Origin of the sequence: Citrobacter sp. NCU1 (assembly GCF_010231475.1) — a bacterium.
GTDB lineage: Bacteria > Pseudomonadota > Gammaproteobacteria > Enterobacterales > Enterobacteriaceae > Citrobacter_D.
Map to the genome: position 1 here is coordinate 1 of NZ_NRDO01000068.1, position 42489 is coordinate 42489.

The window sequence follows — 42489 nt, forward strand, 5'->3', positions numbered from 1 at the left end:
CCGGAACAATTTGAAAACCAGAATCTCGCTTAGGGTTGTGTCCACATTACGTGGGTAAGATCACAACAGAAGGCTCGTTCCTGGGCCGGAGGCGTTTTATTGTCTTTACCCGAGATTGAACAACGCTGCTGTAACCCCCACAGTGTGCCTGCGTGGCAGGAAAGGGAGTATCAACATGAGCCCCAGATAGTAAGGCACAACGATGTACTGACGGATGAGCGCCTGGGGCAACTCATGACGCGTTTTGAATTAACCGACTTTGAGCTGGATGTTATCCTGCTCGGATCACTGGTTCACCTGGACAGTCGCTATCAAGAGCTGCTATCTGAAATTCAGGGGAAGGGGCATCTGTTACCTACCATTGAACTGGCCCTGCGTTTATTTTGTTCATCTGAACTGGAACGGAGGGTGGCCGAAACCAGTTTCCTTCCTCAGTCTCCCCTTTATGCCAGCCAGCTTTTATTAGCAGACAGTGCGCCGTCGTCCGCCAGAAAGGTCTGGGGTAAAACTCCCTTGTCTACCCGATTGGAAGTATGGCATTTTTTGCTGGGAAATCGTTATCAAACGGCAGCTATAGAAGGTTTCTGTCAGTGGCAGACAGAGGCGTCAGAGGCGGATCTGACTCCCCCTGAGCATATGCTATATGGAGTGCTGAGAGATGCTGCTTTCGATACGGATAACCGTGGCGTCGTCATGTTGCGCCAGGCCACTACGCGCCAGATTGTCCACGCATTAGATGCATTTGGTTTCCAGACGCTGTTACTGGAGACAGGGTATCTTCCAGTGGAAAACGCTGAGGCATTGTCATTATGTCGACAGGCGATTTTCAATGCCCGCCTGCATCGAGGGGGGCTGGTGATTTGTTCACTGGACGAACTGCAGTCTGAACGGGCATCACTCTACCGGCAACTGACAGCACTGCTCGTACAGGCTAACATTCCCTTGATCTGCCTGTTGGACAAACATTCTCCTCTGATTCGACTGCCGCATTGCGCTCAAGTTGTTTTTGCAATGCCACAGTTAACCAGCCCGGAACGCTCGCACATACTGGGACAATGGCTGGATGAAGAAAGTGAGATTGACATTGAAACGCTGAGCCGACGCTTTTCTTTCACTGAGGAGGACATGCCGTACATTCGTCAGGAAGCCGAATTTTACCACCGGCAATTTGATCCTGTTAACGTCATGGAGCAGCGGGACTGGCATCAGGCATTGCGCTACCGCGCGCATCAACATTTTGGCAATCTTGCACAACGGATCGAACCGAAACGTTGTCTGGATGATTTGATTATTTCGACGGAGTTACGCCAACAGATTAACGAAATCAGTGCGGCCATACGTTACCGTGATGCACTGTTGGAACAAGGGTTTGAGCATAAAACTCAATATAGTACTGGTGTCAGTGCACTATTTTATGGCCCGTCAGGTACAGGAAAATCTATGGCTGCCGAAGTGCTGGCACACAGTATGCAAGTCGATTTGATCAAGATAGACCTCTCTGCGGTAGTGAATAAATATATTGGTGAAACTGAAAAAAATCTGGCCCGCATTTTTGATTTAGCTGAAGCTGATGCTGGCGTGTTGTTCTTTGACGAAGCCGATGCTTTATTTGGGAAACGCAGTCAGGTGAAGGATGCGCAGGATCGTCATGCCAATATTGAAGTGTCTTATCTTTTGCAGCGACTGGAACATTTTCCGGGTCTGGTGATCCTCGCAACCAACAATCGCAGCCATCTCGATGAAGCCTTTATTCGTCGTCTGACTTTTATTACCCGTTTTTCTTACCCGGATTCTGCCTTGCGTGAACAAATGTGGCGTTCTGTCTGGCCGGAGGGTGTGAAGGTGGACGATGACGTTGATTTTGTCAAACTGGCTGAATGCATTGATATTACTGGGGCGAATATCCGCAACATTGTGCTGCTCGCTTGTTGGCTGGCAAAAGCCGAAGGTGAAGAGAAGAACCGTACTCATGTAGTAAAAAACCGGCATATTGAACTGGCCTGCTCCCGCGAACTGGCCAAAGCCGGACGTCTGAAAATTTAGCCGAGGTTACCGACATGACTGTGATTACGCCTGATACCAGTATTCTGAACGTTAATAATGCGCTTTATAACGCATTAAGTGCCTATATTGATAGCGGGGTAACGATTATTTTTGATCTACCTCAGACAGATAATCCGCCGACTGAACCCACGTTAAGCGTGTTTCTTTACGAGATCCACGAAGATCTGCAAATGAGAACTGCGCAAATGAGAGTACCGACTTACAATAAGGGCGATAAAAGTGTCAGCATTGCACCCGGTTGGGTCAATGTAAACTGCAATTATATTATAACTTACTGGGATATTACTCAAACGCAGAGCAGCGGTTTGGGTAGCCCTGGTGATGCGCCGGACAACCCTGCGATAAAAGTGATGAACCAGGTTGTTAATGCATTAATCAATAACCGGACGTTACCCGATATTCCGGGAGCGTATACCAAAATGATCCCGCCAAAAGATGAATTGAATAGTTTGGGTAACTTCTGGCAGTCACTGGGTAATAAGCCACGATTATCTCTTAATTTATCAGTTACGGTGCCAGTTATTCTCACAGATCATAACGATACAGCACCATCCGTTGAAACCGTATCTGCGAATGTTGCTCAAATAGCATCATAAACCAATTGAAATTAGTCTTAGGGGATATTCTGTTTATCTTTAGCTGAAAGGCGACGGCTGCGCGACTATTAAAGAGGGTGTTGAAGCCCTGAGGTGTAACGACAGCATCATTCATTCCGATTGGTGCATGTCAGTATGCAGCCCTAAATAATTTTATATTGAAGATAGACTTATGCCTTACGTTAGTGAATCGGAAAACAAACGCTAAAGAAACTGAGAGGGATAAAACTGACTGGCTTTCCGACGGTATGCAAGAATGGGGTCATCATGAGGTGGCGGGTAAAAGCGGTGAAAGGATGAGGGGGATGCCATCGGGAAGCAGGAGTGCGGTCCAGTCGTTGGTCAGACGACTGGGGGCGACCCTACAAACGCTGATTGGAGTTGTTAATACCCTGCGTGCTGTTGATGACCGCAGCACGCAGAAAAACGTCTCGGGATACTCGTTACTGAGCTTATCAGCGCGTTCTCTCCCAGTAATAATAATGCGGTGATGTAGGCTCTGAAGGATAGTGGCAGAGAACAGATACCATTTTTACTGTAAAACCGTGGTCAACATTACTTGAGCACGACATTTCGCAACGAATCCCTGAGGCTTACTGAGCGTTAAGATTCTGACTCAGAACGTTGTGCTATTAGTGCCGGGAGAGACTGAGGCTCGCGAGAGATATTAGCCGGCCAGCGATAACCGCTAACGCGTGAGCGAGGAAATGATCGAATATTAACAGCATCACTTTGATTACCTCCAAGTACCATAAGATCTCCATTTGAGGAGGTTCCTACAACAAATCCGACATGCCCACCCCCCTCTCTGAGAAGAACCACTACACAACCAAGACCTGGTTCTTTCAATTCTCGTCCCCATTGTAAATATGACCTGGCCGATTCATATCGACTTGAAGGAATACCACAACGCTCCAGGATTGCGCCAACGAACGCTGCGCACCACGGTGTTTCATCGTCTTTGATACCACCTCGGCGAATATCTTTCCAAAACTGAAGGATAAGCGGATTGTGTTGTGTCCCCTTAATTTCCTTCTCACCCATATATTTTTTTGCCTCTACCAGCCATTCCGGTTCAAACATAAGATTACCTCTTTAGTAATGGATTTATACTTTATTTAATATCTAAACCACTTCATTGTTATTTTCATGCAATGTTTAAAGCGATGTTTCTGTATATCATTGTAGCGGAGGCTGTTTATTGGATATGCGTTTTTAACGCGCTGAAAATGTCTAAAAAGATTGATTTGGTATTTGCATTATACTAATTTTCGTTTAATGGCTTGTCATTATTTTGAAAGAGTGTCTGTGGCGTTCTGAGCCCGGGAAAATTTGAAAGCCAGAATCTCGCTTAGGGTTGTGTCTACTTTACATGGGTAAGAACAGACCAAAGGATATTGCTGAGACCAGGGGGCGATAAAATTTCTCGCATCGTTCAGTAATAGAGTAGTGACCTTACCCGGTAAGAGTGGTGCATGGTTTATTATTTTAATATCAACCATGTTTATTATGGATGTATCTTAAATCGCGTTTAATTGTAGATGCTTACAGAGTATTTAAGTGGATAACAATAGATGACAACATTTCCGATGTGTTCATACACGATAAAAATCACGCCCGCAGCCGCACATCCATACTAAAGAAGGACACGATGGCGGTGGCCTTCGTGTCCCGTTTCTATCGGTTTAAAACGGTCCCCATTTAATCGCCACGCCGATCAGCAGCATGATGACGCAAATAACAAACCAGACGGCGATCACCGGAGCCACAAAACGCAGCCATTTACCATAAGGCACCCCGGCAGTGGCTAATACGGCCATCAGAACACCGGAGGTTGGGTTCATACAGTTGACAATACCTTCGCCGAGTAATACCGCCTGGACCATCACTTGACGCGTCAGACCAAGGTTATCGCCAAGTGGAGAGAAGATAGGGATCAACAGTGCCGATTCGCCGGAGCCCGAAGATATCCCAAAATGAATCAACGCGGCACTGATAAACATCCCGAGGGTCGCCGCATGTATTGGCACTGGCTCCAGCAAATTGGATAAGCCCCCGACAATCGGATCCAGCACATTGCCTTGCTGCAACACCAGTGAAATGGCTGCCGCCATACCGACGATAAATGCGCCTTTCACCAATTTTGAACAGCCTGCCAGAAAGGTATTCGCAATCTCCGATCCGGACAGGCGGCCGATGATGCCGACAATTATCGTTAGCAGGATAAACATCGCCGACATCTCATTGGTGCCCCAATGGAATTGTATCGTACCGACGATAAACAGAATCAGAGCCAGCACGGTGGTGGCTAAAATCCATTTATGGCGACCCGTAACGTTTAACACGTCTTTGTCTGAAGTCTCCAGTGCGGGGCGCAACAAGCCTTGCTGCCGGGTTTGGCGAATTGACCAGATCAAATAGACGGCGGCAGTAATGATAAATAGCAGGCAGGTTATGCTACGCAACAGCATGCCGGAAAAGAGCGGTAACTGCGCCAGATGTTGTGTGAGTCCCGTCGTCGCAGGATTGAGGATCGCCACATTAAAGCCCGCCGCGCAGGTCAGATAGACCAGTGATGCTCCCAGTATTGGTGGCAAGCCCATCGAACGCGCGATCAGCAACCCAATGGGCACAAACGCAACCACGGCATTCACCACAACGCCAGTGGTACCCAGTAGGCCGAAGATAGCTGCAAAGATCAGCACGAGCCATTTGTCGCTGAGCTTTGTGCTGTGGGATAAAGAATTAAGCGCGGTCGCAATGGCACCGGTTTTTTCGATGACGGCCAACACCCCACCCGTAAACAGAATGAGAAAGATGATTGACGCTTGTTTCACCATGCCTTTGGCAATCGCCGTGAAGATTTCCAGCGGATAGACACCACTTTGTGCAACGGCATGCAGGCTGCCTTTCACCGCAAACTTGATACCGTCACGCGTTTCATAATCATAAATGCCGGCAGGAATAATCCAGGTCGCGACGGCGGCGAAGACCAGGATAATAAACAGCAACAGGTAGGGACTTTGCCCTTTATCCTGCAATGAAACCTGGGGTGAATATGAATCAACGTGGGATTGCGTCATGGTTTCCCCCTTCAGCAATGATCCCCGCCACTAATGCCGCGCGCAGTGGTACATCCGCGATGTTGATATGTTCATGTTTGGCATGGATCCCGGACCCGGTCGCGCCAAGGCCATCCAGCGTGGGTAAACCGAGCGCGGCAGTAAAATTACCGTCGCTGCCGCCGCCAACACTTTCGCCAACCACGGTGAAGCCTAATGCTTCCGCCACCTGCTGCGCTCGTGTAAACAATGTGCGCGATGCGTCTGTTTGCCGCATCGGTGGGCGTCCCTGTTCACCGTGGATGTGCAGCGTGATGCGCGGATCGTAAGGGCGCAGTTGGCAAATGGCTTCATGAATGCTCGCGGCTTCTTCCTGCGAAGTGACTCGGGTATCTATGCCGAGATACGCGTGATCAGCCACCACATTGAAACGGTTGCCGCCGTTGGCGATACCTACGTTAACTGTCGTTCCGCGAGCGGGTGAATTGAGGCTGTGCAGGTAAAAAATGTGCTGCGCCATCTCTTGTATTGCGCTGGCGCCTTCTTCGGGATTATTACCGGCATGCGCCGCCAGCCCGTGGAGAGTTATTTCATAGTGACCCGAGCCTTTTCGCGCGATTTTAAGCGCGCCGCTGCCCGCGACGGCAGGTTCGACGACGAAGACCTGCGCGGATCCGCGCGCATGTGTTTCAATCCATGTCCGCGAGCTTGGGCTGCCCAGCTCTTCGTCACTGTTGCACAGGAATACAATACGTTGGTGTCCGAGTAAGTTGAGCTGTTGTAACGCGCGCACTGCCCAGATGGCCTGCACCAACCCGGATTTCATATCCAGAATACCCGGCCCATATAATTTTCCCTCCTCCTCACGAAGGGTCAGCACTCCCTTGTCCCATACCGTGTCGAAGTGACCAATTAGCGTTGTTTGCGGTCCGTCGTTACCGACAGTGAATTTACGGTGGTTGCCGTAGTGAGTTTGTTCATCGATCTCCGCCTGCGCGCCTAAACGTTGTAGAAAAATGTCCTCCAGAACCCGGCCGCATGCATCTACCGCGGTTTTATCATGTGAGGGTGATTCTGCCAGTACTAACCGTTTAATATCATTCAGGATGTCGGGTGCGTGTTGTTCCAGGTACGTTTTTATATTTTTCATGTAATTTCCCGTCTGTCTTGGTTGTCACAGGCAGTATGCGCAGAATCGGCATTGTAAAAAATGAGCCGTGATGATTATTATTGTTGCCCTGAGAGCAACGAATAAGCCAAAAATATGACGTTCTCCACCTATCCAGAAAAATCGATCGGCTATTTGTATGAAGTTGGCGTACATGGCGGTATTCGACGCGCAGCCGATGCGTTGGGAATTAATCCGTCGGTCGTGAGCCGTCAGTTATCAGAACTGGAAAGAACGTTGCAACTGCCGTTACTCGAACGGCGTGGCCGCAATGTGGTGCTCACGGATGTCGGAAAATTGTTGGCAGAAGATTATGCGCTGACGGTACAACGGCGCAAACAACTCGAGCGCCAGTTGCAGGATTTGCGCCATATGCGCGGTGGGTCGGTGAACTTGCGTATAGGTCAGGGCATGGTGGAAGAGGTCGTCAGACATGTCATCGGTGAATTTTCTCAGGCGTATCCTGCGGTCTTCGTCAACATTCAGTCTGGTGATATGCAAACCACCCTCACGTTATTGGCAAAGGGAGAGGTGGATATGTCGGTGAGTTTTGGACCGTCCGCGCCGCCTGGTTTGAAGTGCAACAGTTTTCGGCGTGGACCCATTTGCGCCATTGTCCCTCCCGATCATCCAATTGCCTCTTTAAATGCGGTTACCGCCGAAGAATTAACACGCCACCGCTTAATTGTCATGAGCGAAGATTTTGGTATACAGCGCTATTTAAACGCCATTTTTAAACATGAGGGGCTTATTTTTACGCCTGCATATCGCTGTAATCTGTTTACCAGCGCTATCGCCTTATGCCAGACCGGACAAGGCGTGGCATTTATGACGCCGCAAACCTTGAAAAGTATTCAATTTCGCGAGCAACTGGTGGCTGTCCCAGTTGATCATCGTATTGCTCGCGAAAGTTTGTGCCATTTGTTGCGCTGTACTGACCATCGTCTGACACCAGCGGCAAATTACCTGTGGCGTTTATTAAACAGTTATTTTGCCGGGTTACCCTAACGGTAATAGGGGGGGATTACGTTCAAAAATTCCTCTTCTCATGTCTTAACATTCTCTGCCGCACCCTGTCACTGGGTCGAAAATAATCTCCTCTGACGCTCACCAACGCAATAACCCTCCACGTTGCGGTTATCTGCGAATAGGGGCGTTTGTCATAAATCCTCCACGGGCGGGATTATTCATAAATCCGTTTCGCGCAGGGTTATTCATAAATCCGTCACGTGCAGGGTTGCCGATGAAGCCATCGCGGGCAGGATTTCCGCTGTGCATGCCAAAACTATCAATGATGATGGGATCAACGATGACATGTTGGGTACCAAAGGGGCGGATCCTCCGGTTTTGGGCGTTAAGTGAAAAACCAACGCCACCCCCCAGGGGGCTTAGACCATTACCGGTAATCACCGCGATGCGTAACTCTCGCTCCCTTTCGACCTGGTGCTGCAGAGCGCTGGCTGCGACATAGGAGGAAGCCATCAGAAGTAGCGCCAGGGCGATGGATGAAGACGCCCGTAGCAGTTTCATGATTAATCCTCATTTAAAGTGTGGTTAATAAAGTATAGCTTTTTGCAGGCCAGACACTCGGCCAGGAAGGTACAAATAAGCACTATACTGACACATGACAGCAGGTGATGGTTCCTGTTTGCTGACCCTCTTAAGGCAGGAGACGATCATTAGCGACTTACTCTCTTTGGCGGTAATGTGTGCGACATTACTGCTCTTTAGCGGCATTGCGCCTGCGGTGGAAAATGTCGCCGTGGCATCGGCTTTTTCACAAAGCGTAGAGACAACCAATCCAATCGATCTCTCCCGGCAACAATTTCAACGCATTCAATCTTATCAGGTGCTGTTACGCTCCTCGTCACCTCAGGGTGAAAGCAAAATCATTCGCTATAGCTACCGTAAACCGGGATTTGTGAGGATGGACTTCACCCAACCCCACGCTGGCGCGGTTCTTATCTATAACCCGGTCAGTCGTAAAGTGAAGCTATGGCCCTTTGGGCTGGGGACATTTCCGGTGTTGAACCTTTCTCCGACAGATTCATTGATACAAGACGATCGCGGTCATCGGGTGGATCAATCAGATATCGGCGTATTGCTGAGCAATATTCGCCGGTTACAGCACGATGGGAAAACCGTGACCGTCGGTGAAGTGACGCTGGTGGGGCGTTCCACATTGCATCTGTCCGTGACGGGACCAAAAGGTGTGAGTGTCGATGGCGTGAATCGGTATGAAATTTGGTTAGATAAATCTCATGGGCTCCCGGTCAAAGTTGTCAGCTACGACCCGCAGGGAAATCTGCTGGAAACTGTCCTGATGGATGCCATGGTGATAAACATTCAGTTTCCCACTGATTTTTTTACACCGTAATGGGAGTTTGGGTTTATGGCCGAATACCGGTTTACCACGACCTGGCGGGTTGCCGCTTCTGTACAGGAAGTATGGGATGTGCTCTCTCATCCTGATCTCTGGCCTGAGTGGTGGGCAAGTCTGGAGCGGATCACTGAAATTGAAAAAGGCGATATCCAGGGGATCGGTGCGCTGCATCGTTATACCTGGAAAGGGGCCCTACCGTACCGATTAACCTTTGACATCCATGTATTGAACATCACGCCTTTTTATCTGCTGGAAGGGGAAGCCAGTGGTGAAGTTGAAGGGCGGGGGGTATGGTCATTTTCAGAGAATGGGAGGGAAACGATTGTCAGGTACGACTGGAATATTCGGACCAATACCCGGTGGATGAACTATCTCGCGCCGTTGGCAGCGCCCGTTTTTCGCTGGAACCACCATACTGTAATGCGTGATGGCGCAAAGGGATTGGCCCGAAAATTAGGTACAAACGTCGAAATGTATGGTGTCGACAATGGATAATACATGATCGTATTACCCATTGTTGACATCACGTTACTCTGTTTTTGGGTTTAAGAACTCTTCGGCATTTGCTCTTTCCAGTACACCGGCAACGATCCGATCGCACCGTGCGCCATCGAACGCGAAAGTGTCGCTCAGTGCGATATCCATTTGGCTGGCGAGTCCCTCACGGAGCAGACTGCGGGCGCGAAAGAAGCGGGTTCGCACCGTTGCTTCAGGGATATCCAGCGCTTGAGAAATCTGTTCCACGCTCATTTCCTCAACCGCACGAAGCATGAAGACCGTTCGAAAAGCCTCTGGCAGTAAATCGATACGGGCTTCCAGAAGTTGGCGCATTTGGGTTTGCATCACAGCATATTCCGGGTGTTGTTCAGGATTGTCGCTTAACGATCTCTGGATGTCAGCGTCAATGGCATTCATGGCTGAATCCAGGGGAATAACGGCGGCTGTTTTTCGCCTCAAACGCCCCAACGATTCATTCACGACAATACGCACCAGCCAGGTTGAAAGCGCGGACTCAGAACGAAATCCCTTCAAAGCGCGCCAGGCTTTCAGATAAGCCTCCTGAAGCGCATCTTCGGCCTCCGTGTCGTTCTTTAAAATGCTGCGTGCGGTCCGAAACAGGAGCCGGTTGTGGCGGCGCATGATTTCCGTAAATGCCGACGCATCCCCCAACGCTGCTCGTGAGACGAGAAAAGGGTCGGGAGAATGGTCCGGGATTTGGTCAGATGACAGTGATTGTGTATTCAGCATAGAGTCTCCTGTGTTCGGAACCTGTTTTTCACAGCGACAGTGGATACCGCATTAGTAACCGTAAAAGGTTTCACTGCGCACGTTGTCCTCATCGATGCCAGACATTGTGAGCGTGTGACGCATCGCCTCAACCAGGGAGGGTGGGCCGGAAACGTAGAAGGCCGGGTTATCCAGCCCTGTGACAATCTGCTTAATCCAGTCACTGTCGATGATCCGGGTTGCGCCATTCCAGGATTGGGTCGAATGCGCCATATCCGTCATGGTCGCCATTAACTGAAATCGTTGATTTTGCTGCTCAAGCTGCTGCAACTCATCGAGAAAGGCCGCCTCTTCGGGATTATGGTTGCTATATAGCAGGATCAATGGCTGCGGCGGCTGCTGTTTGGCTGCATGGCGCAACATGCTCATAAAGGGCGTGATCCCGATCCCCCCGGCAATGAGAATGCTGGCACGTTCGGTATTTTTGGGTAAGGTGAATGATCCAAAAGGACCATTGATCTGAACTTCAGTCCCAATGGGCAAGGCGCACAACGCACGTTTAAAAACGCTCTCGCCGATGCGCGTGGCGACCACCAGTTCGTCCTCCTCGGGCGCAGTGACAATGGAAAAGGTGTGGCGGGTATCCGATGACCGGGTGTCCGTTTGATGCCCCGGCAAAATGAGATCGATGGCTTGCCCCGGTTTGTGGCTAAACCCGACGGGTTTTTCGAAGTGGAAGGCCATCGTGCCTTTGGCAATCTGGCGGCATGCAGTCAGATGAATGTGATAGTCGACCATGATGAAACTCCGGTATTACGCTGAGGACGGCATTTGTTACTCTCGACAAAACACGGTTTCTCAGTACGTCAACGTCGAACTTAGGAATAATGACCCCGTTATTATTTTGCGAATGGAGGCGTTCTTTGGTCAGTGGAACGCCCTACGCCATGATGATAAACGAGTGTTCCCCCAAGCCATCTTCCGGCCATCAGGCAAATAAATCCTGCGGCATCTAAAACTAAAGATAGTGTGTTTGGTTCTTGCAGGTGCATATTCTCAAGACCCGTTAACAGACGGGTACAAAAAAGCGCGAAAGCGAGGCACATCAGACCCATGTGCCACCACACCATCCGCATCGGCGCGCCCTCAGGCACGCGAGACAGTTCAAACATGCCTGCAATCATGGCGATTAATGCCATAACACAGCCAATGGCAAGCAGTCCGCCTGACCAACGCCAGGCCATCTCACCAAACCACAATCCGGCAATATCGGCGGCAACGGCCAGTGACCAGCAGGCGATGGGAAAATGAACCAGCGCCGGGTGAAGCGGATGACGGGCCATCACAGGAACACGCTGAGCAGCGTAAGAAAGCCGACGGCGGCGGCGCAGGCATGAACGGCCACGATGGTTTTTGGCGGTAACGTCTTACGTATATGGAACGAAGCCAGAAAAAATCCGCCCAACGCCGCCGCCAGCAGTAATACGAAGGCGATCAAAACTTGCTGTGGCGCATTGCCCTGTGTCAGTAGCAGGATCAGCAAAATCAGCCCTGTTGCACCTAACCCGGCATGTAAAAGCGACAGTAACCAGGGGGCGAATTTATTGCGCAGCACATGTGCGGCCAGCACCAGCCCACCGAGTGCGCCGATGGCAAAAACGAGGATGGCGTAATTGAGCATGTGTTTTCTCCAGAAAAGCTGAGATAGCGCTGGCCCGTCATTGCCCGGCGCGTATGGCAATCTCTCCGGTATGACGGATAGCTAATTAAATCTGTCGGCCAGACAGATTCTCTTCACTTCTGATCATTAGATGGCGTGAGATGCGGTGACGTTCCCGAAAACAGAAAACGTTACGTGCGTACAGGATGGGCTGAACAGCGGTACCAGACCGCTATGTTCAGAATTAATTTTCAATAATCAATGCGTTAATCGCAGAGGAGAAATGTTTTTGCATCGCCAGGGCGGCACCTTCAGCATCTCTCTGACACACTTTCTCCAGAATTGCCTGATGCGCATCAATAATTTGCTGGCGACGGTCATTGATATCGTGAGCCTGCAAACCTGCCGAGATTGATTTTTCGAGAGGTACCCGAAGTGCCTGTAAGAGCAGGGCATAGAGCGGATTGCCGGACGCCTCGGCCAGGATCATGTGAAAACGCGCATCATGATAAATAAACGACTGATGATCGCCGAAGACGTCACTGATCTTAGCCATCTCTACGCGTAAGCGGGAAAAATCCTCTTCTGTGCCGTTCTGTGCGGCCAGTACGACACAGTGAACTTCAAGGGTGCTGCGCAGTGAAAGTATCTGGCTTGCTGAAATCTGTTGTGTCACGACCGAATAGTTGAAAATTGTTTCCAGCGCCGCAGAGTTCAGTGATTGTACGCGCGGATATTTACCGCTGCTGATGTCCAGAATGCCAAGAATCGATAACGCCTGAAATGCCTCCCGTACCACACCGCGACTGACCCCCAGCGTTTCTGTCAGCTGTTTTTCACTGGGGACTCTGGCGCCAGGTTCAAGCTTTTGCGTCGTAATGACATTGAGGATGTAGTTACGGACCTGTTCGGAGAGCGTGCTTTTCTCAATGATGGGTTTACTCATGTTCATGCGATACCTCTCCCTCTCTTCGTAAGCGGTCGTTCCGCATCCATCTGGGACCGGATCTTCGGGGTGAAATTCTGCCTATGTTATCGACTCATCTTCACTATTACCAACAACATGCCAGTGTAAATTTTTGCTGAGTTTGTCACATCATGGCGATTTGGGTGTTTTCTGATCACTTAACCCTGGCTAACCTGTCCTACAGGTAGACAGTAAGGCTGTTTGAATTTAACCACACAGGAATGAATTATGCACTCAGAAGAAAGGCAATTATTTGAAAAGATAAAGAACAATCTCAGTACCGCATTGCTGGGTGATGTCATGGACGCCATTGGCTTACAGAATCAATTTCTCAATCCGCGACTGCAACCCCTGGAAAAGCAGATGCGCATCGCCGGGCGAGCGATGCCGGTACTGGAGGCGGATTACCCGACGTTTCCCGGTTCACATTGCAACGGACCTCTCGGCGATAAAGCGTTTGGCGTGATGTTTGAGGCGCTGGACAGCCTGCAGGAAAACGAAGTGTATATTGCCAGCGGTTCGTCCCCAACGTATGCATTATGGGGGGGATTGATGTCGACTCGTGCGGTTCACCTTAACGCGGCAGGGGCGATTCTTAACGGCTATTCACGGGATAAACACGAGATCCTTGAATTAAATTTCCCTGTTTTTTCATTGGGTTCTTATTCTCAGGATCAAAAGGTTCGCGGAAAAGTTCTCGATTATGGCGTTCCGATTACTATTGATGGCGTGATGATAACGCCAGGCGATCTTATTGTGGCGGATGAGGAGGGGGTTCTGGTGATCCCGAAGCGGGTCGAGCAAGAGGTTGTTGGTCTGGCGTTGGAAAAAGGCGTGACGGAAAACAAAGTTCGCGATGCCATTCGGTGTGGCATGGGTGCTGTTGAGGCATGGAATCGCTTTGGTGTGATGTAAATCCCCTTCAGTTTTGATGATATGAGGACATCTGTATGTTCAAAAGTAAACGATGGAGTATTGTTTTCCTACTCTCGCTAGGTGGGGCGATCAATTACATGGATCGTTCTGCCTTTGCAATCGCAGCCCCGATGTTTGCTAACGACTTGCAATTAACGCCAGGTGAGTTAGGCATTATTTTTAGTAGTTTTTCTATCGGCTATGCGCTTTTTAACTTCGTTGGCGGTTATGCTTCCGACCGTTTTGGACCCAAAATGGTCTTTGCAGTCAGTATGGCATTTTGGTCATTCTTCTGTGGATTGATTGGCGTCGCCGTCGGATTTACCTCAATGCTCATCATCAGGGTATTGTTTGGTGCCGGGGAAGGGCCTTTTGCCTCGACCTTAAATAAAATCGTCAATAACTGGTTTCCCCGCCGGGAAGTCGCCAGTGCCATTGGCGTCGCCACCGCAGGCAACCCGCTTGGCGGCGCGCTGGCAGGACCTATCATGGGGTCGCTGGTGCTGATTATTGGCTGGCGAATGGCGTTTGTCGCGATTGCCTGTTTAGGCATTGTTTGGTTGCTGTTTTGGGTAAAAATGGCAAAAGACAAGCCGGAAGAACACGAAACCATCAGTCGTGAGGAATTAGCATTAATTCAGGAAGGACAGCAAGAGCAAAGTGACGAGAATAAAGAAATTGAAAAAGTCTCTATGCCGCTCTCTTTTTATATTAAGCAGCCTACGATACTGGCAACGGCATTTGCGTTTTTTGGCCTGAACTATATTCTCTTTTTCTTTCTCTCATGGTTCCCAAGCTATTTGTCGAACTCGCAACACCTCAGCCTGAAAGATATGAGTATTGTGAGTGTTATTCCGTGGCTTCTGGGTTCTGTTGGGATGGCGGCGGGCGGATTCCTCTGTGATTACGTACTGCGTAAAACAGGACGTCCTCTGTTTTCCCGTAAAATAGTCCTTGTCACGTGCCTCGGGGCTTCGGCGATTTTTGTGATGTGCGTTGGGAATGTGTCCAGTGCCGCAGGGGCTGTATCCCTTATGGCATGTGGCATTTTCTTCCTCTATTTATCCGCAACAACGTATTGGGCTATCTTGCAAGACACTGTCGCACGCCAGAATATGGGGGCCGTGGGAGGTATGGTTCATGCCACAGCGAATATTGCCGGAATATTAGGACCGATTGTGACGGGTTACATTATTCAATGGACAGGGGCCTATAATGCGGCGTTCTTTATTGCGGGTGGTATTGCCGTACTTGGCGCACTTGCCGTGGCTGTCTTTGTTAAACCCATTGCGATGCAGCGTGAAAATGTAGCCGATGCAATCAAACAAGAATAATGATTTCTTACCACCGGAGATTCAGAACATGAAATTAGGCTTTGGATTGTACCGCCATATGCTGGATGACGAGCATTTTGCCTTTGCCAGACAATGTGGTGCGACGCATATTGTTGTTCATATGGTTGATTATTTTCACCAGAATGCGCGTTTCTCCCGTAGCGATCAGCCGGTTGGCGATACCAGCGGTTGGGGAACGGCGCAGGCCGATGTCTGGACAATAGAAGAATTGTTAGATATTCGCGCCAGAATGGCGAAATTCGATTTAACCTTTTTTGCTATTGAAAATTTCGACCCTTGCCACTGGGATGACATTTTATTTGACGGTCCCCGAAAAGCAGAACAAATCGAGACCGTGAAACAAATCATCCGTAATGTCGGCGCGGCGGGTATCCCTGTTTTTGGTTATAACTTCAGCCTTGCGGGCGTCGCCGGAAGAATTCAGGAAAATAAAGCGCGAGGCGGCGCAAAAACAGTCGGGTTAAACGGCGTCAACGAGCAAACCGAAAGCCCGTTACCTGCCAGTATGGCGTGGAATATGGTGGTGGATGAAGATGCCGAAGGGATAAGACCTGCGGTCACCAAAGAACAACTCTGGCAACGGCTGGACGCGTTCCTGAAAGAGATTGTGCCGGTGGCAGAAGAAGCCGGTGTGAGGCTGGCCGCGCATCCTGATGATCCGCCGCTCGAGTTCGTGCGCGGTCAACCGAGACTGGTTAACCAGCCTCATCTCTATCAAGACTTGCTGGATCTGGTGCCCAGCTCTTCTAATGCGCTTGAGTTTTGTCTGGGCACCATTGCGGAAATGTCTGAAGGGGATGTTTACGAGGCGGTAGAACAATATGCTCGTCAGGACGCGATTGCGTATATGCATTTCCGTAACGTAAAAGGCAAGGTCCCTTATTATCATGAAACCTTTATCGACGAAGGGGACATTGATATGGCGAAGGTATTACGGATACTGAAAGACAATAACTTTGATGGCGTATTAATTCCGGATCACTCACCACAAATGACCTGTCCTGCGCCGTGGCATTCAGGAATGGCCTACGCAATGGGGTACATGAAAGCGTTAATGCAGATTATTTGATGGCCTTTGCGTAAATAATAAAACCATAGCCGCTTTTTACAGCGGCTATGGTTATTCCGCGTCGAAATCGCTACGCCCCACCCAAATAGGCTTTTCGCACTTCGGGGTCGACTAACAGTTCCTGACCGCTGCCGCTCAGGCGAATTTCGCCATTGACCATGACATACGCGCGATCCGACAGTTTAAGCGCGTGATTTGCGTTTTGTTCGACTAAGAAAAGCGTCATCCCGGCCTTTGTTAATTCACGTAGAGTCTGGAAAATTTGCTTCACCACCAGCGGCGCTAACCCCAGGCTCGGTTCATCCAACAGCAACAATTTAGGGCGACTCATCAGCGCGCGGGCAATGGCCAACATCTGTTGCTCACCTCCTGAGAGCGTCATGGCACGCTGATTGCGTCGCTCCTCAAGGATCGGAAAGAGGTGATACATCCGTGCTTTATCCTCTTTATGGTAACGGTTGCCGATAGGGATACTCCCCATCAGAATATTTTCTTCGACCGTCATGTCCGGGAATATTCGCCGTCCTTCCGGAACCTGGGCAATCCCGTTCGTGGCAATAAAATGGGTGGATTTGTGGCTGATATCGTCATTACGATAAAGAATGTGCCCGCGCGCGATGCGTGGTTGCCCAAAAATGGACATCAGCAAGGTCGATTTTCCAGCGCCGTTGGCACCGATCAACGAGACGGTTTCTCCTTCATTTACCGTCAGCGATATCGCTTTCAGCGCCTGAATCGGGCCATAAAAAACGTCCACATGGCGAAACTCCAGCAAGGGCTGACTCATCCGGCAAGCTCCTCTTCGTCGGTCCCCAGATAGGCAGCAATCACGCTGACGTTGTGTTGGATCTCTTCTGGCGCCCCCCGGGCAATCACATCGCCATGATCAAGTACGATAACGTGGTCGGAAATCTCCATAACCATGTGCATATCATGTTCGATCAATAATACGGTAACGCCATGTCGTTCACGCAGGATGCGCACAATGCTGCTGAGCGCCTCGGTTTCTACCGGATTAAGTCCGGCTGCCGGTTCGTCAAGGCAAATCATCTCCGGCCCCGTACACATGGCGCGGGCAATCTCCAGTCTGCGTTGTTGGCCATAGGAGAGGGTTCCGGCCAGGCGGTTTGCACAATCCACAAGGTTCACCACTTCCAGCCAGTAAAAGGCGCGGTCGAGCGCCTGATTTTCGGCTTTTTGATACGCCGGAGTGTTAAAAATGCCGGCAATCAGGTTGCGGTTCGCCTGTCTGTGCTGGGCTACCAGCAGATTTTCGATCACTGACATTTCGCGAAACAGGCGGATATTCTGGAAGGTTCGCGCCAGTCCGGCACGGTTGACCAGATGCGTACCGCCGAACATTTTGTAGTAGATGCGTGAAGCCAGACGGCCTGGATTGAGAAAATCAGTGGCGTGTATTTTTTGCCCTAACACCTGAATCACATCGGTGCTTTTGGCGCGCGTGTTAAACACAATCGCGCCACCGGAGGCCTGATAAAATCCGGTCAGGCAGTTGAACACCGTGGTCTTACCGGCACCGTTTGGGCCAATCAACGCCGTGATTGACCCTCGGGCAACCTCCAGATTGACATCGTTCAGCGCTTTTATCCCGCCAAAGTGCATCATCAGGTTTTCAACACGTAAAATGCTGTCAGTCATGGCGCCACCCCTTTGCGAATAGCGAAACCCGCGCGACTGGTGCGGACCAGTCCACGGGGACGCCAGATCATCATTAACACCATTAAGACGCCGAACAGCAGTACCCGGTATTCGGCAAAATCCCGAAGTAACTCGGGGGCCACGGTCAGCACAAAGGCCGCCAACACCACGCCGAGTGTGGAACCCATTCCGCCGAGTACAACGATGGCAAGAATGAGTGCAGATTCGAAGAAGGTGAACGAAGTAGGATTAACAAACCCTTGATAGGTTGCGAAAAAGACACCCGCAATCCCCGCCGTCGATGCCCCCATCATAAAGGCGGAAAGTTTGACTAATACATGGTTTAAGCCCAGTGAGCGACAGGCAACTTCATCTTCGCGAAGGGCTTCCCAGGCACGGCCAATGGGCATTTTGGTTAAGCGATGTTTGATGAACAGCACCAGCAGCACCACCAGAACCAGTACCGTGTAGATAAAAATAAACTTCAGGTTAGGGTTATAGGTCAGACCGAAAAACTCATGAAACGGCACGCCGCCGTCTTTTGCCCGCCGGCCAAATTCCAGACCAAAAAGTGTGGGGGCAGGCACTGACACGCCATTTGGCCCACCGGTAAAACTCAGCCAGTTGTTCAGAATCAGCCGGATAATTTCACCAAATCCCAGCGTGACAATTGCCAGATAATCTCCGTGCATCCGCAATACTGGAAACCCCAGCAGTGCGCCTGCCAGCGCCGCCATGATGGCGCCAATGGGCAACATGACCCAAAAACCGAGCCCCAGATACTGGTATCCCAGCGCCAGTCCATAAGCGCCGATGGCGTAAAAGGCCACGTAACCCAAATCCAGTAATCCGGCGAGCCCGACGACAATGTTCAGGCCCAGTCCCAGCAGCACGTAGATAAGCCCCAGAATCGCCACCGTCAGCAGATACTTGGTCGCCACAAAGGGGAAGGCGATGGCCAGCAGCATCAAGCCCGGAATTATCCAGCGCATACGGGAGGTGTAACCCGCCGGGCGGACGTACACCCCGTCGTCAGCACCGTCAAACCGACTGGCAAACTTCTGCCCGATCTGGGTTTGCAGCGCCAGGCTGACAAGAAAGCGTCCTGCCATGACGATGGCGACCAGCCACGCTACGCGGGTAGGGGCAAGAGTGAAACTGTAACCTTTTAGAACAATCCCCACGATGGGGCCAAACACAATCAGCGCGCACAGTCCGGCTAATACGGTGTCGAGCAGGCATTTTTTAATATCCAGTTCTGATTTCACGACGGCCTCTGTCATCTCTGTCATCGTTTTGCCCTCACACCTTCACGACCATTGGACGTCCCAACAGCCCCTGCGGGCGGAAGATCAGGATGACCACCAATAAGGCAAAGGAGAAAACATCCTTATAATCGGAGTTAACAAGCCCGGCGAATTGCGCCTCTGCAATGCCGAGCAGCAGGCCGCCGAGCATGGCGCCGGGAAGCGAACCAATCCCGCCCAGTACCGCGGCAGTAAATGCCTTGATGCCGATGATAAAGCCAGCATAAAAGTCAAACGTACCGTAGTTCATGGTCACCAGAACGCCCGCCAGCCCCGCCATCGACGCCCCCATCACAAACACCAGCGAGATAACCCGGTCAGTGTTAATTCCCAGAATGGAGGCCATACGCCTGTCCTGTTGGGTCGCGCGACAAATTCGCCCCAGCCGCGTGTACTGGATAACCCAGGTCAGAACCGCCATCCCGACAAATGCCGCCAGCAGAATAAAAATTTTGGTCCAGGTGATTTGCACCACCCCATCGTCGACATTGAAACGCAGCACGCCGCTCATCAGTGTCGGGATGCCTTGTTGGTTCGGCCCCTGGCTGATTTGCACGTAGTTTTGCAGAATGAGTGACATACCGATGGCTGAGATGAGGGGTGCCAGACGGGTTGAATTTCGCAGTGGTCGATAGGCAATACGTTCGATGACCCAGCCGTAAACACCCGTTATCACGATGGTGAAGATCAGGGTGCCAAAAATCAGCAGGGGGAAAGAGTGAATGCCAAAGAAGGAGAGCAGTCCCAGACCAATAGCACAGAGGTACGCGGAGATCATGTAAACTTCGCCATGCGCGAAATTGATCATGCCGATGATGCCGTAGACCATGGTGTAACCGATGGCAATCAGGCCATACACCGCTCCCAACGTCAGACCGTTGATCATCTGTTGTAAGAAGAAAGCATCCATTTGAAATTCCCGCCAGTGGTAAGGCAACCGGCTCGTACAATCCGGTTGCCTTCAGAGTTACAATGCCTCACCCAGGAGGGGGAGCGAGAAGTCAGTACCGTTCTGACGGCATCAGAGTTGGTGGTACTTACCTTTGTCGTCCCACTGATAAACCACGTAATCAGACACTTTCAGGTCGCCTTTCTCGTCCCAGGATTTGGGCCCCATTACCGTGTCAACAGAGTGTGATTTCAGCCATTCGCCGGCTTTGGCGTTGTCTTTGCCTGCAGCGCCGTAGGCCGCAGCAATGGCCTGAATTGAGGCATAGGCGTACAGGGTGTAGCCTTCGGGTTCAAAACCGCTGGCGCGGAATTTTTCAATGACTGTTTTGCCTTCTGCGATGGTGCGAGGGTCTTTGCCAAAGGTCATCAGCACGCCATTGGTATACTGCGCGCCACCGGCCGCTGTTACCATCTCCTCGGTCACCACACAGTCGCCGGAGAAGAATTTAGCCTGTACCCCTTGTTCCCGCATTTGACGCACCAACGGGCCCGCTTCCGGATGGCAACCGCCAAAGTAGACAACGTCCGGTTTCAGCGCGCCGATTTTGGTCACCAGGGCGTTGAAATCTTTTTCACCGCGCGATAGCCCTTCATACAGGACTTCTTTGGTTCCCCGTTTTTGCAGCGCGGCTTTCGTTGCGTCGGCTAAGCCCTGACCGTAGGTATCTTTGTCGTGAATGACGGCGATCTTTTTCGCTTTCAGGACGTCCAACATGTAGTTTGCCGCCGTGACGCCTTGCTGATCGTCACGACCACACATGCGGAGCATGTCTTTCATTCCGCGTTCGGTAATCAGTGGGTTGGTTGACCCCGGGGTTATCGTTAATACTCCCGCTTCATCATAGACTTCAGAGGCGGGCATGGTGGAGGAAGAACAGAAATGACCGACCACGGCAGAGACTTTAGATTCATCGACCAGGCGGTTTGCTACCGCGACGGCTTGCTTTGGCTCGCAGGCGTCGTCACCTTGTACCAGCACGATTTTTTCACCTTTAATCCCGCCTGCTGCATTGATATCCGCCGCTGCCTGCGATGCCCCTTTCCAGTATTGCGCCCCATACGTGGCATTAGGGCCGGTAAATGGCCCGGCCACGCCAATCGTGATATCTGCCTGTGCATAAAATGCGGTACTTAAACACCCCATAACGGCAATCTGCAGCGGTAACTTAATCATTTTTATAGACATTTGGATATTCCTCAGTACTGTTCAATACCAGGCGCCGGGTGGCGCGGGGAAAATCATAAACTTCGTCATTTATTGCGTTATCAAGCGGGCCGCGTACGGCTGTCATTTTTTAAGCAAAAACTCCGCCAGGTTGATAAATATCGACAATGTTTTCTGACAGACGTAGCAATGCGATGTGAAATACGACGTCGCAATTTCATCAGGTCAGTGTCAATCGTTATCTAAGGAGGAGGTTGCCTTCACGTGGCAGACTGGGAAGCGTGGTATCCAAACCGTCCAGAATCTTAAACATAGCTGCAGAAAAGTCAGGCTGCGCACCTTGTCGGTGCAAAAATGCGGAGATGATCACTTGAACGATGCGCAAGGCGCAGGAACGCCGGGCTTCTGAACTCCCCGTTTTGTTTAGAAAAATCCCCGCCCACCCTGTAAGATGACTATTGGAAAGCGTATTTCACTGAGGATGAGCGTTATGAAAACGGGACCATTGAACGAAAGCGAACTGGAGTGGCTGGACGATGTGCTGACGAAGTACAACACCGATCATGCGATTCTGGATGTGTCAGAGCTGGATGGTCTGCTGACGGCAGTACTCAGTTCTCCGCGTGAGATTGAGCCGGAGCAGTGGCTGGTGGCAGTATGGGGCGGGCCGCAATATGTGCCGCGCTGGTCATCGGAAAAAGAGATGACGCGCTTTATGAATCTTGCGTTCCAGCATATGGCGGATACCGCCGACAGACTGAACGAGTTTCCGGAGCAGTTTGAACCTTTATTTGGTCTGCGCGAAATTGACGGCCATGAACTGACAATTGTCGAAGAGTGGTGTTTTGGTTATATGCGCGGTGTGTCGCTTTCTGACTGGTCAGCGTTGCCAGACTCGCTGAAACCGGCGCTGGAGGCGATTGCGTTGCACGGTACGGAAGAGAACTTTGCCGTGGTAGAGAAGATGACGCCAGAGGCATTCGAAGAAAGCGTCGAGGCTATCCGGATGGCGGCGCTGGATCTTCATGCCTGGTGGATGGCGCATCCACAAGAGATTCCGGTGCAGGTACCTGTCAAAGCGGAAGCGAAACCAGGGCGTAACGATCCTTGTCCGTGCGGCAGCGGTAAAAAGTATAAGCAGTGCTGCCTGCACTGATTGCGTTAAGGCCAGATGGCGCTTTTCCCTTGGGGTAAGCGCCATCTGCTGCATTCAGCCTGGTTCAGGCAGCAGTCCCGCCGCGATGGAAAACTGCACCCCGATCACCACAATCCCGCAAAGAAACACCAGACCTAACGCCACTGAGCCGCCTTTAACGCGATATCCTGCCTGAGGGTTATGCTTGCGGCTTTGCCATACCAGCAAAGAGGGGATCAGCAACGCCAATACCGCCAGCGCCACACCGGCATAGCCCAGCGCCATGACAAATCCGCGCGGATAGAAGAGGGCAAACGCCAGCGGCGGCAAAAAAGTAATAGCGCCCGTTTGCAGGCGTCCGGCAGCGGTATTACGTCGCTGGAACAGATCCGCCAGATAATCAAATAACCCCAGCGCCACGCCGAGGAACGAGGTGGCCAACGCCAGATCGGCGAACAGGTGTACCGCCAGTTCAACGTGAGGTGAGGCGACCACTTCCCGTAATGCCTGAAGCAAACCGTTTAACCCAGCGTGATCGGCCAGCAGTCCCATAAATGTTGAAGAGTCGATACTACCGAGGGTCGCAAGTTGCCAGAAGATATACGCAATCAGCGGGATTGCGCTGCCGGTGATAAACACCCAGCGTAATTTGCGAATATTGCCGTCCATATAGCTGACAATGCTGGGCACGCTACCGTGAAAACCAAACGAGGTAAAAATTACCGGAATGGCAGACCATGCCAGCCCTTGTTGCAATGGCAGGGTAAGAAGATTGACTTTGTGAATGTGCGGCATCAATAGCGCCAACATCACCACCAGGAAAACAATTTTGGCGCTGAACAGAAAACGGTTGAACAGATCGACAAGCGACGTTCCCACGCAGACCACGCCACCGGCAACAAAGGTGAACAGTAACACGCCAGTGGCTGGCGATATTTCGCTGCCAGTCCAGTCGTTGATACTGGAGGCGAGCAACTCGCCAGCGCCGCTAATGTAGGCCGCGGTCAGGGCATACATTAAAAACATCATACTAAAACCGGTTACCCACTGACCGTAGCGTCCCAGATACCGTTTTGCCAGCGTACCCAGCCCAGTATCTGCCGGAACATGTTGATAGACTTCGAGAAGTAATAGCGCGGTGTAACACATCAGCGCCCACAACCCAACCAATAATGCCAGTGTGACGCTGAAACCCACTCCCGCCGCAGCCAGCGGCATAGCCAGCATACCGGCACCGATGGTGGTTCCCGCCACGATAAAAACACTTCCCAGAGTTCTATTCTTCACGCTTTCCTCTGTCCCAGAGATATTCAATAGTGGTATCTGCGGCGCAGGGTAAGGCATTCTGCTATTTTCGTCAAACCGTCGTTACAATGAGTGTGAATTTTTGTTTACGGATTTTATAAGTGTGGGTGTGACCGCATCATCCCGGACGCCGAAGAATGTAAACCTGCGTTAGCGCAAAGCAGAAAACGCTGCTGCATCTTAGGCTAAGCGCTTTACTGAGGAGGATGTATGGATTCTATTCACGGCCACGACGTGCTTAACATGATGATTGCATCGGGCGAGCAATACACCCATGCCAGTCTTGAGGCGGCGATCATTTCACGGTTTGGCGCACAGGCGCGTTTTCATACCTGTTCAGCGACAGAGATGACGGCGGCAGAACTGGTGGCTTTTCTGGCGGCGAAGGGGAAATTTATTGCGAAGGATGACGGTTTTACGACGCACGAAAGCAAGATCTGCCGTCATTAAGAGAGCCCGGTGAAGTGGGCAGAAAACCCGCTTCACCGGAGAGGAATTAATTCTGTGTATCCAGGGTCGACAGTTCTTTGTCGATGAAGTAAAGGCCTTCACCACTTTTACCTGCCAGCGTTAACTTATCAATGACCGATTTAAATAACTTCTCTTCTTCATGCTGTTCAGCCACGTACCACTGCAGGAAGTTAAAGGTAGGATAATCCTGATTGGTCATTGCTGCGTGAGCCAGTTCATTAATTTTCTGAGTGATCAATTGCTCGTGTTCGTACGTGACACGGAACAGTTCATCCAGTGATGTATATTCAGCGAAAGGAGACGCGACGGTATTAATACGTGGCAGACTGCCAGTATCGGTCAGATAATCGAACAAACGCTGCATATGCGTCATCTCTTCCTGGGCATGACGGCGCAGGAACGCGGCGGCACCTTCAAAGCTGTTATAGCTGCACCATGCACTCATTTGCTGATAGAGCAGAGACGAATATAACTCGAGGTTCATCTGTTCATTCAGTTTTTCGATCATTTCTGTTTTCAGCATTGTTCCGCTCCACAAATGTTAATGATATGTCGATGTGGCGCCACTATAATTTGTTATTTAATTATTTGCAAAAGGTAAAATAATAAAATCAATTATTAAAAATGCGAATGGGAATAAAACGCATTAACGCTATTAAATTAAAAATAAATACCGGTCGGCATAATAAAAGGTCAGTTATTAATAAACTGACCTCGACGTTTAATAATAGCCAGGCGTTGCAGAGTAGAGCGCTGCGCCCTGGCACTGATACGATAACGTTATTGTCGTATTCAGACACAGGGAACCCGCATAAACACTGCAGGTGGATACCGGCTGGCCGAATCCGATGGCGTTGGCGTAGCCCATTTGCTGGCATTCACGCGTGGCGGTGCCTTTCGCGACATAGGCGTCAGTACGTGCCGTTTGCAGCATCGCCTGATTCCAGGTGAGGCGCACAATCCCACTGGTTGCGTTAGCTTCGCTGACGTGTGCTTGTCGGGTGATGGTACATCCCGCCAGCATTAACAGCGAAAGGGCAAGAAAAAGGCTCTTCATGATATCGCTCTGAAAGTTCGGTGATACGCTATCCTACCTGATACCCCCATCGTTCAATGGCTTGAATAGCCTGAGGATCACCCATGTTTAAAGGCAACGAACATGGGAATGTACAAAAAACGCCCTGCGGGCAACAAAAGCGTGAACCTGTTTTTATTTTTTAAAACCATCTTTCATTAAATTTGAAAGTGCATTCATTGCGTAGTAATGTGACGTCAATTTCAAAGACTCACGTCGGAATTTATTGCGACGCATTCAGGAGAGACAGTATGAAAATTGCACTGATGATGGAAAATAGCCAGGCCAGCAAAAATGCCATCATTTATCACGAGCTCAAGGCCGTTGCGGATGAGAAGGGATTTCCTGTCTTTAACGTCGGCATGAGCGATGAGAATGACCATCATCTGACCTATATTCATCTTGGCATTATGGCCAGTATTCTGCTCAATGCGAAAGCGGTTGATTTTGTGGTGACCGGTTGCGGTACAGGTCAGGGGGCGCTGATGTCCCTGAACATCCATCCGGGCGTTATTTGTGGCTACTGCATAGATCCGGCTGATGCGTTTCTGTTTGCCCAGATCAACAATGGCAATGCGCTTTCTCTTCCTTTCGCGAAAGGTTTTGGCTGGGGTGCAGAGTTGAACGTTCGTTTCATCTTTGAAAAAGCGTTCACGGGTCGTAAAGGTGAAGGCTACCCGCCGGAGCGTAAAGAGCCGCAGGTACGAAACGCAGGTATCCTGAACCAGGTGAAAGCGGCCGTGGTAAAAGAGAACTATCTGGATACGTTGCGTGCTATCGATCCTGAGCTGGTGAGAACCGCAGTATCAGGCCCGCGTTTCCAGCAGTGTCTTTTCGAAAATGGCCAGGACAAAGCGATCGAAGCGTTTGTACGTGAAATCCTGGGGTAAGGTTCTTTGAAGGCATCGGGGCCGGATAACACAACGGGTGTATCCGGTCTGTAAAATGCCGCGTGGTCGGCCCGGACAGCGTTGATCGACCGGGCGACAATGTTGTGTTTGTTTTGACTCCGTACTTCCTCTATCACTGGCTAACATCGCGTTGCAATCATCCTGCAAGATCCCTGCTTTTGGCACCGACGAACGGTTGTCATCAAAAAAAATTATAAAAATTTACTAAAACACGCAATGAAAAAAGCTTTTGATTTTTATACAAAAAATAGCGAAATGAATAGAATTTGCACAATTTTTAGTGTGATCTTCATCACATAAATATTGATTTTTGTGACGGATGTCATATTATGTTGCTCGTAGACAATAAAACCTGAACAACAATCAAACGGAGCAATGCTATGAAACTGCGCAAAATTCTGAAAAGCATGTTCGAAAATTATTGCAAAACATTCAAAGATGTACCGCCAGGCGGTATGTTCTGATAAAAAAACCTGCTACGGCAGGTTTTTTTATACCCGTTTCTCTGCTGTGTTTACGCGGCTATCGTTTCTGCTCCTGAATAGGTACTATGACGACCTTTCTATAAGGAGCTCACTATGTCCCAAACACTGAACGCCGATCAGGAACTGGTCTCTGACGTCGTTGCCTGCCAACTGGTTATCAAACAAATTCTGGACGTTCTTGACGTGATCGCCCCCGTCGAAGTTCGCGAGAAAATGTCCACCCAACTGAAAAACATCGATTTTTCAAGCCATCCTTCCGCCGCCGATCCCGTGACGATGCGCGCGATCCAGAAAGCCATCGCGTTGATCGAGCTGAAATTCACGCCGCAGGGCGAAGCTCACTAAATAAATCAAAGTGATAGATTGCTGAAATTTTTTATTACGCCTCCTGAATCAGGGGGCGTAAATGTTTCAGAACCGTCGGTTGAGAAGGTGATACTAAGGTTGCCCGGCCTGCGGTGGATGTACTTGCAGGCCAGACTGGGGGTTATGACGTTAATCCGACGTTATACCGCCATTAGTGGTGCTGGTGGTTGACGACATTGAGTAGGTGTTTGTCTGTTTGCTCCATGCACAAACCCGCACGTCTGGCGCTACGAACTTCATCGAGGATCGTTTGTAACAGCACGCCATCCTGCTGCTGTTCTTTTTTCAGATCGTGGAGAAAATCAAGCGTGAGGTCGTCATTCAGTGCTTTTGCTTCGGAGGTCAAACTCGACAGGGTGCTGGATCGTTGCTGATAATCGTCGAGTGTTTTCTGAAATAACTCTTCAAGGGAAGTTAACTCATCGCCTGGCATATCAACTGCTTTGACGATGGGGTTAGCGCCTGTGCTCTTCATAAAATTAAACATGCGCATCATTTGAGTGATATTACTTTGCGCCTGAGTACGCAGAAACATCGCCGTGCCCGTCAAACTGTGTTCTGAACACCACTCACTCATGCGAAGGTAAAGATTGGATGCGTAAAACTCCAGATTCATCTGAGCGTTGAGTTTGTGAGCCATTCCTACTGCAGCCATGTCAATATCCTTATTTCCAGAAAAGGGAATGTGCGTAACCAGCATTAGAGCGACAGGCTGTTGCCGCTCTTAACATCTACTACGCACAAGTGAAACTGTTAGCAGAATAAATCCGTTCTGCCGGTCCTTTATGTGATCACGCAGTCAATTCCGTTGATGATCTGAATAAGCATAGCGTCTGTATGGTTATAAGAAAATCCTTATCGTGAAATGTTTAAAGTTTTTTACATATTCTGTGTGAAAACCGGACCTGAGTCAGAAATTTTGGCGTGTGTCGCCACCGAGACAACGCCATGATTTAACGTCGATTAAAGTGGTGGTGATTTTTTGAAACATTATTTCAAGTCACAGAATGGAATAGTTTCATCGGGTATCATTTGTTCAATGATAATTATCTATTATGGCTATTTCGGAAATTATTAGATTAAGCGGTACTGACCGATCTCCCACCAGGGCTTAAGTTTGTACCAGATCATTTTTAGAAGCGTTAAAACATAAAGCCAATCAGCTTTTGTCATTGGCTGTTTGAACCGTACGGAGAGAAGAGAGGAGTAGTGAATGAAAAAGGTAGCTGTGCTGTTGGCGCCTGGATTTGAAGAGGCAGAGGCCATTGTGACGATCGATATTTTGCGTCGACTGAATATCGAAGTTGAAACATTAACCTGTGCGGAGTCACGCGCCGTGGTGAGTTACCACAACATTCCTATGGTGGCAGACAGTACGCTGACTGAACGACGGGATACGCTTTTTGACGCAGTCGTGTTACCAGGTGGCCCCCAGGGAAGCGTGCATCTGGCCACGAGCGCTGAAGTAGTCGATTTCGTTTCCCGACATGACGCGGCAGGCAAATTTGTTTGCCCGATCTGCTCTGCGGCTGCCCGTGTTTTGGGTGGGAATGGATTGCTGAAAGGACGTCGCTATGTCTGTTCCGGCGAGCTGTGGGAGAACGTGACCGATGGCGAATACGTGGATGCGCCGGTCGTTGAAGATGGAAATCTGATTAGTGGTAAAGGGTTAGGCAACATCTTTGATTTTGCATTGACGATCAGCGCCCGTTTGCTTGGCGATGACGCTCCGGTTCGCGATCATGCAGACCATATTTACTATCGCTGGTAAATAAAACGTTCCCGAATACAGCCGTATTCGGGAACAAGGATTCGCTGGCTGGCCTTATGGATTAATCTGCTATGCCTCTTTTTATTTGTCTGACAAATTATCATTTTCTTATGTCATTTCCCGCTGAATGTATGCACGCAATTACTGTAATTCTGTGATGTGATGCCGCTCTCCTATGGAGAATCAATTTCCCGCTAAAACTTATTCCAGCACTGGCATTAATCGTCGATATAAATGGTAATGCCTTGTTTTTCGTCTGAATTACAAAAACTCGTTGGTTTTTACCCTACATAAAAGAACGCTAAAGCTGGAGTTAACCATGCACAAATTCACTAAAGCGCTGGCGGCCATCGGTCTGGCTGCCGTTATGTCACAATCCGCTATTGCAGAAACCATGAAGCTCGGTTTTCTGGTGAAACAGCCAGAAGAACCCTGGTTCCAGACGGAGTGGAAATTTGCTGATAAAGCGGGAAAAGATTTGGGTTTTGAAGTGATTAAAATTGCCGTCCCTGATGGCGAGAAGACCCTGAATGCCATCGACAGCCTGGCTGCGAGCGGTGCGAAAGGGTTTGTCATTTGTACCCCGGACCCGAAACTCGGCTCGGCAATCGCTGCCAAGGCGCGCGGTTACGACATGAAAGTCATCGCAGTGGATGACCAGTTTGTTAACGCCAAAGGCAAGCCGATGGATACCGTTCCTCTGGTTATGATGGCGGCGACCAAGATCGGCGAACGTCAGGGGGAAGAGCTGTACAAAGAGATGCAGAAACGCGGTTGGGATGTAAAAGAGACCGCCGTCATGGCGATTACGGCAAACGAGCTGGATACGGCGCGCCGCCGTACCGGTGGCTCAATGGAAGCGCTGAAATCAGCTGGCTTCCCGGAAAAACAGATCTACCAGGTGCCGACGAAATCCAATGATATCCCTGGCGCATTTGATGCCGCGAACTCCATGCTGGTTCAGCATCCAGAAGTGAAGCACTGGCTGGTTGTAGGTATGAACGACAACACCGTGCTGGGCGGCGTACGTGCGACGGAAGGCCAGGGCTTTAAAGCTGCCGATGTGATCGGCATCGGTATCAATGGCGTGGACGCGGTCAGCGAGCTGTCGAAGGCACAAGCCACAGGCTTCTACGGTTCGTTGCTGCCAAGCCCGGACGTACATGGCTATAAATCCAGCGAGATGCTCTACAACTGGGTGACCAAAGGCGCTGAACCGCCAAAATTCACGGAAGTGACTGACGTGGTATTAATCACGCGTGACAACTTTAAGGAAGAACTGGCCAAGAAAGGGTTAGGTGGTAAGTAATCGGCAGTAGAAAACACCCTCTGTCGCTGCGGCGGCAGAGGGGTTGATTAACGACTAACGACCCAGATTCACGGAGACGTTATGCAACAGTCTACCCCGTATCTCTCATTTCGCGGCATTGGAAAAACCTTTCCTGGCGTCAAAGCGCTAACGGATATCAGTTTTGACTGTTATGCCGGTCAGGTGCATGCGCTGATGGGTGAAAATGGCGCCGGGAAATCAACACTCTTAAAAATTCTCAGCGGTAATTACGCGCCTACCACGGGTTCTTTGGCGATTCTTGGGCAGGAGGTCACGTTTGCTGACACCACTGCCGCATTGAACGCCGGTGTCGCTATTATTTACCAGGAATTACATCTCGTGCCGGAAATGACCGTCGCTGAGAATATCTATCTTGGACAGTTGCCGCATAAAGGCGGAATTGTAAATCGATCGCTGCTTAATTATGAGGCCGGGTTGCAGTTAAAACATCTGGGTATGGATATTGATCCTGGCACCCCGCTGAAATATCTCTCGATCGGGCAGTGGCAGATGGTGGAAATCGCCAAAGCGCTGGCGCGTAACGCCAAAATTATCGCCTTTGATGAACCGACCAGCTCGCTCTCAGCCAGAGAGATTGAGAACCTATTCCGCGTTATTCGGGAACTGCGTAAAGAAGGTCGCATTATTCTGTACGTGTCGCACCGTATGGAAGAAATTTTCGCGCTGAGCGACGCCATTACCGTCTTCAAAGATGGTCGCTACGTCAAAACATTTGCCGACATGCAGCAGGTGAACCACGACGCGTTAGTGCAGGCGATGGTGGGACGCGATCTCGGCGATATCTACGGTTGGGAATCGAGGCCTTATGGTGCCGAACGTTTACGTCTGCATGAAGTGAAAGCGCCAGGCGTAAGAACACCGATCAGTTTGTCAGTGCGCAGCGGCGAAATTGTGGGGCTGTTTGGCCTGGTCGGCGCCGGACGCAGCGAGTTGATGAAAGGGTTGTTTGGCGGTACGCGAATCACCGGAGGTCAGGTATTTATTGATGAAAAACCGATTGATATTCGCAAGCCGGCCAATGCCATTGCGGCGGGGATGATGCTATGCCCGGAAGACCGTAAAGCCGAGGGGATTATCCCAGTGCATTCTGTACGCGACAATATCAACATCAGCGCGCGCCGTAAGCACGTCCGGGGCGGATGTCTTATCAACAACAGTTGGGAAGAGACTAACGCTGACCACCATATTCGTTCACTTAATATTAAAACGCCGGGAGCGGAGCAACTGATCATGAACCTCTCCGGCGGGAATCAGCAGAAGGCGATTCTGGGGCGCTGGTTGTCGGAAGAGATGAAAGTCATTTTGCTTGATGAGCCAACGCGCGGCATTGATGTGGGCGCAAAACACGAAATCTACAACGTTATCTACGCCCTGGCAGCACGAGGCGTTGCAGTGTTGTTTGCCTCCAGTGATTTACCTGAGGTTCTGGGCGTCGCCGACCGTATTGTGGTGATGAGGGAAGGTGAGATCGCCGGTGAATTGCTTCACGAACAGGCGGATGAACGGCAGGCTCTGAGCCTTGCTATGCCAAAAGTCAGCCAGGCAGTCGCCTGAGTAAGGAGAGTATGATGTCTTCTGTAACTACATCGGGATCGGGCGCACCTAAGTCGCCGTTTAATATTGGTCGCATTTGGGATCAGTACGGAATGCTGGTGGTGTTCGCGGTACTGTTCCTGGCCTGCGCTATTTTTGTGCCAAACTTTGCCACCTTTATCAATATGAAGGGGCTGGGGCTGGCCATCTCCATGTCTGGCATGGTGGCCTGCGGGATGCTGTTCTGCCTGGCATCCGGCGATTTCGACCTCTCTGTCGCCTCCGTTATTGCTTGCGCCGGTGTGACAACGGCCGTGGTCATCAACTTGACCGAAAGCCTGTGGATTGGCGTAGCGGCAGGGCTATTGCTCGGTGTGCTGTGCGGTCTGGTGAATGGTTTCGTGATTGCCCGCTTAAAAATCAACGCCCTGATTACCACACTGGCCACGATGCAGATTGTGCGCGGTCTGGCGTATATTATTTCCGACGGGAAAGCGGTCGGCATTGAAGACGAGAGCTTCTTTACTCTCGGTTATGCTAACTGGTTCGGGTTGCCTGCGCCGATCTGGTTAACGGTTGCCTGCCTGATAATCTTTGGTCTGCTGCTGAACAAAACCACGTTTGGTCGTAATACGCTGGCTATTGGCGGTAATGAAGAAGCGGCGCGTCTGGCCGGTGTTCCGGTTGTTCGCACCAAAATCATCATCTTTGTGCTCTCTGGTTTGGTTTCTGCTGCGGCAGGTATCATTCTGGCATCGCGTATGACCAGCGGTCAGCCGATGACCTCGATTGGTTATGAGCTGATTGTGATTTCTGCCTGTGTATTGGGTGGAGTCTCCCTCAAAGGCGGCATTGGAAAAATCTCCTATGTAGTGGCCGGGGTATTGATTCTGGGGACCGTGGAAAATGCCATGAACCTGTTGAATATTTCTCCCTTTGCGCAGTATGTGGTTCGCGGCTTAATCCTACTGGCAGCGGTGGTCTTCGACCGTTACAAACAGAAAGCGAAACGGACTGTGTGACGTTTTTATCAGCTAACTTCTCAGTATAGTTCCCCCGATCGCCAGCCGTGAGTACGGTTGGCGATTGTCTTTCAAAATGGCGAGCGCCGTCACACTGTCTATACTTATACCCGTCATACCGCAAGTCGCATGCGCGTCGGCTTTCCTCGTTCACCCCAGTCACTGACTTCGAAAAGCGCCTGGGGATTCGCTGTGTTGCCGACTTCCTGCAACTTGAATTTTTTAGGTTAAACATGCTGATGGGGCGCTTTTTGCCGCCCGAAAACCATGATAAAGAGGAGAAAAGGGTGACAGACTTGTTAACCGTATCCCCTGAATTATCTGCAAACCATGCCTGGTTTTTTGACCTTGATGGAACCCTGGCTGAGATACAGCCTCACCCCGACCAGGTGGCGATCCCGGACGCCGTTCTCCGGGCGTTACACCGCCTTGCGACACAGAATGCAGGGGCACTGGCATTGATTTCAGGGCGTTCGATGGCTGAACTTGACGCTCTGACAACCCCTTTTCGTTTTCCGCTTGCCGGCGTACACGGAGCCGAGCGCCGTGATATCAATGGTCAAACCCATATAGTGACGCTGCCACAGGCGTTAAAACGTGACGTTTACAACCAGTTATCTGCGGCGCTGGAAAACCTGCCGGGCGCTGAACTGGAAACCAAAAATATGGCTTTTGCGCTGCATTATCGACAGGCGCCGCAGCATGAAGCGACGCTATTGAAACTCGCGAAATGTATTACCGCTCTCTGGCCGCAGTTAGCGCTACAGCCGGGTAAATGTGTGCTGGAGATTAAACCTCGGGGAACTAATAAAGGTGAAGCCATTGCCGCATTTATGCAGGAAGCCCCCTTTGCAGGCCGTATTCCCCTGTTTTTAGGTGATGATCTTACTGATGAAGCGGGGTTCGCGGCGGTAAATCGGGCTGGCGGCATGTCGATTAAAGTCGGCGGCGGGGAGACACAGGCCAACTGGCGTTTAGCCAGCGTGCCGGACGTCTGGCGTTGGCTGGCGCAGATCCATTATCCACAACAAAAACAAAAATCAGCGAGTGACAGGAGAGATGGCTATGAGTCGTTTAGTCGTAGTATCTAATCGAATTGCGTCCCCCGATAATAAAGGCAGTGCGGGTGGGCTGGCGGTTGGTGTGCTGGGCGCTCTGAAAGCAACGGGGGGGTTGTGGTTCGGCTGGAGTGGGGAGACGGGGGACGAGGATAAACCGTTAAAGAAAGTGACTCGCGGGAACATGACCTGGGCGTCTTTTAATCTGAGCGAGCAGGATTACGACGAGTATTACTGCCAGTTTTCTAACGCTGTTTTGTGGCCTGCATTTCATTACCGACTGGATTTAGTGCAGTTTCAGCGCAATGCCTGGGAGGGATATCTGCGGGTCAATGCGTTGCTGGCAGACAAACTGCTGCCACTGTTGAAAGAAGATGACATGATCTGGGTCCATGACTATCACTTGCTGCCGTTTGCGAGCGAATTACGCCAGCGTGGTGTGAATCATCGGATGGGCTTTTTTCTGCATATTCCGTTCCCGACACCCGAAATTTTTAACGCATTGCCGCCCCATCATTCGTTGCTGGAGCAGTTGTGTGATTTCGATTTACTTGGATTCCAGACCGAAAACGACCGACTGGCTTTCCTGGACTGTCTGGCGAGTCAGACCCGGGTCAGCACACGCAATCGACGTCATACGGCGTGGGGCAAAACATTTTGTACTGACGTGTATCCGATTGGCATTGCGCCGGAGGAGATTGCGCAGCAGGCAAAGGGCGCGCTGCCGCCAAAACTGGCGCAGTTGAAGGCGGAATTGAAGCATGTGCAGAACATTTTTTCTGTTGAGCGGCTGGACTATTCGAAAGGATTACCCGAGCGTTTTCAGGCTTATGAGGCTCTGCTGGAGCATTATCCCCAGCATCACGGCAACATTCGCTATACGCAAATTGCGCCGACGTCGCGTGGCGATGTGCAGGCTTATCAGGATATTCGCCACCAACTGGAGACGGAAGCAGGGCGGATCAACAGCAAATACGGTCAACTGGGCTGGACGCCGCTCTACTACCTGAATCAACATTTTGATCGCAAACTGCTGATGAAAGTATTTCGTTACTCAGATGTGGGGCTGGTGACGCCATTACGCGATGGCATGAACCTGGTGGCGAAGGAATATGTTGCCGCGCAGGATCCCGCCAACCCCGGTGTACTGGTGCTTTCACAGTTTGCCGGAGCGGCAAACGAACTCACATCCGCGTTAATTGTGAATCCGTATGACAGGGACGACGTCGCCGCTGCGTTGGATCGCGCATTGACCATGCCGCTTGCCGAACGTATTTCGCGCCATGCGGAAATGCTGGCGGTGATCATCAAAAACGATATTCATAGCTGGCAGGAACGCTTTATTCACGACCTAAAAGAAGTTGCACCGCGTACCGCCGAAAGTCAGCAGCGGAATAAAGTCGCGACCTTTCCTAAACTCGCCTGACATTTGCACTGCGGCGCTTATTCACCCGCCAGCGGCACCAACAAAACATCTACCTGGCTGGTGCTGATCACACTTTTCGCAGAGCAGGAGGCTCGCGAAAAAAAACTGTGGTTATGATTTCCGTAAATGACCAAATCCACCGAATGTTTTCGGCACACATCCAGAATATGTTGGTTGAGCTCCCCATACGTAATAAAGGTGTGCTCAATGGGATAATCCGCGTCACTACTGAGTGTATTAAGAAAATCCTGTGTCTCCTCCTGCATCACTTCGCGTAAATCCTCCAGCATCGGCGCAGCGAACTGGTTATAGATCTCAGGGTCGGAGGCGAGAGTAATCAGACTAATGCGGGCATTGACGGGGCGCGCGATGGAAACGGCTTTGGCTAAAAGTTGGCGGCTTTCTGGCGTAATAGCTACGGCGACAAGGATATGAGTGTAGCTCATAACTCGCTCCTTATTATTGCAGGAATATGAGGTGGTTCTTCAGCTTTACTCTGTTTAAACCAATACTGCAACGCTTAGAGAGCGCAATTGTGTGAGGGTTATTATAATTATTTATTAGCTATTCTTATGATTGAAATCGTAAAAAAAATCACCAGAAAGACACTTTTATGTGATTTAAATTAAATTCCCTGGGTATGAAAACGAAATGTTAATTGCAATGTAACAAGAATTAACATATAACCTATGGTAACTATAGGGTATTAATTAACTCACCTTAATATTTAAGTTATTGTTTTAGTAGAATTAAATATTACACATCAAAAAAACAACATACCTGGTAATTTTATATTTTCATTATGTGATATTCACCATGTGAAATAAACTGGTTGTGACTATTTATTGAGCGCCTGGTCGGATCTCTGGAATGCAATACGTGTTCACTCGGTTAATAAACACACAAAATAAAAGCTTAACTGATGGGTTTATGTTAAGTATTTGGGTAATTATGTGACATTGATCACATATTTTTCAAATTCGCGGCTCCGCTCCGTTGTATGTGACGATGGCGGCGAGTAGAGTTGCGTCGAATTAGGAAAAATCTTAGGTATTTGTAAGAATTGATGAAAACGTGTAAATGGCGAGTGTTCCCTGGAGGGAGTGCTTTCCAGTGCGCGTTTGTCCCTGCACACAGCTATGCATTTGACCTTCTTGATTTTTTTACCGGGGATTCCCGGCGACATCACGGGGTGCGGTTTTACCGCATAAAAATAAAATGGGTTATTCTGGATGGGAACAATGCACACATCCGAGTTGCTGAAACATATCTATGACATCAATTTGTCATATTTACTTCTTGCACAGCGTCTGATCGTACAGGACAAAGCATCCGCGATGTTCCGCCTGGGCATCAGTGAAGAGATGGCGAACACGCTGGGAACGCTGACGCTTCCGCAAATGGTCAAGTTGGCCGAAACAAATCAATTAGTGTGTCATTTCCGTTTTGACAGCAGCCAGACGATCACGCGTCTGACGCAGGATTCGCGTGTCGACGATCTTCAGCAAATTCATACCGGCATCATGCTGTCGACGCGTCTGCTCAACGACGTGAATCAGGCTGAAGAGATGGCGCGTAAGAAAAGGGCCTGATGATGAGCGAAAAAAGCATTGTTCAGGAAGCGCGCGATATCCAGTTAGCCATGGAATTGATCACGCTTGGCGCCCGGTTGCAAATGCTGGAGAGTGAAACACAGTTAAGTCGCGGTCGTCTCATCAAGCTGTACAAAGAATTACGCGGCAGTCCTCCGCCAAAAGGGATGCTTCCTTTTTCCACCGACTGGTTTATGACATGGGAGCAGAACATTCATGCGTCCATGTTTTGTAATGCCTGGCAGTTCTTACTCAAAACAGGTTTATGCAGCGGTGTGGATGCGGTGATCAAAGCGTATCGCCTTTACCTGGAGCAGTGCCCGCAGCCGGAAGAAGGGCCGTTGCTCGCGCTGACCCGCGCCTGGACACTGGTACGTTTTGTGGAAAGTGGTTTGCTTGAATTGTCGCGCTGCAATTGCTGTGACGGTAATTTTATCACCCACGCGCACCAGCCTCCGGGCAGCTTTGCCTGCAGTTTATGCCAGCCTCCTTCCCGCGCCGTAAAAAGACGTAAACTTTCCCGCGATGCTGCCGATATTATTCCACAACTGCTGGATGAACAGATCGAACAGGCTGTTTAACCGATACGGTGTGGACAAACACTCCAGCAGCGGTAAGCGATTACCGCTGCTTTTTTTTGCCTCGCGTACGCGTTAATGCCCCGACTGCGCATCCTGCCATAGTCAACAGCGGAAGGATGATGTCGTGCTTATCTTATTAGGTTACCTGGTGGTTATCGGTACAGTTTTCGGCGGTTATGTGATGACCGGCGGACACCTTGGGGCACTCTATCAACCAGCTGAACTGGTCATTATCGGTGGCGCGGGTATAGGGGCGTTTATTGTCGGTAATAACGGCAAAGCCATCAAAGGGACGATGAAAGCGATCCCGTTACTGTTTCGACGTTCGAAATACACAAAAGCAATGTATATGGATTTATTGGCGCTGCTCTATCGCCTGATGGCCAAGTCGCGCCAGCAGGGGATGTTCTCGCTGGAGCGAGACATTGAAAATCCAGGCGAAAGTGAAATTTTCGCCAGCTATCCACGCATTCTTGCCGATGCGGTCATGCTTGATTTTATTGTCGATTATTTGCGTCTGATCATCAGCGGCAACATGAATACCTTCGAAATTGAAGCGTTGATGGATGAAGAAATTGAGACCCACGAAAGTGAATCAGAAGTCCCTGCCAACAGTCTGGCGTTAGTCGGCGACTCGTTACCGGCGTTTGGCATCGTGGCGGCGGTGATGGGGGTGGTGCATGCACTGGCTTCCGCTGACCGACCGGCCGCCGAACTCGGCGCATTGATAGCGCATGCGATGGTGGGAACATTCCTCGGGATCTTATTGGCTTATGGGTTTATTTCACCGCTGGCCAGCGTCTTACGCCAGAAGAGTGCCGAAACCAGCAAAATGATGCAGTGCGTGAAGGTCACTCTGCTCTCGAATCTGAACGGTTACGCGCCGCCGATCGCCGTCGAGTTTGGCCGCAAAACGCTCTATTCCAGCGAACGTCCGTCATTTATTGAGCTGGAAGAGCATGTGCGCGCGGTGAGAAATCCGAATCCGCAGCAGCAGACGACGACCGAGGAAGCATGAAAAATCAGGCCCATCCCATCGTCGTTGTAAAACGACGAAAACATAAAGGTCACGGCGGCGGTGCGCACGGCTCGTGGAAAATTGCCTATGCCGACTTTATGACCGCAATGATGGCCTTTTTTCTGGTCATGTGGCTGATTTCCATCTCCAGTCCGAAAGAGTTGATCCAGATTGCGGAATATTTTCGCACCCCGCTGGCAACGGCAGTGACGGGGGGCAATCGAATCTCGAACAGTCAAAGCGCCATTCCTGGCGGCGGTGACGACTACACCCAGCAGCAGGGGGAAGTCAACAAACAGCCGAATATCGATGAGCTGAAAAAGCGTATGGAGCAAAGCCGTCTGAGCAAGTTGCGCGGCGATCTCGATCAGTTGATTGAGTCTGACCCCAAACTGCGCGCGTTACGCCCACATCTGAAGATTGATCTGGTTCAGGAAGGGCTGCGCATTCAGATTATCGACAGCCAGAATCGCCCGATGTTTAAAACCGGTAGCGCTGAGGTTGAACCGTATATGCGCGATATTCTGCGCGCCATCGCGCCGGTGCTTAACGGTATTCCGAACCGCGTTAGTCTCTCCGGGCATACCGATGACTTCCCTTATGCCAACGGTGAAAAAGGGTACAGCAACTGGGAACTGTCTGCTGATCGCGCCAATGCGTCGCGCCGGGAGTTGGTCAGCGGCGGCCTGGATGATGGAAAAGTGTTACGGGTGGTTGGCATGGCGGCCACGATGCGCATGAGCGATCGTGGCCCCGATGACGCCATCAACCGCCGTATCAGCCTGTTAGTTCTCAATAAACAGGCAGAACAGGCCATTTTGCATGAAAACGCTGAAAGCCAGAATGAGCCAGTAAGTGTCTTACAACAGCCAGCGGCAGCGCCGTCGGCAAGCGTTCCCACATCGCCACCAGCCAATCCGAGGTGATAGCGTGAGCATGGATATTAGCGATTTTTATCAGACTTTTTTTGATGAAGCTGACGAGTTGTTGGCTGACATGGAACAGCACCTGCTTGATTTGGTGCCTGAAGCCCCGGATTCAGAACAACTGAATGCGATTTTTCGTGCTGCGCATTCGATAAAAGGTGGCGCCGGTACGTTTGGTTTTACCGTTTTGCAGGAAACCACCCACTTGATGGAAAACCTGCTGGATGAAGCCCGGCGCGGTGAGATGCAGCTCAATACCGACATTATCAACCTGTTTTTGGAAACGAAAGACATTATGCAAGAACAGCTCGACGCCTATAAAAGCTCTGAAGAGCCGGATGCCGCAAGCTTCGAATACATCTGCAATGCGTTACGTCAGTTAGCGCTGGAAGCCAAAGGCGAAACAGCGCCTGCCATCGTGAGCGCCGCCAAACTCAGTGTTGCAGACAGTATGGCGATTCAGGAAGAGACCGCGACGCCGCAGGGCAGCGAAGAGACGCAATTGCGCATTGTACTGTCTCGCCTGAAAGCCAATGAAGTCGATTTACTGGAAGCAGAATTGGGGAATCTCGCCACCTTGACGGATGTCGTCAAAGGGGCCGATAGCCTCTGCGCGACGCTGGATGGCGGTATTGCGGAAGATGACATTATCGCGGTGCTCTGCTTTGTGATTGAGGCCGACCAGATTGCGTTTGAGCTGGTGCCTGTCACGCCTGCCAGCCACGAGGCGTCAGCGGTGGCCGAGGTGTCGCCAGCACAGACCCCGGCGGTCGTTTCTGCGGTGAAGAGCGCGACCCGCGATCTGCAGCCCGCACGTGCGGAACGTGAAAAACCGGCTCGTGCCAGTGAATCGACCAGCATTCGCGTGGCGGTTGAGAAAGTGGATCAACTGATCAATCTGGTCGGCGAACTGGTGATTACCCAGTCGATGCTGGCGCAACGCTCCAACGAACTGGACCCGGTAAATCACGGCGATCTCATCACCAGTATGGGGCAGTTACAACGTAACGCCCGCGATCTGCAAGAGTCTGTCATGTCGATTCGTATGATGCCGATGGAGTACGTTTTCAGCCGTTTCCCACGGCTGGTGCGCGATCTGGCAAGCAAGCTGGGCAAGCAGGTCGAACTGACCCTGGTCGGTAGCTCGACGGAACTGGACAAGAGCCTGATTGAACGCATTATCGATCCCTTGACGCACCTGGTGCGCAACAGTCTCGACCACGGGATTGAGTTACCGGAAAAACGCCTTGAATCCGGGAAAGGTGCCGTTGGGAATCTGATCCTTTCCGCCGAACATCAGGGTGGGAATATCTGCATTGAAGTGACCGACGATGGCGCGGGGCTTAACCGTGAACGCATCCTGGCAAAAGCGCTGTCGCAAGGAATGGCGATCCACGAAAACATGACCGACGACGAAGTGGGGATGTTGATTTTTGCCCCAGGTTTCTCGACGGCGGAGCAGGTGACGGATGTTTCTGGTCGCGGTGTCGGCATGGACGTGGTGAAACGTAACATTCAGGAAATGGGCGGCCACGTTGAGATCCAGTCAAAACAGGGCGCCGGCACCACCATTCGAATTTTGCTACCGCTGACGCTGGCCATCCTCGACGGGATGTCGGTACGCGTGGCAAACGAAGTCTTCATTTTACCTCTGAATGCGGTGATGGAGTCGCTCCAGCCGCGCGAAGAAGACCTGCATCCGTTGGCAGGCGGCGAACGCGTGCTGGAAGTGCGTGGGGAATATTTGCCGCTGGTGGAGCTGTGGAAACTTTTCGATGTGGTTGGCGCGAAAACAGAAGCGACCCAGGGCATCGTCGTGATCCTGCAAAGCGCCGGACGACGCTATGCGTTGCTGGTTGACCAGCTTATTGGCCAGCACCAGGTGGTGGTTAAAAATCTGGAGAGTAACTACCGCAAAGTGCCGGGCATTTCGGCCGCCACCATTTTGGGCGACGGCAGCGTTGCGCTAATTGTGGATGTTTCTGCGCTGCAGGGTTTAAACCGCGAACAACGTATGGCGATCACCGCCGCCTGATTGAGTGAGGAAGGAAAGAAATATGACCGGTATGAGTAATGTAACCAAACTGGCCGGCGAGCCGTCAGGTCAGGAATTCCTGGTTTTTACACTGGGAGACGAAGAGTACGGCATCGACATTCTGAAAGTGCAGGAAATTCGCGGCTACGATCAGGTGACACGTATCGCTAACACGCCCTCGTTCATCAAAGGGGTGACCAATCTGCGTGGCGTTATTGTGCCGATTGTGGATCTGCGTGTGAAGTTTAGCCAGGGCGACGTTGATTATAACGACAATACGGTGGTGATTGTCCTGAATCTGGGGCAACGCGTCGTCGGTATCGTGGTGGATGGCGTGTCGGATGTGTTGTCGCTGACGGCGGATCAAATTCGACCGGCTCCGGAGTTTGCCGTGACCTTGTCGACGGAGTATCTGACGGGGTTGGGCGCGCTGGGCGATCGTATGCTGATTCTGGTGAATATCGAAAAACTGTTGAACAGCGAGGAGATGGCGCTGCTGGATATCGCGGCGTCTCATGTGGCGTAATGCTGCTTAGTTAAGCAATTATCGAGAATCTGTCACTCTGGTGAAGGGGGACGTTCACCTTATGTCCACCGCCTCTCTGCAATCACATTACCTGTGAACGTGCAAGGGAGGCTCACCGCCGCCTCCCTTGCAACCCTGGCTCCCGGCGGGAAAATCGTCGCTTCGCGATACATTCGCCTTATGCCGTCTGCCTTTCGGGTCGGGGTCGAGCCTGCATCCCTGCAGGCCGTCCCCTCCGCCCGCGTCCCTGCGGGCGGACCCGGTCAGCCGTCAACGTCTCATCGATTTTCGAGCCGGACCGTGGTGTCGCTTCCGCATTCTGACTTTCAGTGATTTCCGTTTAGCTGTTTAAAC

General features: G+C 50.8%; 44 protein-coding genes. 25 read left to right on the forward strand and 19 right to left on the reverse strand.

Going from position 1 to position 42489, the window contains the following annotated elements:
• Positions 1 to 144 precede the first annotated feature (144 nt).
• Positions 145 to 2043, forward strand: coding sequence for an ATP-binding protein (locus CJP72_RS19095; protein WP_446714980.1), 1899 nt, complete (start codon positions 145 to 147; stop codon positions 2041 to 2043).
• A gap of 14 nt (positions 2044 to 2057) precedes the next feature.
• Positions 2058 to 2660 (forward strand): Pvc16 family protein, encoded by a 603-nt coding sequence (locus tag CJP72_RS19100; protein ID WP_162382908.1) that lies wholly within the window; start codon positions 2058 to 2060, stop codon positions 2658 to 2660.
• Between the two features lie 603 nt (positions 2661 to 3263).
• Here CJP72_RS19100 and CJP72_RS19105 read toward each other — a convergent pair.
• The 3 genes from CJP72_RS19105 to CJP72_RS19115 all read right to left on the reverse strand — a co-directional run bounded on the left by CJP72_RS19105 (position 3264) and on the right by CJP72_RS19115 (position 6872).
• Positions 3264 to 3743, reverse strand: a complete 480-nt coding sequence (locus CJP72_RS19105) for a TIGR02594 family protein (protein ID WP_162382909.1) — start codon at positions 3741 to 3743, stop codon at positions 3264 to 3266.
• A gap of 602 nt (positions 3744 to 4345) precedes the next feature.
• Positions 4346 to 5743: a YfcC family protein gene (locus tag CJP72_RS19110; protein WP_162382910.1), complete on the reverse strand. Its 1398-nt coding sequence runs from the start codon at positions 5741 to 5743 to the stop codon at positions 4346 to 4348.
• Positions 5724 to 6872, reverse strand: coding sequence for a M20 family metallopeptidase (locus CJP72_RS19115; protein ID WP_162382911.1), 1149 nt, complete (start codon positions 6870 to 6872; stop codon positions 5724 to 5726). Before CJP72_RS19115 ends, CJP72_RS19110 begins: the two co-directional genes overlap by 20 nt.
• Before the next feature lie 114 nt (positions 6873 to 6986).
• On the opposite strand from CJP72_RS19115, the gene CJP72_RS19120 reads away from it, so the two are divergent.
• On the forward strand, positions 6987 to 7898 hold the full coding sequence (locus CJP72_RS19120; RefSeq protein WP_162382912.1) for a LysR family transcriptional regulator: 912 nt from the start codon (positions 6987 to 6989) through the stop codon (positions 7896 to 7898).
• A gap of 129 nt (positions 7899 to 8027) precedes the next feature.
• Here the strand turns inward: CJP72_RS19120 and CJP72_RS19125 are convergent, their stop codons facing one another.
• Complete coding sequence (locus tag CJP72_RS19125; RefSeq protein ID WP_162382913.1) at positions 8028 to 8420, reverse strand: hypothetical protein; 393 nt, start codon at positions 8418 to 8420, stop codon at positions 8028 to 8030.
• Positions 8421 to 8595: 175 nt separating this feature from the next.
• Here CJP72_RS19125 and CJP72_RS19130 point away from each other — a divergent pair, with 175 nt between their 5' ends.
• On the forward strand, positions 8596 to 9267 hold the full coding sequence (locus tag CJP72_RS19130; RefSeq protein WP_162382946.1) for a DUF1571 domain-containing protein: 672 nt from the start codon (positions 8596 to 8598) through the stop codon (positions 9265 to 9267).
• 15 nt (positions 9268 to 9282) lie between these two features.
• Complete coding sequence (locus CJP72_RS19135; RefSeq protein WP_162382914.1) at positions 9283 to 9768, forward strand: SRPBCC family protein; 486 nt, start codon at positions 9283 to 9285, stop codon at positions 9766 to 9768.
• 33 nt (positions 9769 to 9801) lie between these two features.
• Here CJP72_RS19135 and CJP72_RS19140 read toward each other — a convergent pair whose 3' ends face one another.
• The 5 genes from CJP72_RS19140 to CJP72_RS19160 form a co-directional block, all read right to left on the reverse strand.
• Positions 9802 to 10521, reverse strand: a complete 720-nt coding sequence (locus tag CJP72_RS19140; protein WP_162382915.1) for an RNA polymerase sigma factor — start codon at positions 10519 to 10521, stop codon at positions 9802 to 9804.
• A gap of 51 nt (positions 10522 to 10572) precedes the next feature.
• Positions 10573 to 11298: an FAD-dependent oxidoreductase gene (locus CJP72_RS19145; protein ID WP_162382916.1), complete on the reverse strand. Its 726-nt coding sequence runs from the start codon at positions 11296 to 11298 to the stop codon at positions 10573 to 10575.
• A 101-nt stretch (positions 11299 to 11399) separates the two neighbouring features.
• Positions 11400 to 11843: a DUF2231 domain-containing protein gene (locus CJP72_RS19150; protein ID WP_238340119.1), complete on the reverse strand. Its 444-nt coding sequence runs from the start codon at positions 11841 to 11843 to the stop codon at positions 11400 to 11402.
• Complete coding sequence (locus CJP72_RS19155) at positions 11843 to 12181, reverse strand: hypothetical protein (RefSeq protein WP_202882582.1); 339 nt, start codon at positions 12179 to 12181, stop codon at positions 11843 to 11845. The genes CJP72_RS19150 and CJP72_RS19155 overlap by 1 nt, the downstream gene beginning before the upstream one ends.
• 223 nt (positions 12182 to 12404) lie before the next feature.
• Positions 12405 to 13106, reverse strand: a complete 702-nt coding sequence (locus CJP72_RS19160) for a FadR/GntR family transcriptional regulator (protein WP_162382918.1) — start codon at positions 13104 to 13106, stop codon at positions 12405 to 12407.
• A gap of 249 nt (positions 13107 to 13355) precedes the next feature.
• On the opposite strand from CJP72_RS19160, the gene CJP72_RS19165 reads away from it, so the two are divergent.
• From CJP72_RS19165 to CJP72_RS19175, 3 genes are read left to right on the forward strand one after another with little or no spacing between them, the layout of a single operon-like run.
• Complete coding sequence (locus CJP72_RS19165; RefSeq protein WP_162382919.1) at positions 13356 to 14042, forward strand: RraA family protein; 687 nt, start codon at positions 13356 to 13358, stop codon at positions 14040 to 14042.
• 35 nt (positions 14043 to 14077) lie between these two features.
• Complete coding sequence (locus tag CJP72_RS19170) at positions 14078 to 15376, forward strand: MFS transporter (protein ID WP_162382920.1); 1299 nt, start codon at positions 14078 to 14080, stop codon at positions 15374 to 15376.
• Between the two features lie 28 nt (positions 15377 to 15404).
• Positions 15405 to 16466 (forward strand): mannonate dehydratase, encoded by a 1062-nt coding sequence (locus CJP72_RS19175; RefSeq protein ID WP_162382921.1) that lies wholly within the window; start codon positions 15405 to 15407, stop codon positions 16464 to 16466.
• Between the two features lie 70 nt (positions 16467 to 16536).
• On the opposite strand, the gene CJP72_RS19180 is transcribed toward CJP72_RS19175, so the two are convergent.
• The 5 genes from CJP72_RS19180 to CJP72_RS19200 all read right to left on the reverse strand — a co-directional run bounded on the left by CJP72_RS19180 (position 16537) and on the right by CJP72_RS19200 (position 21527).
• On the reverse strand, positions 16537 to 17253 hold the full coding sequence (locus CJP72_RS19180; RefSeq protein WP_162382922.1) for an ABC transporter ATP-binding protein: 717 nt from the start codon (positions 17251 to 17253) through the stop codon (positions 16537 to 16539).
• Positions 17250 to 18125 carry an ABC transporter ATP-binding protein gene (locus CJP72_RS19185; RefSeq protein WP_162382923.1) on the reverse strand — a complete coding sequence of 292 codons (876 nt, stop codon included), beginning with the start codon at positions 18123 to 18125 and terminating at the stop codon, positions 17250 to 17252. Before CJP72_RS19185 ends, CJP72_RS19180 begins: the two co-directional genes overlap by 4 nt.
• The gene (livM, locus tag CJP72_RS19190) at positions 18122 to 19408 is read right to left on the reverse strand and encodes a high-affinity branched-chain amino acid ABC transporter permease LivM (RefSeq protein WP_162382948.1); all 1287 of its coding nucleotides are present in this window, start codon (positions 19406 to 19408) and stop codon (positions 18122 to 18124) included. Before livM ends, CJP72_RS19185 begins: the two co-directional genes overlap by 4 nt.
• Before the next feature lie 19 nt (positions 19409 to 19427).
• Positions 19428 to 20342, reverse strand: coding sequence for an ABC transporter permease subunit (locus tag CJP72_RS19195; protein WP_162382924.1), 915 nt, complete (start codon positions 20340 to 20342; stop codon positions 19428 to 19430).
• A 111-nt stretch (positions 20343 to 20453) separates the two neighbouring features.
• Positions 20454 to 21527, reverse strand: a complete 1074-nt coding sequence (locus CJP72_RS19200; protein WP_446714981.1) for a branched-chain amino acid ABC transporter substrate-binding protein — start codon at positions 21525 to 21527, stop codon at positions 20454 to 20456.
• A gap of 511 nt (positions 21528 to 22038) precedes the next feature.
• On the opposite strand from CJP72_RS19200, the gene CJP72_RS19205 reads away from it, so the two are divergent.
• A complete protein-coding gene (locus tag CJP72_RS19205) occupies positions 22039 to 22704 on the forward strand; it encodes a YecA/YgfB family protein (protein WP_162382926.1) in 666 nt (221 codons plus the stop codon).
• Positions 22705 to 22758: 54 nt separating this feature from the next.
• Here the strand turns inward: CJP72_RS19205 and tyrP are convergent, their stop codons facing one another.
• Positions 22759 to 23970 (reverse strand): tyrosine transporter TyrP, encoded by a 1212-nt coding sequence (gene tyrP, locus CJP72_RS19210; RefSeq protein WP_162382927.1) that lies wholly within the window; start codon positions 23968 to 23970, stop codon positions 22759 to 22761.
• Between the two features lie 228 nt (positions 23971 to 24198).
• Between tyrP and CJP72_RS19215 the strand changes: the two genes are divergently transcribed.
• Complete coding sequence (locus tag CJP72_RS19215; RefSeq protein WP_162382928.1) at positions 24199 to 24438, forward strand: YecH family metal-binding protein; 240 nt, start codon at positions 24199 to 24201, stop codon at positions 24436 to 24438.
• 46 nt (positions 24439 to 24484) lie between these two features.
• On the opposite strand, the gene ftnA is transcribed toward CJP72_RS19215, so the two are convergent.
• Positions 24485 to 24982: a non-heme ferritin gene (ftnA, locus tag CJP72_RS19220; protein ID WP_162382929.1), complete on the reverse strand. Its 498-nt coding sequence runs from the start codon at positions 24980 to 24982 to the stop codon at positions 24485 to 24487.
• Positions 24983 to 25180: 198 nt separating this feature from the next.
• The gene (gene yecR, locus CJP72_RS19225; RefSeq protein ID WP_162382930.1) at positions 25181 to 25516 is read right to left on the reverse strand and encodes a YecR family lipoprotein; all 336 of its coding nucleotides are present in this window, start codon (positions 25514 to 25516) and stop codon (positions 25181 to 25183) included.
• A 269-nt stretch (positions 25517 to 25785) separates the two neighbouring features.
• On the opposite strand from yecR, the gene CJP72_RS19230 reads away from it, so the two are divergent.
• From CJP72_RS19230 to CJP72_RS19240, 3 genes are all read left to right on the forward strand, one after another.
• Complete coding sequence (locus CJP72_RS19230) at positions 25786 to 26424, forward strand: RpiB/LacA/LacB family sugar-phosphate isomerase (RefSeq protein WP_162382931.1); 639 nt, start codon at positions 25786 to 25788, stop codon at positions 26422 to 26424.
• A 401-nt stretch (positions 26425 to 26825) separates the two neighbouring features.
• Entirely contained in the window at positions 26826 to 26909 is an 84-nt protein-coding gene (gene azuC, locus CJP72_RS19235; RefSeq protein ID WP_004136622.1) for a stress response protein AzuC, read from the forward strand.
• 114 nt (positions 26910 to 27023) lie between these two features.
• Positions 27024 to 27275, forward strand: coding sequence for a DUF2766 family protein (locus tag CJP72_RS19240; protein ID WP_162382932.1), 252 nt, complete (start codon positions 27024 to 27026; stop codon positions 27273 to 27275).
• 172 nt (positions 27276 to 27447) lie between these two features.
• Here CJP72_RS19240 and CJP72_RS19245 read toward each other — a convergent pair whose 3' ends face one another.
• Entirely contained in the window at positions 27448 to 27951 is a 504-nt protein-coding gene (locus tag CJP72_RS19245) for a non-heme ferritin-like protein (RefSeq protein WP_162382933.1), read from the reverse strand.
• A 558-nt stretch (positions 27952 to 28509) separates the two neighbouring features.
• On the opposite strand from CJP72_RS19245, the gene CJP72_RS19250 reads away from it, so the two are divergent.
• From CJP72_RS19250 to otsA, 6 genes are all read left to right on the forward strand, one after another.
• Positions 28510 to 29067, forward strand: coding sequence for a DJ-1/PfpI family protein (locus tag CJP72_RS19250; RefSeq protein ID WP_162382934.1), 558 nt, complete (start codon positions 28510 to 28512; stop codon positions 29065 to 29067).
• A 319-nt stretch (positions 29068 to 29386) separates the two neighbouring features.
• Positions 29387 to 30376: an arabinose ABC transporter substrate-binding protein AraF gene (gene araF, locus CJP72_RS19255; protein ID WP_162382935.1), complete on the forward strand. Its 990-nt coding sequence runs from the start codon at positions 29387 to 29389 to the stop codon at positions 30374 to 30376.
• A gap of 81 nt (positions 30377 to 30457) precedes the next feature.
• On the forward strand, positions 30458 to 31972 hold the full coding sequence (gene araG / locus CJP72_RS19260) for an L-arabinose ABC transporter ATP-binding protein AraG (protein ID WP_162382936.1): 1515 nt from the start codon (positions 30458 to 30460) through the stop codon (positions 31970 to 31972).
• 14 nt (positions 31973 to 31986) lie between these two features.
• Positions 31987 to 32973, forward strand: a complete 987-nt coding sequence (gene araH / locus CJP72_RS19265) for an arabinose ABC transporter permease AraH (RefSeq protein ID WP_193568795.1) — start codon at positions 31987 to 31989, stop codon at positions 32971 to 32973.
• 287 nt (positions 32974 to 33260) lie between these two features.
• Positions 33261 to 34064 carry a trehalose-phosphatase gene (otsB, locus tag CJP72_RS19270; RefSeq protein WP_162382938.1) on the forward strand — a complete coding sequence of 268 codons (804 nt, stop codon included), beginning with the start codon at positions 33261 to 33263 and terminating at the stop codon, positions 34062 to 34064.
• Positions 34039 to 35457: an alpha,alpha-trehalose-phosphate synthase gene (gene otsA, locus CJP72_RS19275; protein ID WP_162382939.1), complete on the forward strand. Its 1419-nt coding sequence runs from the start codon at positions 34039 to 34041 to the stop codon at positions 35455 to 35457. The genes otsB and otsA overlap by 26 nt, the downstream gene beginning before the upstream one ends.
• A gap of 17 nt (positions 35458 to 35474) precedes the next feature.
• On the opposite strand, the gene uspC is transcribed toward otsA, so the two are convergent.
• Positions 35475 to 35903 carry a universal stress protein UspC gene (gene uspC, locus CJP72_RS19280; protein ID WP_162382940.1) on the reverse strand — a complete coding sequence of 143 codons (429 nt, stop codon included), beginning with the start codon at positions 35901 to 35903 and terminating at the stop codon, positions 35475 to 35477.
• Between the two features lie 795 nt (positions 35904 to 36698).
• Between uspC and flhD the strand changes: the two genes are divergently transcribed.
• From flhD to cheW, 6 genes are all read left to right on the forward strand, one after another.
• The gene (gene flhD, locus CJP72_RS19285; RefSeq protein WP_162382941.1) at positions 36699 to 37049 is read left to right on the forward strand and encodes a flagellar transcriptional regulator FlhD; all 351 of its coding nucleotides are present in this window, start codon (positions 36699 to 36701) and stop codon (positions 37047 to 37049) included.
• Positions 37046 to 37630 carry a flagellar transcriptional regulator FlhC gene (gene flhC / locus CJP72_RS19290; RefSeq protein ID WP_193568797.1) on the forward strand — a complete coding sequence of 195 codons (585 nt, stop codon included), beginning with the start codon at positions 37046 to 37048 and terminating at the stop codon, positions 37628 to 37630. Before flhD ends, flhC begins: the two co-directional genes overlap by 4 nt.
• A 124-nt stretch (positions 37631 to 37754) precedes the next feature.
• Positions 37755 to 38648, forward strand: a complete 894-nt coding sequence (gene motA, locus CJP72_RS19295; RefSeq protein ID WP_162382942.1) for a flagellar motor stator protein MotA — start codon at positions 37755 to 37757, stop codon at positions 38646 to 38648.
• Positions 38645 to 39574: a flagellar motor protein MotB gene (motB, locus tag CJP72_RS19300; RefSeq protein ID WP_162382943.1), complete on the forward strand. Its 930-nt coding sequence runs from the start codon at positions 38645 to 38647 to the stop codon at positions 39572 to 39574. The genes motA and motB overlap by 4 nt, the downstream gene beginning before the upstream one ends.
• Before the next feature lie 4 nt (positions 39575 to 39578).
• Positions 39579 to 41609 (forward strand): chemotaxis protein CheA, encoded by a 2031-nt coding sequence (gene cheA / locus CJP72_RS19305; RefSeq protein ID WP_162382944.1) that lies wholly within the window; start codon positions 39579 to 39581, stop codon positions 41607 to 41609.
• A gap of 22 nt (positions 41610 to 41631) precedes the next feature.
• The gene (gene cheW, locus CJP72_RS19310; protein WP_162382945.1) at positions 41632 to 42135 is read left to right on the forward strand and encodes a chemotaxis protein CheW; all 504 of its coding nucleotides are present in this window, start codon (positions 41632 to 41634) and stop codon (positions 42133 to 42135) included.
• The last annotated feature ends 354 nt before the right edge of the window (positions 42136 to 42489 follow it).

Bases quoted from the DNA above. Each gene is read 5' to 3' on its own strand.
- CJP72_RS19100 (WP_162382908.1), top strand. From the start codon at position 2,058: ATGACTGTGATTACGCCTGATACCAGTATTCTGAACGTTAATAATGCG.
- CJP72_RS19105 (WP_162382909.1), bottom strand. From the start codon at position 3,743: ATGTTTGAACCGGAATGGCTGGTAGAGGCAAAAAAATATATGGGTGAG.
- CJP72_RS19110 (WP_162382910.1), bottom strand. From the start codon at position 5,743: ATGACGCAATCCCACGTTGATTCATATTCACCCCAGGTTTCATTGCAG.
- CJP72_RS19115 (WP_162382911.1), bottom strand. From the start codon at position 6,872: ATGAAAAATATAAAAACGTACCTGGAACAACACGCACCCGACATCCTG.
- CJP72_RS19120 (WP_162382912.1), top strand. From the start codon at position 6,987: ATGACGTTCTCCACCTATCCAGAAAAATCGATCGGCTATTTGTATGAA.
- CJP72_RS19125 (WP_162382913.1), bottom strand. From the start codon at position 8,420: ATGAAACTGCTACGGGCGTCTTCATCCATCGCCCTGGCGCTACTTCTG.
- CJP72_RS19130 (WP_162382946.1), top strand. From the start codon at position 8,596: ATGTGTGCGACATTACTGCTCTTTAGCGGCATTGCGCCTGCGGTGGAA.
- CJP72_RS19135 (WP_162382914.1), top strand. From the start codon at position 9,283: ATGGCCGAATACCGGTTTACCACGACCTGGCGGGTTGCCGCTTCTGTA.
- CJP72_RS19140 (WP_162382915.1), bottom strand. From the start codon at position 10,521: ATGCTGAATACACAATCACTGTCATCTGACCAAATCCCGGACCATTCT.
- CJP72_RS19145 (WP_162382916.1), bottom strand. From the start codon at position 11,298: ATGGTCGACTATCACATTCATCTGACTGCATGCCGCCAGATTGCCAAA.
- CJP72_RS19150 (WP_238340119.1), bottom strand. From the start codon at position 11,843: ATGGCCCGTCATCCGCTTCACCCGGCGCTGGTTCATTTTCCCATCGCC.
- CJP72_RS19155 (WP_202882582.1), bottom strand. From the start codon at position 12,181: ATGCTCAATTACGCCATCCTCGTTTTTGCCATCGGCGCACTCGGTGGG.
- CJP72_RS19160 (WP_162382918.1), bottom strand. From the start codon at position 13,106: ATGAGTAAACCCATCATTGAGAAAAGCACGCTCTCCGAACAGGTCCGT.
- CJP72_RS19165 (WP_162382919.1), top strand. From the start codon at position 13,356: ATGCACTCAGAAGAAAGGCAATTATTTGAAAAGATAAAGAACAATCTC.
- CJP72_RS19170 (WP_162382920.1), top strand. From the start codon at position 14,078: ATGTTCAAAAGTAAACGATGGAGTATTGTTTTCCTACTCTCGCTAGGT.
- CJP72_RS19175 (WP_162382921.1), top strand. From the start codon at position 15,405: ATGAAATTAGGCTTTGGATTGTACCGCCATATGCTGGATGACGAGCAT.
- CJP72_RS19180 (WP_162382922.1), bottom strand. From the start codon at position 17,253: ATGAGTCAGCCCTTGCTGGAGTTTCGCCATGTGGACGTTTTTTATGGC.
- CJP72_RS19185 (WP_162382923.1), bottom strand. From the start codon at position 18,125: ATGACTGACAGCATTTTACGTGTTGAAAACCTGATGATGCACTTTGGC.
- livM (WP_162382948.1), bottom strand. From the start codon at position 19,408: ATGACAGAGGCCGTCGTGAAATCAGAACTGGATATTAAAAAATGCCTG.
- CJP72_RS19195 (WP_162382924.1), bottom strand. From the start codon at position 20,342: ATGGATGCTTTCTTCTTACAACAGATGATCAACGGTCTGACGTTGGGA.
- CJP72_RS19200 (WP_446714981.1), bottom strand. From the start codon at position 21,527: ATGGGGTGTTTAAGTACCGCATTTTATGCACAGGCAGATATCACGATT.
- CJP72_RS19205 (WP_162382926.1), top strand. From the start codon at position 22,039: ATGAAAACGGGACCATTGAACGAAAGCGAACTGGAGTGGCTGGACGAT.
- CJP72_RS19215 (WP_162382928.1), top strand. From the start codon at position 24,199: ATGGATTCTATTCACGGCCACGACGTGCTTAACATGATGATTGCATCG.
- ftnA (WP_162382929.1), bottom strand. From the start codon at position 24,982: ATGCTGAAAACAGAAATGATCGAAAAACTGAATGAACAGATGAACCTC.
- yecR (WP_162382930.1), bottom strand. From the start codon at position 25,516: ATGAAGAGCCTTTTTCTTGCCCTTTCGCTGTTAATGCTGGCGGGATGT.
- CJP72_RS19230 (WP_162382931.1), top strand. From the start codon at position 25,786: ATGAAAATTGCACTGATGATGGAAAATAGCCAGGCCAGCAAAAATGCC.
- azuC (WP_004136622.1), top strand. From the start codon at position 26,826: ATGAAACTGCGCAAAATTCTGAAAAGCATGTTCGAAAATTATTGCAAA.
- CJP72_RS19240 (WP_162382932.1), top strand. From the start codon at position 27,024: ATGTCCCAAACACTGAACGCCGATCAGGAACTGGTCTCTGACGTCGTT.
- CJP72_RS19245 (WP_162382933.1), bottom strand. From the start codon at position 27,951: ATGGCTGCAGTAGGAATGGCTCACAAACTCAACGCTCAGATGAATCTG.
- CJP72_RS19250 (WP_162382934.1), top strand. From the start codon at position 28,510: ATGAAAAAGGTAGCTGTGCTGTTGGCGCCTGGATTTGAAGAGGCAGAG.
- araF (WP_162382935.1), top strand. From the start codon at position 29,387: ATGCACAAATTCACTAAAGCGCTGGCGGCCATCGGTCTGGCTGCCGTT.
- araG (WP_162382936.1), top strand. From the start codon at position 30,458: ATGCAACAGTCTACCCCGTATCTCTCATTTCGCGGCATTGGAAAAACC.
- araH (WP_193568795.1), top strand. From the start codon at position 31,987: ATGTCTTCTGTAACTACATCGGGATCGGGCGCACCTAAGTCGCCGTTT.
- otsA (WP_162382939.1), top strand. From the start codon at position 34,039: ATGAGTCGTTTAGTCGTAGTATCTAATCGAATTGCGTCCCCCGATAAT.
- uspC (WP_162382940.1), bottom strand. From the start codon at position 35,903: ATGAGCTACACTCATATCCTTGTCGCCGTAGCTATTACGCCAGAAAGC.
- flhD (WP_162382941.1), top strand. From the start codon at position 36,699: ATGCACACATCCGAGTTGCTGAAACATATCTATGACATCAATTTGTCA.
- motB (WP_162382943.1), top strand. From the start codon at position 38,645: ATGAAAAATCAGGCCCATCCCATCGTCGTTGTAAAACGACGAAAACAT.
- cheW (WP_162382945.1), top strand. From the start codon at position 41,632: ATGACCGGTATGAGTAATGTAACCAAACTGGCCGGCGAGCCGTCAGGT.